The organism is Pseudomonas sp. 10C3 (assembly GCF_036346185.1).
Classification (GTDB): Bacteria; Pseudomonadota; Gammaproteobacteria; order Pseudomonadales; family Pseudomonadaceae; genus Aquipseudomonas.
On record NZ_JASJVE010000022.1, the window covers coordinates 1 to 56190 of the forward strand.

Sequence of the window (56190 nt, forward strand, 5' to 3'; positions counted from 1 at the left end):
GGCCAGCAGCGCTTCGTAATCGAGGTCGCTGACGGCCTGGCCTTCGCCATACTCCGGGTCATCGACGTCAATCACCAACGGCGGGTGGTCCAGCATGCTGATTGCTGCGTGGATCACGTCATGGAACTCACGGTCGGTGATCAGCACTTTGGCCTCGCCGTGCTGGAGCATGAAGGCAATCGCTTCGGCATCCAGGCGCACATTGAGCGGGTTGAGCACTGCGCCGATCATCGGTACGGCAAAGTGGGCCTCAAGCATGGCAGGGATGTTAGGCAACATCAGTGCGACGGTATCGTTCTTGCCAATGCCGCGACCCGCCAACGCTGAAGCCAGACGGCGGCAGCGCGCATAGGTTTGCGCCCAGGTACGGCGGATAGAGCCGTGGATCACGGCAGGGTAGTCAGGATAGACGCTGGCAGTGCGCTCAATGAAGCTGAGCGGCGACAAGGCAATATGATTGACAGCCTTAGGGGCTAGCCCTTGTTCAAAAATCGACATGTAAAGGTACTCGGTGGCTGATTGTTAGCTCTTTAGGTGTGACCTTTCAGCATAGACTGCTGGGATCAACTTATGTCCGGCGTGTTTTATATAACAACTCTAGATAAATATGGAAGTAATACCTTAACAGTATAGTAGATATACTATATGTGATTTGCGGGTTTAAAAATTGATCCCAAGAGCGTGCCAAGGCGGGCATCTGCGGTCCAGATATTGCTTCGATATCGACTCTGAAAATGGCGATCTGCCGGTTTTGTATAAGCACCCTTCATGACCACAAGTGATGACAGGGGGCCCAGATGAGAGGTTGGACATGCAGGCACTTTTGTCACCGGGTATTCGCCTGCTTGGGCGTTTTGGATTTGCCCGCAAGTTTCAGCTGCTTTTTTTGCTGTTCATGCTGCCGTTAGTCGGCAGTCTATGGATGATTGGTCTGGATTATCGCGACAAACTTGCCCTGATTGCGGGGGAAAGGGCGGGTGTTAGCCAGTTATTGGCGCTGGAAACGCTGGACGACCTGCTGACCGCTCAGCGTGACCGCACAGCCCGCTGGAAAGCCGCCGACATTCTTCATGACCCGACCCCTGCGGCACGCGACGCCATGGGCGCGCTCGACGCAGCCAACCCCGGAATCGGACAGGCGCTAACGTTGATAGGTGCGGAATTGCACCGTGACGGCGCGACGTCAGAAACGCTGGACCGTTACCAGAAGCTACAAAGTGCGGCCACTGGACTGGATTCTGCGGCCCTGCGCACGGTTGGCTGGTGGCCGGACGGTTATGAGCGCTTCACGACCGCCTTGAGTGCGCTGCAAACCTTGCGCGAACAAATCGCTCAGGACAGTGGGTTGATCCTCGACCCTTGGTTGGAAACCTATCTGTTGATGCAGATGTCCACGAAGCAAGCGCCTGATCTGATCGAGCGTGTCGGACGTCTGGCCAGCGTGGGACAAACGTCGGTGGCGTCCGGTCAGTTCAGCCTGCAAAGCCGTTTGCAGATGCGTGATCTGCGCAGCCGACTCGGCGATGCCCGCGAGCAATTGAACAAAACCGGGGGCTCCCTAGAGGCCAGGCTCTCGCCCGATCTGCAGCCGTGGGCTGATCAATACCGTAAAAGCCAACAGCGTCTGGACGGCGAGTTCAAGGTGCTTGATAACGGTCTGTTCGGTGGCAGCATCAACCTTGATACCGGCAGTTTCGAACGTAGCGTCGATGCCTTGCTGGGTGATTTGATGGCGCTGCGTCACCAATCTCTGGTCTCGTTGGACGTGCGTCTGGCCTATTACCATGACCAGTCGGTTCGCCAATTTATCCCCGTGGCGACGATTTTTGGTTGCTTGCTGTTGGCGGCGCTTTACCTGTTTGTCTGTCTGCAGACGTCGATCCGACGCAGTGCCAGCGGCATTACAATGCTGGCGCAGTCGTTACGCGACGGTAATCTATGTGTACAGGTGCCGGTTGAAGGGCGTGATGAGCTGGCAGCGATCAGCACAGCACTCAATGCAGCCGTGGTGCAGTTACGCACAAGTCTGTTGAGCGTCGATCACGAAACGCTGCAGTTGAGTAGTGCGGTTCTGACCCTCAACACCCAGTCCAACCGCACCCTCGATGAGGTCGAGGAGCAGCAGCAACAGATCAGTCAGATCGCCACGGCGGCAACGCAACTGGCCGCCACCTCTCAAGGCGTTGCGAAAAGTTGCGAGCAGGCGTCGACAAGCGCCCAGCACACCCGCCATGTGGCCGAAGAAAGTAGCCGTGACAGTCAACGAACCACTGCCAGTATTCAGCAACTCAACCTGCGCTTGAGCGACACCGCCGCAGCGTTGGGGAGGGTCAGCGAGCAGGGTCAGCAGATCCAGTCGGTGGTGGACGCGATACGCGGCATTGCCGAGCAGACTAACTTGCTCGCGCTCAACGCCGCCATCGAGGCGGCGCGGGCGGGTGAGCAGGGTCGAGGGTTTGCCGTGGTTGCCGATGAAGTGCGTAGCCTGTCACAACGCACGCAGGCCTCTACTGCGCAGATCGCGGGAACAGTGGACAGCCTGCGCAGCACGGTAAGTCAGGCAGTCGACCTGATGGCCGCCGCGTGTGGGCAGGCTGAGACCGATGCGGCTTCGGTGACCGGGTTGGGCCTGCGACTGGGCGAAATCGCCGATGCCGTGCAGGGTGTGACCGATACCTTGGCGCAGATCGCCACCGCCGTAGAAGAGCAGGCTGCCACGGCTGACGAAGTGAGCGGCAATATCCAGCAGGTCGATCAGGCGGCAGGGCGCTTGCTGGACGGTGCGCGCGCAGTGAATCAGGCGGCCGACACGCTCAGCAAGGGCAGTCGAGCGCTGAGTGATAACACCGCACGCTTTCAATTAAGCTAGGGGTTTGAAGTAAGCCCAGGTCTGTTCATCAGCGGTCCTGGGTCAACGTCATCAACGAAAGACGTCATCCGGCATTCCGGCAGATAAATAGGCTTCCATATCGAGTACATGACGTTGCTCTTTCAGCCAGATCTTCAGGGCTCTCGGGTCTTCCAGCGCTTCACGCTGCTCCTTTAATGTCTGAATTTCAGTGCGCAGTTCCCGAAGTTTTTTCGGGAATTTGCGTGCTACGTTGGCGGGTGTGATGTGATCGCTCGGTGGCAGATTGAACTGCCTCTTGAACGCCAGCGTCAGCTCGGACACTTCGTGCTGCAAGTCATCGAGTTGATTGATCAGGACTCGGTTGTAGTGCTTGAGTTGGCCTTCAGCAATCGTGTTGATATGGCTCTGGTCGATCTGTTCGATCTCAAGTTGCAACTGCAGCAGAGCAAGCAGGTTGTTGTCGGTATAGGCCTGGTTGACCCGCTGCATCATCACGGTCTTGCGCTCTCGTTCGACAGCGTCGGTTTCGCGATCAGGGTGCAGCGCACTCACCAGTTTGCGGTAAATCTCGCGCACTGATCGGCTGGCGTTGGCGTGCTCTTCTTCCTCACGGATCTGTTGTGCGGATTTCTTGCGTGGCTTGGCGTTGCGTGTTCGCTGTTCCGCTTCCTCTGCCTGTTTTTCAAAAATGTATTGAGTGATGTCCTCCAGCGAATCCAAGTCGACGTCATCGTCCATCTTGAACCCGAACGTCTCTTCGAACGACGTCTTGAAGTGCTCGGCCTCCTCAAGCCTGTCGACGTCGAAGTGACTGCCCGCGTGCTTGTTGTAAATCGCCTTCAATGTTTCGTCATGTTCTCCGCCCATCAGGGAGGTCACCAGACCGCAGATGATCTCTTGCAGGGTCTGCCGATCATTCTTGCTGAGTTTTACTCGATCGCTGGCGTCGTCGAGGAAGTGCAGCATCTCGCTATCAAGCTGGTCAAACTCATCGAGCAATGGCTTGAAATCGGCGTTCCAGCGTTGCTGACAGCGAGACGTCGTGTTTTGCCAGGCTTCCAGTAATTGGCGTTGCGTTTCGATCTTCTTGAGCAAGGCGTTGAATTTCTTTTGCCCGGCCGACAGGTGCGGCTTGCCTGCCTGTGCGGCGATGCTGAGTTTCGGCGCCTGGTGTGTCATGGGAATCCCGCTGAGTCTGAAAATAGGGGCATTTTAAGGGACGACGACAGTTTTGTAATTGACTGCGGAATGCGCGGGAGATCACGCGCATGTACAGCCTGAAGCTGAGGCTCCACGTCGTGGAAAATGTGCGCTCAGGTGCACTAGCGATCATTCATGTTGGCAGCGATGCAGCTACGCTCAAACGGTACGTTATGGGCCTTGGGCTATGAGCATGAAAATTCATCAGCTGTCGGTCGCTGACGCCTTGGCCAGCGTGCAAGCCACTGAGCAGGGGCTTTCCCCGGCGCAGGTGCAGCGCCGTCAGCGCGAGTTCGGTCTCAACCGGATGGCCCACGCTCGGCGCCGCAGCTGGTTGCGGGCGCTGCTGAAGGAGTTTGTGCATTTCTTCTCGATAGTGTTGTGGCTGGCGGCGCTGTTGGCGTTCATTGCCGAGTGGAAGTCTCCGGGGCAAGGCATGGCTCGCCTCGGTTATGCCCTCATCGCGGTCATTCTGGTCAGCGGTGTATTCTCATTCTGGCAGGAGTATCGGATCGGGAAAGCGCTGTCTGCCTTACGCCGATTGCTGCCGCAGCAGGCTCAGGTACTGCGCGATGGCTCGGTGCTGCGGGTCGCGACCGAGGCGCTGGTGCCCGGTGATATCGTACTGTTCGCCGAGGGTGACCGGGTACCGGCAGATTGCCGGGTGATCGAGGCGTTCTCGCTGCAGGTCAATAACGCTCCCCTGACCGGCGAGTCGACGGCCGAAGCCCGCGATGCCCAACCCAGTGCTGCCGAGGACTGGCTATACGCGGGCAATATCGTGCTGACGGGCACTGCGATCATGTCGGGCAAGGGGCGCGGCGTGGTCTTTGCCACGGGCATGCACACCGAGTTCGGGCGCATCGCCCATCTGACCCAGGCCAGCGGTGCAGAAATCTCGCCACTGCGACGCGAGGTTGCCCTCCTGAGCCGCAGTATTCTGATACTGGCGCTTGGGATCGGTGTGGTCTTTTTCTGCCTCGGAATGGTGCTGGGTATGCCCTTCTGGAGTGATTTCATTTTCACCATCGGCCTCATCGTCGCAATGGTGCCGGAAGGTTTGTTGCCGACGCTGACGTTGTCGCTGGTTCTGGCCACCCAGCGTATGGCGCGCCGGCAGGTACTGATCCGTCATCTTCCGTCCGTTGAAGCATTGGGCTCGACGACGGTGATCTGCACCGATAAGACCGGCACCCTTACGCAAAATCGGATGACAGTGACCGCGCTTTGGCTGGATGGCAGTCTGTACGGCGACTTGGAGCGCGGTTTGCCCGTCGGCATTGCGCAGGCCAATGCGCCGTTTTTTCAGGTGGCCGGGTTGTGCCACGATCTGCAGCAAACCGGTCCTTGTGAATCATTGACCTACCTGGGCGACCCTATGGAGCAGGCCATGCTCCAGTTGGTAAATCGTATCGCGCCTCAGACGTGTCCGATAGCGCGCTTGCAAGAGCTGCCGTTCAATGCGGAGCGCATGCGTATGTCGGTGGTGTACGCGATGGCAGACGGGCCTCGGCTGTTGTGCAAGGGCGCACTGGAAAAGGTGTTGCCGCTGTGCACCGGACAATGGCGCGATGGTGCGATCACGCCGCTCACTGACGAATGTCGCGCCCGTATCCTGGCGGCGCAGACGTCCATGGCCGACCGTGGCTTGCGGGTCCTGGCGCTGGCGTGGCGCGACGTGGAAGCGGGGCAGATGCCTGTCGAGCAGACGTTGGTCCTCGCGGGGTTGGTCGGACTGCAGGATCCGCCCCGACCAGAGGTGCCGGGGGCGATTGGCGCCTGCCAGGCTGCGGGCATCAAAGTGATCATGGTCACGGGAGATAACCCGCACACGGCGCTGGCGATTGCGCGCGAGATAGGCTTGGTACGCTCGGATGCGCCGCAGGTGCTCACCGGCGCACAGCTTTTGCAGTTGTCCGATGCGCAGTTGCAACTGGCGCTGGACGCGGCCGAAATCATTTGTGCCCGCATCGCGCCAGAGCAGAAGCTGCGGATCGTCGAGACGCTCAAGCGCAAAGGCGAGATCGTTGCAGTGACCGGTGACGGGGTGAACGACGCACCCGCCCTAAAGAGCGCCCATGTCGGTATTGCGATGGGGCTGTCGGGCACCGATGTAGCCCGCGAGGTGGCCGACATGGTGCTGCTGGACGACAATTTCGCCAGCATCGTCAATGCCGTCGAAGAGGGGCGTGCGGTGTTCGACAACATCCGCAAATTTCTCACCTACATCCTGGCGCACAACATGGCGGAGCTGATTCCCTATCTCGGCTTTGTGCTGGTCAAGCTGCCCCTGGCAATCACGCCCTTGCAGATGCTGGCCATCGACATGGGCACCGACACCCTGACCGCGCTCGGCCTCGGGGTGGAGCGGCCAGACCCGCAGATCATGCAGCGCCCCCCGCGTCCCCCGGGGGAGCGCTTGTTCAACCTGGGCGTTGCCCTGCGTGGTTATGTGGCGTTGGGCTTGTTTGAAGCGCTGGCAACCGTGTCGACGTTCATCTTTGTCCTGCAACGTGGTGGCTGGACGTTCGGCGACACAGTGGCTTTTTCCGATCCGCTTTATCACCAGGCAACCACCGGCAGCCTGGCGGCCATTGTGGTACTTCAGGTGGTCAACGTCTTTCTCTGTCGAAGTACGACCCGCTCGGTCTTCGACACGGGGGTGCGCGGCAATCCCCTGATTCTTTGGGGTGTGGCGCTGGAAATCGTCTTGATCCTGCTTTTTACTTACACCCGTTGGGGCAACGCGCTCTTGGGTACCGCGCCACTGCCGTTCGAAGTGTGGCTGTTCCTGTTGCCGTTTGCCCTGCTGTTGATTGGGCTGGAGGAGGCGCGTAAAGCGTTTGTCAGGCGCCGATGCCCCAGTCCATGAACCGGCGTCACTTCAATCGGAGGCATTTTCTGGGTATCTGCGGTTGGCATGATCCTGATCATGGAACCCAAACGGATGGCTTTGGATAATTGCCCGAACACCACTTCAATTAGGAGCTTCTATGTTTCCCGAATACCGTGATCTGATTACTCGCCTGAAAGCTGAAGATAAGCACTTTTCCCGTCTTTTCGATGAGCATAATGAGCTCGATCAGCGCATCAAGAACATCGAAGCCCGCATTGAGTCGGGTACCGAGCTTGAAATTGAAAATCTGAAAAAAGAAAAGTTGACCTTGAAAGACCAGCTTTACGTGATTCTCAAGAACGCTGAGACCGTATAGTTTTCGAGTCAGGGATGTTTATAAGATTCAAGGTTACCTGGTGTGTCTGGATTGCTCAGGTCCGCGTGGGCAGTCCCTTTTCGAGGAGTCTGGCGAATTGATCTGCCGGAACCGGACGGCTAAACAAATACCCTTGAACCTCATCGCATCCTGATTCGTTGAGGAACGCCAATTGGGCATCGACCTCCACACCCTCAGCGATCACCGTGAGCTGCAGGGTGTGCCCAAGCTGGATGATGGCTTTGACGATTGAGGCGCCATCGGGATCGGTCAACATGTCCTGCACAAACGATTGATCAATCTTGAGCTTGTCGACCGCCAGCTGTTTAAGATACGAAAGGCTGGAATAGCCGGTTCCGAAATCGTCGATGGACAGGTTCACACCCATGGCCTTCAAGCCGTGCAGGGTTTCTATCGTGGCATCCACGTCCTGCAGCAGAATGGATTCGGTCAGTTCCAGTTCCAGCCGGTCCGGTCGCAACCCAGACGTGGCAAGCGCAGCAGACACCACTTCCAGAACGTTCCCGCGCTTGAACTGCAAGCCCGAGAGATTGACGGCTATTACCGGTGCCGGTGAATATTGACTCTGCCAGACCTTGGCTTGACGACAGGCTTCGTTGAGCACCCATTCGCCTATCGGAACGATATGGCCACTGCGCTCAGCCAGAGGAATGAACTTGCCCGGAGGCACAAGCCCGTCGATCGGATGCTGCCAGCGGATCAGGGCTTCCGCGCCGATGATCCGACCACTGCGAATGTCTATCTGAGGCTGATAATGGAGCACGAATTCGCGATTTCGCAGGGCATTGCTTAATCCCCCGGTGAGTCGAACTTGCTCAATCAGACCGATATTCATTTCACGCGTGAAGAAACGATAGGTATTGCGCCCCGCCTCCTGGGCACTATTGACTGCCGTGTGGGCGTTATTGAATAGGGTGTCGAGGTCCTCTCCATCATTCGGGAACAAGCCAATGCCGATGGAGAAAGAAATACTTAGTTTATGGCTGCCGATTTCCAGGGGGTCAACAAAGACCTCCTGGATGGCATTCGCGAAGCCAATAATTTCCGCAACGTGGTAATTCCCCGTGAGCAAGACAACAAACTCGTCACCGTTAATTCGACTGATCGTTGCGGTCATTGGGATGCACTGCCACAGCCGTTCAACGACCATGACCAGTACCTGGTCGCCGACAGCGTATCCCAAGCTGTTATTGATCCGCTGAAAATGATCCAGATTGAGGTAAAGCACAGTAAGCGTGGTGTTTTCGCTCTTGCTGGTGAGTACTGCGTGCTCAAAGCGGTCGCGCAGCAGCAGACGATTGGGCAGGTGGGTCAGTGGGTCGTAATGCGCCAGGAACGCCAGCGTTTCTTTGGCGGCGGCATGCTCCGCACGGGTACGCAACGCCATGATGCCGTAAGCCAGTTCGTTGGCCAGCTCCTGCAGAAGCTTCAGCTCGTCTGGGTCGAAGGCGTGCGCTTCGCTTGCGTAAATGGTTAACGCGCCCAGCACTTTGGCGTCGCAAATGAGTGGCAGGGCCACACTGGATTGGTACCCATGCTGGATCGCCGCCTCGCGCCACGGCGCCATTCGCGGGCTGTTCTGGATATCCTGGCTGATATTCGGCTGACCGGTGCGGATGGCCATACCGGTCGGACCCTGACCGTTCTCGGTATCCGCCCAAGAGATATTGATCCCGTCGAGATACCCGTTGTCATAACCGGATTGCGTTATGGGTCGCACCATTTTGGCTTCATCCTGCTCCGCATAGCCAACCCAGGCCATCAGGTAATTGTCCCTGTCGACACACAAACGGCATATTTCAGCCAGCAGGGTGTACTCATCTTCAGCGTGCACCAGCGCTGTATTGCAGCGACTGAGCAGCCGCAAGTCGCGATTGAGCTTCCTGAGCACCGTTTCGCTTTGCTGCAAGGCTGATGTCATGTCTTTGGCAATGACCAACGCTCGTACTCGGCCTGTCACCAGCAGCCAGCCGACCAGGGCCAATAGCACGCTGGCAACGGTACCGGAAACTGCAATGATGTCGGCTTTGTCACTTTTCAGTCGGGCGTCAAAGGGTGCCAGTGAACTGACCGCTACCGTCCACTGATGGCCAAAAAGAGGAACAAGCCGGGTGGTGTGAAACTCGGGAGCCGAGCTGTCGCTACGGCTGTTCGAGCTGAAGATCAATGCGCTCTGTCCGACCGAATCACCGTCGTAGAGGTCTAGACTCAGTGTGGTGCCGGCTTCCCCAAAGCGTTTTCCCGGAATGCCGTCCATCAAGTCATTCATGCGGAAGGGGGCATAGACCCAACCGATCAGGTTTGCGCGGCGTTCATCGACTGTCTGATGGGGTGCTTGCAGACGATAGACCGGGTGGTACATCAGGAATCCTGCCTGAACGTCCTGATCGGTTTCCTGCAGCAGCCGAACCTTGCCCGAGATAGAGGTAATTTCCTCATCCCTCGATTGATCCAGTGCCGCGCGACGAACAGGTTCGGAATACATGTCGTAGCCAATCGCGCGCTGATTACGCCAGTTGAAAGGCTCGAGGTAGATGACCGGCGTGTAGAGGTCTCGGTTACCGCTGGGATTGATGGTGTAATCAACCCGGCCCTCGGTACGTACATCGGCGATGTGCCTGGATTTGTCCTCCGGCAACACCCGTGGAGCAAAACCTAATCCCTGGATGCCTGGGTATTTGCCTTCGAGTTTAAGAGCATCAACGTATCTAGCGAACTCGCTGCGCGTGACAACGAGCGACGTTGCGAACAGGCCAGACAGGCCTTCCATTAGTTGCTCGTAACGTTGTAAGCGCCTGTTGGTGTTCTCGATGATTTCGTTGGTACGGTAGTCGAACTCATCGTGGAGCGCCTGTCGGGCAGACTCGCGAGGAATGTCCTGAAGTGCATAGGTCAGCGCCAGACCCAGGCAGAGGAAGACCCAGGGTATGAACCGAAGACGATTGGAAAGGACTTCATAGTTAGGCATTGGCTAGATTCCCTAGATGTCCTATGACGACTCTAGATGCAAAAAACCCCCTGTTTCAGGGGGTTTCAGGTTTTCATTGGGTTTCAGACAGTTTCTGCAGCCCAATGAAATAGCGGTAGCGACTTATACGTTGAAGCGGAAGTGCATCACGTCACCGTCTTTGACGATGTAATCCTTGCCTTCCAGGCGCCATTTGCCCGCTTCTTTAGCACCGGCTTCGCCTTTGTACTGGATGAAGTCTGCGTAGGCGATGACTTCGGCGCGGATGAAGCCTTTTTCGAAGTCGGTGTGGATCACTGCTGCGGCTTGCGGTGCGGTGGCACCCACGCGGACAGTCCAGGCGCGAACTTCTTTTACGCCTGCGGTGAAGTAGGTTTGCAGGTTAAGCATTTCGTAGCCCGCGCGGATCACGCGGTTCAGGCCAGGTTCTTCAAGGCCCAGAGCCTCAAGGAACATGTCCTTCTCTTCGCCATCGTCGAGCTCGGCGATTTCTGCTTCGATCTTGTTGCACACTGGAACTACGATTGCGCCTTCTTCTTCGGCGATGGCACGGACCACGTCCAGAAGCGGGTTGTTCTCGAAGCCGTCTTCCGCAACGTTGGCGATGTACATGACTGGCTTGATGGTCAACAGGTGGAAGCCACGAGCCAGTTGTTTGTCATCGGCATTCATGTTCTTCACCAGGCTGCGCGCGGGCTTGCCTTCGGAGAAGTGGGCGATGAGTTGTTCCAGAATGGCTTTTTGCGCAACAGCTTCCTTGTCGCCGCCTTTGGCATTGCGGGTCACTTTTTGCAGCTGTTTTTCACAGCTGTCGAGGTCGGCGAAGATCAATTCCAGGTCAATGATTTCGATGTCGCGTTTCGGGTCGACACTGTTGGAGACGTGAATCACGTTCTCGTCTTCGAAGCAGCGGACCACGTGGGCGATGGCATCGGTCTCGCGGATGTTGGCGAGGAATTTATTGCCCAGGCCTTCACCTTTCGAGGCGCCAGCAACCAGGCCGGCGATGTCGACGAATTCCATGGTGGTCGGCAGTACACGTTCCGGGAGAACGATGGCCGCCAAAGCGTCCAGGCGTGCGTCCGGCATCGGCACGATACCGGTGTTCGGCTCGATGGTGCAGAAGGGGAAGTTCTCAGCCGCGATGCCGGATTTGGTCAGGGCGTTGAACAGGGTGGACTTGCCGACGTTGGGTAGGCCGACGATGCCGCAATTGAATCCCATGATATTTCCCCTTGGAGTTAGTCAGGCCTTCTGGCTGTGCAGGTTTTTCATCGCGCGGTTCCATTCACCGGCGAAGATATCCGGCAGCACGCCGAGGGCAAAATCGATACTGGCGTCCAGTTTTTCCTGTTCAGCGCGTGGCGCTCGACCCAGAACAAAATTGGAGACCTTGCTGGCATCACCTGGGTGGCCAATGCCAAGCCGCAGGCGGTGAAACGTATTCTGATTGCCGAGCTGCGCGATGATGTCGCGCAGTCCGTTATGACCGCCATGGCCGCCGCCTTGCTTTAGCTTGGCAACGCCGGGAGGCAGGTCAAGTTCATCATGTGCCACCAGTATGGCGTCTACCGGAATGCGATAGAAGCCAGCGAGCGCCGCCACGGCTTGGCCGCTGCGGTTCATGTACGTGGTGGGGATCAGTAGACGAACATCCTGACCCTGGTGAGTGAATCGCCCGGTCAGGCCAAAAAATTTTCGCTCGACGGCAAGATTGACGCCTTGCGCCGCAGCAATACGCTCAACAAAAAGAGCCCCTGCGTTATGCCGGGTCTGTTCGTATTCGGCGCCTGGATTTCCCAGGCCAACGATCAGTTGTATGGCAGTCACGACAGGGGCTCTTCCTTGGAGTTGTGGATAACATCGCTAGGCGTAGCGACAGAAGTGGGCGAAATATGCTCATTTACCATGATGTAAACTCCGCGATCTCGCCCGCTTTGCCTGACTATCGCTCGCGACGCTTTCTGAGCAACTCCGACGTTACCAAGCAATGAATTACTCGGCAGCGGTTTCTGCTTCAGGTGCTACACGTGGTGCGTGAACGTTGGCAACAGCCAGGTCGTTACCGTGTACCAGTGTTACGAACTCAACGCCTTTAGGTGCTTTGAGGTCGGACAGGTGAATGATGTCACCCACTTCAGCAGCGTTCAGATCGACTTCGATGAACTCAGGCAGATCTTTCGGCAGGCAAGTTACTTCGACCTGGGAAATAACGTGCGAAATTTCGCCGCCTTTCTTGATCGGTGCTTCTTCGTTGATGAAGTGCACAGGTACGTGAGCGATCAGTTTCTGACCAGCGATAACGCGTACGAAGTCAGCATGCATCACGTGGCCCTTGGCCGGGTGACGTTGCAGTGCTTTGATCACGACGTTCTGCTTGGTGCCACCAATGTTCAGTTCGATAACGTGGCTGAAAGCAGCGTCGTTTTCCAACAGTTTGGCAACTTCTTTAGCCAGCATGCTGATCGATTCAGGGGCTTTTTCGCCACCGTAAACGACAGCTGGAACCAGGCTTGCGAGACGACGCAGGCGGCGGCTCGCACCTTTCCCCAGGTCGGAACGCACTTCAGCATTCAAAGTAAAGTTATTCATGTTGTTTCTCCAAAATAACCACATTCGCCCAGCGGTTGCGACCGGCGCTCAGACGATATGGGCAAAAAAGCCCCGCCCCAACAGTAGGTTGGGGCGGGGCGCTTTTCGACAGCGTAATGCAACCGTGGGCAGAGCCCTTAGCGGAACATCGCGCTGATCGATTCTTCGTTGCTGATGCGGCGGACCGCCTCAGCAACTACCGGTGCAATATCCAGTTGGCGGATACGTGAACAGGATTGTGCGGCAGCGGACAACGGGATGGTGTTGGTCACCACCAGTTCGTCCAGCATGGAATTTTCAATGTTTTCGATAGCCCGACCCGACAGCACAGGGTGTGTGCAGTAGGCAAAGACCTTGGCAGCGCCATGCTCTTTCAGGGCCTTCGCCGCGTGACACAGAGTGCCGGCGGTATCGACCATGTCGTCGACCAGAATACAGGTACGCCCTTCGACATCACCGATGATATGCATCACTTCAGAGTGATTGGCTTTCTCACGGCGTTTATCGATGATCCCGAGATCGACGCCCAAGGATTTGGCAACAGCCCGTGCACGCACGACGCCACCGATATCCGGGGAAACAATCATCAGGTTTTCGAAGCGTTGATCTTCGATGTCATCCACCAAAACGGGGGAGCCGTAGATGTTATCTACCGGAATATCGAAGAATCCCTGAATTTGGTCCGCATGCAAATCAACCGTAAGAACACGATCGATCCCCACCACGGTCAGCATGTCAGCGACAACTTTCGCGCTGATAGCTACACGTGCGGAACGCGGACGGCGATCCTGGCGGGCATAACCAAAGTATGGAATCACCGCAGTGATTCGAGACGCTGAGGAGCGGCGGAAGGCATCTGCCATCACAACCAGTTCCATCAGGTTATCGTTGGTTGGTGCACAGGTTGGCTGGATAATGAATACGTCTTTACCGCGGACGTTTTCATTGATCTCGGCACTGATTTCACCATCGGAAAATTTGCCGACGGAGATATCACCTAGAGGGATATGCAGCTGGCGTACTACACGCCTAGCTAGATCGGGGTTAGCGTTCCCCGTAAAGACCATCATCTTGGACACGCGCACTACCTGCCGGCTGAGGGTATACCTGGATGAGTATAGAAAATGGCAGGGGCGGCTGGATTCGAACCAACGCATGGCAGGATCAAAACCTGCTGCCTTACCGCTTGGCGACGCCCCTGTAATGTTTCACCTTGAGTGCCCAGCACTCAATTCTTAGAACAGATCTTGTAACTTGCGATGCAACATCGAAACGTTGCTTCCCTTTGCTACAAACCCTGTAAGGGTCTCTGTAAGAAGGGCCGAGACTTTATCAGCTTCGGCTTGGTTTGGGAAGGCCCCAAACACACAACTTCCAGTTCCGGTTAATTTTGCTTCGGCAAAATTGCCTAACAAATTCAAAGCGTTACGAACAGCTGGGTAACGCCTCTCTACAACCGGCTGACAGTCATTTCGACTGTTTCCCTCGAGAACGGGGCGCACTTTAATGGGAGGAGTGTCTCGTGTCAACAGTGGATCTGAAAAAATTTCTGCTGTACTTACAGATACTTGCGGTACAAGCACCAGATACCAAGGCTCTTCGGGGTTTACAGGGGTCAGTATTTCTCCGACACCTTCAGCAAACGCAGCATGTCCACGCACGAAAACCGGGACGTCCGCGCCTAATGTCAGGCCCAATGCGGCCAGGCGATCTTCATCCCAGCCAAGTTTCCACAGGTGATTCAGACCGAGCAATGTGGTGGCCGCATCGGAGCTTCCGCCGCCGATTCCTCCGCCCATGGGCAGACGTTTTTCCAGCCAGATGTCGATACCAAGGGTGCAGCCGGATTGTTTTTGCAATGCACGAGCGGCTTTTACGATCAGGTTACTGTCGTGGGGCACGCCGGGAATTTCAGTTTGAAGGCGGATTTCTCCGTCATCGCGTACGGCGAAACTGAGTTCGTCACCGTAGTCGAGAAATTGAAACAGCGTCTGCAACTCGTGATAGCCGTCTTCGCGACGGCCAAGAATATGCAGCATCAGGTTGAGTTTGGCGGGTGCCGGCAGCGTCAGGCGAGGGGTGTGCATGATTATTGCCCCAGTTTGCGTGGTTGCCAGTCCTTGATCACCAGCGTGACGTCGAGGTCCTGGCCGTGCAGCTTGATGCGCTCAGGCAGCCAATAGCCGTTCTGTTGCGTGTAGCTCAGGTATTCGACTTGCCAATCGTCCTGCTCGAGGCTGGCAAGGCGACTGTCGCCATCCAGGTTCAAGCGACTCCTGCTGCCGGGGGCGGGTAGACCGCGTACCCACCAGACAAGATGCGACACCGGTAATTTCCAGCCTAGTTGTTGTTGGAGCAAGTCTTCCGGGTTGGCAGCTTCGTAGCGGCCCTGATTGGCTACTTCCAGGGCGACGCTACCCGGTCGTCCGGTCAAGCGGGCTGCGCCGCGTCCCAGGGGGCCTGAGAGGCGGATATCGTAGTAGTCCTGACGTTGCAGCCAGAACAAGGTGCCGCTGCCCGAATCCTTCGGGGCGCGAATGCCGACCTTGCCGCTGATTTGCCACCCGTCAAGGCTGCTCAGTTGTGCTTTGTGTTCGCGCCATTGCGCGGGGTTGCCTTGGCCCTGCAGGGCTTCGCGAGAGGTAAAACCGGCGCAACCGGCGAGCAGGGCGATCAGGCTGAAAACGATAACGTGGCGCAAAAACATAAAATTAGAGAGTCTCGGATCCGGTCAGGCGCCGCAGAGTGCTGCGCAGAATAGGGCTATCAGGTTGTTGCTCGAGGGCTTTGCTCCAGACTTTCCGGGCTTCGCGCTGCTTGCCGTTGGCCCACAATACTTCGCCCAGATGGGCGGCGACTTCGTGGTCCGGGAAGCGTTCCAGCGCCTGACGCAGCAAGCGTTCGGCTTCATCGAGGTTGCCCAGGCGGTAATTTACCCACCCCAGACTGTCCAGTACGGCTGGGTCTTCCGGGTTCAGTGCGTGCGCTCGTTCGATCAGGGCCTTGGCTTCGGCATAGCGCGTCGTGCGGTCTGACAGGGTGTAGCCCAAGGCGTTCAAGGCCATGGCGTTGTCAGGCTCGCGCTTGATAATCGCGCGCAGGTCTTTTTCCATTTGCGACAGGTCGTCGCGTTTTTCCGCGAGCATGGCTCGTGTATACAGCAGGTTCAAGTCGTCGGGATACTGCTTCAACGCCTGCCCCAGCACTTGCCAGGCTCGATCGCTCTGGTTGTTGTTTGCCAGGGTTTCGGCTTCGATCAGGTACAGCTGAATCGCATAGTCGGGCTGCGCTTCGCGTGCGGCGGCCAGGCGTTTCGAGGCTTCGGCCACGCTACCGTTGCTCATCAGAATGTCGCTTTGGCGCAGTTGCGCCGGCAGGTAGTCATTGCCGGGGCCGACCTGAGCGTATTCGGTCAGGGCGTTTTGCGGATCGCTGCGTTCTTCGTAGACACGGCCGAGGTTCAGGTGCGCCGAATCAACGTGGCTGCCGCGAGCGATCAAGTCTTCCAGGTAGCCAACGGCTTCATCCCAGGCTTTGGCTTCAAGGCAAACCAGCGCCAGCGAATAACGCAACTCGTCGTCATCCGGGAACTGTTGCACCAGGCTGGAGAACTCGACTTTGGCGTCGTCCATGCGGTTCTGTTCGACCAGCATGCGGGCATAAGTCAGGCGCAGGCGTTTGTCGTCCGGGTATTGGCGAATGCTTTTTTCCAGGATCGGCAAGGCTTCTTTGCCTCGGTCCATGCCCTGCAGGAGGCGGGCGCGCAGCAGAATAGGGGTCACGTCGCCGTCATTGGCTGGATTGTCTTCCAGCAGTTTCAGGGCGCCTTGGGCGTCACCGTTCTGTTGGAGGAGCAAGGCTTTGCCGAAGATCAGTTGGCCGTTTTTCGGGTATTTCTTGAGCAGGCGATCGAAGCTGGTCAGCAAACCGTTGCGGGTATCTGCATCGGTTTCGGCGGCAGACAGTGCCAAAAAGTCAAAATGCGTATCGCCCTGTCCTTGCAGGACCTTCTCCATGTACGCCATGGAATCGTCATAGCGTCCGGCGCGGGCCAATTGAATCGCCGCCGCGCGTTGTGCTTCAAGATTGGTCGGGTCGTTTTTCGCCCAGATCAGCGAGGTATCCAGTGCTGCCTGATCGGCGCCCAGGTACTCGGCAATGTGGAAGGCGCGTTCGGAAATCCCTGGATCCTGAGTATTGATCGCTTGGGTGACGTAGTTATCCAGCGCGATGTCGAATCGGTTGCGCTGACCCGCCAGCTCCGCACTCAACAGGCTGAACACTGTGTCTTCGGTGAACGAGCTATAAACCTGCGGCTTGGGTGCGGGTGCGGGCGTCGTGTCTGCGGCCGGTGGCGTAGCATCCGGTGAAACGGGGGCTATAGCCTGGCAACCGTTCAGAAACACAAAGGCGAGAAGTAACGCGGAGGATCTATTCATATATAGGGAGAGGGCGACTTACCTGCGGTCGGATCATCATGACACAAGCCTAGGAGCAAACCCACAGCCTATGCGAAAACTACTCAACTGGCCTTTGGCGAGGCCAAAACACGGCCGATAAACGGCTTAAAAGGGGCCGCTCTATTCGGACAATAGTCTGCGGTGGTTGTTCTCACTCTGGCGAAGTAGGACAATTGCCGGCTTCACGTCACCATCAGCGACCTTGAATGGCCTTCCTTGCACTTGGTATTAACCATAAGACTGCTTCAGTAGACGTCCGCGAGCGCGTGGCATTTACGCCTGAGCAGTTGGTTGAGGCCTTGCAGCAGCTCTGCCGTCTAACCGACAGCCGCGAAGCTGCGATCCTCTCGACTTGTAACCGTAGCGAACTGTACATCGAACAGGATCACCTTGCGTCCGATGCCATACTGCGCTGGCTGGCCGATTATCATCATCTGAGCCTGGACGAGCTGCGCGCCAGTGCTTATGTGCATGAAGATGAGGCGGCCGTTCGTCACATGATGCGGGTTGCCTCAGGGCTTGACTCGCTGGTGCTCGGCGAGCCACAGATTCTCGGCCAGATGAAGTCTGCGTACGCCGTTGCGCGGGAAGCGGGGACCATTGGCCCGCTGCTGGGCCGGTTGTTCCAGGCCACCTTCAACGCTGCCAAACAGGTACGCACCGATACCGCCATTGGTGAAAACCCGGTGTCGGTGGCGTTTGCCGCTGTCAGCCTGGCCAAGCAGATTTTCAGTGATTTGCAGCGCAGCCAGGCATTGTTGATTGGCGCGGGCGAAACCATCACGCTGGTTGCCCGGCATCTGCATGATCTGGGCGTGAGGCGTATCGTGGTGGCCAACCGTACCCTGGAGCGGGCCAGTATCCTGGCCGCGGAGTTCGGTGCCCACGCGGTTTTACTGTCCGATATTCCGGCTGAGCTGGTCAAAAGCGACATTGTGATCAGTTCCACCGCCAGTCAGTTGCCGATTCTGGGCAAGGGCGCGGTGGAAAGCGCCTTGAAGCTGCGCAAGCACAAACCGATTTTCATGGTCGATATCGCGGTGCCTCGCGATATCGAACCGGAAGTCGGCGAGCTGGACGACGTTTACCTCTACAGCGTCGACGACCTGCACGAAGTGGTCGCCGAGAACCTCAAGAGTCGCCAGGGCGCTGCGCAAGCGGCTGAAGAGCTGGTGAGTCTGGGCGCCGATGAGTTCATGTTGCGCCTGCGAGAGCTGGCGGCAGTGGATGTACTTAAGGCCTATCGTCAACAAAGCGAGCGTCTGCGTGACGATGAATTGCTCAAAGCCCAACGCATGTTGGCCAACGGCAGCAGCGCCGAAGACGTGCTGGTGCAATTGGCGCGAGGGCTGACCAACAAATTGATGCATGCTCCAAGCGTGCAATTGAAAAAGCTGTCTGCCGAAGGTCGCCTCGATGCGTTGGCCATGGCCCAAGAACTTTTTGCCCTCGGTGAGGGCTCGACGGATAAACCCCCGCAATGAAAGCTTCACTGCTCAATAAGCTGGACATCCTTAACGATCGTTTTGAGGAACTGACCGCGCTGCTTGGTGATGCCGAAGTCATTTCCGAACAAAACAGGTTTCGCGCCTATTCCCGGGAGTACGCCGAAGTAGAGCCTATTGTCGTGACCTACAACCAGTTGCTCAAAGTACTGGGCGATCTGGAAGGTGCACAGGCGCTGCTCAAGGACAGTGACCCGGACATGCGTGAATTGGCCGTCGAGGAAGTCCGTGAAGCCAAAGAGCAATTGGCCGATCTGGAAGGTCAGCTACAGCGCATGCTCCTGCCCAAAGACCCGAACGACGGGCGTAATGTGTTCCTCGAAATTCGTGCTGGCACCGGTGGCGACGAGGCGGCGATTTTTTCTGGTGACCTGTTTCGCATGTACTCACGCTACGCCGAACGTCGCGGCTGGCGCGTGGAAATTCTGTCGGAAAACGTAGGCGAGCACGGCGGCTACAAAGAAATCATCGCGCGCGTCGAAGGCGATCACGTTTACGGAAAATTAAAATTCGAGTCCGGCGCCCATCGTGTGCAGCGCGTCCCTGAAACCGAGTCCCAGGGGCGTATTCATACGTCTGCCTGCACTGTTGCGGTATTGCCTGAGCCCGATGAGCAACAAGTCATCGAGATCAACTCGTCTGATTTGCGCGTGGACACGTACAAGTCCTCCGGCGCGGGTGGTCAGCACGTGAACAAGACCGACTCGGCCGTGCGCATCACTCACCTTCCGACCGGCATCGTTGTCGAGTGCCAGGAGGAACGTTCTCAACACAAGAACCGGGCTCGGGCAATGTCCTGGCTGTCGGCGAAACTTAACGATCAGCAAACCAGCGCGGCGGCCAATGCCATCGCCAGCGAGCGTAAATTGCTGGTGGGGTCGGGTGACCGATCCGAACGAATTCGTACCTACAACTTTCCTCAGGGTCGTGTGACGGACCATCGGGTCAACTTGACGTTGTATTCCCTCGATGACGTTATGGCCGGTGGAGTCGATGCAGTGATAGAACCGTTGCTGGCCGAGTACCAGGCTGATCAACTTGCGGCATTGGGTGAGTAAATGACTATTATCGCCAGCGTGTTGAGAGCCGCCGAGCTTCCGGATTCGCCGACCGCGCGCCTGGACGTGGAGTTGTTGTTGGCTGCCGCTCTAGGCAAGCCCCGCAGCTACCTGCACACCTGGCCCGAGCGGATTGTCAGCAGCGAAGCGGCGCAGGTGTTTGCGTCCTATCTGCAACGCCGTCGTGCGGGCGAGCCGGTGGCCTATATTCTGGGCCAGCAAGGGTTCTGGAAGCTGGACCTGGAAGTTGCACCACACACACTGATCCCGCGTCCCGACACCGAGTTGTTAGTCGAAGTGGCGCTCGAACTGCACGCGATAACGCCTGCTCTGTCGCCTGTCACCGTGCTTGATCTGGGCACTGGCACCGGCGCCATTGCCCTGGCGCTGGCCAGTGAACGTCCAGCCTGGAGGGTAACGGCGGTAGATCGCATCCTTGAAGCCGTTGCATTGGCCGAGCGCAATCGTCAGCGCCTGCACCTGAACAATGTCACGGTGCTGAACAGCCATTGGTTCAGCGCACTTGAAGGTCAGCGTTTCGACATGATCATCAGCAATCCTCCTTATATTGCCAGCGCTGATCCGCATCTGGTGGCAGGAGACGTACGTTTTGAACCGAGCAGTGCCCTGGTGGCGGGCGTCGACGGGCTGGACGACCTGCGCGTCATCATTACCCAAGCGCCTGACTACCTTGATGTTGGCGGTTGGCTGTTGCTTGAACACGGTTACGATCAAGCCGCTGCTGTGCGCGACCTGATGGCAGGCCACGGCTTTGAACGCGTGCACAGCCGCAAGGATTTGGGCGGCCACGAGCGTATTACTCTTGGGCGCCTCCCGTGCTGACCGATCAGGAACTGTTGCGCTACAGTCGACAGATTTTGTTGCAGCACGTGGATATCGACGGCCAGTTGCGCCTCAAACACAGCCGGGCGTTGATCGTCGGCCTCGGCGGCCTGGGTTCTCCAGTGGCTCTGTATCTGGCCGCTGCCGGTGTCGGCGAGTTGCATCTGGCCGACTTCGATACCGTGGACCTGACCAATCTGCAACGGCAGATCATTCATGACAGCCACAGCGTCGGGCAGAGCAAGGTGGATTCGGCCATTGAGCGCCTGACCGCGATCAACCCCGAGGTGAAACTGATCGCCCATCGCCGCGCGCTGGATGCCGACAGCCTGGCTGCTGCGGTAGCCGATGTTGACGTGGTACTCGATTGCTCTGACAACTTTGCCACCCGCGAAGCGGTAAATGCGGCGTGTGTCGCGGCGCGTAAACCGCTGGTCAGCGGTGCAGCGATTCGCCTGGAAGGGCAATTGTCGGTGTTCGACCCACGGCGCGATGACAGCCCGTGTTATCACTGCCTGTACGGGCATGGCAGCGAAGCTGAACTGACGTGCAGTGAAGCTGGCGTCCTCGGGCCTTTGGTGGGGCTGGTTGGCAGCCTGCAAGCACTCGAAGCGCTGAAGCTGTTGGCCGGGTTTGGCGAGCCGTTAGTGGGGCGTTTGCTATTGATCGATGCGTTGACCAGTCGCTTTCGCGAGTTGAGGGTCAAGCGCGATCCAGCCTGCAGTGTGTGCGGTCTTGCCCATGACTAACACCCATGAAGCGCCGATTGGGGTCTTTGATTCCGGAGTTGGCGGTTTATCGGTGCTGGGTGAAATTCGCAGCCTGCTACCCAACGAGTCCCTGCTGTACGTGGCCGATTGCGGCAACGTTCCTTATGGCGAGAAAACCCCCGAGTTCATACGCCAACGCTGTGCGGTGATTGCCGATTTTTTCCAAAAGCAGGGCGCCAAAGCACTGGTGCTGGCTTGCAACACGGCCACGGTGGCAGGCGTTGCGGATTTACGCGAACGGTATCCTGACTGGCCTATCGTCGGCATGGAGCCCGCCGTCAAACCGGCAGCGGCGGCCACCCGCAGTGGCGTTGTGGGCGTGCTGGCAACCACGGGTACCTTGCAGAGCGCCAAGTTCGCGGCCTTGCTCGACCGGTTTGCACTCGATGTGCGGGTCATTACCCAGCCGTGTCCCGGCCTGGTCGAGCTGATCGAAACCGGCGATCTGGTCAGCCCGACTATCAGCAACTTGTTGCGCAGCTATGTTGAGCCGTTACTGGCTGCTGGCTGCGACACTATTATTCTCGGCTGCACGCACTATCCTTTCCTGAAGCCACTGCTGCGCCAAATGGTCCCGGAGTCGATCAGCCTGATCGACACAGGCGGTGCAGTCGCTCGGCAACTTCAACGGTTATTGACCCAGCGTGAGTTGCTGGCGACGGGGCCGGCTCAAGAAACGCAGTTCTGGACCAGTGCGGATCCGGAAGATTTCAGAAAAATCCTACCGCTGCTATGGAAAACATCTGGCTATGTGCGATTCTTCCCCCGGTAAAAAAAACGCGAAGAGCCCGGCTTTGAGCTGAGCTAACGTGTAACGGCGAATGTTCATAAAACGTCGCTGGATAAGTAAAGAGTTCCTACAACTGCATTCGAAAATAGGATGTTTCTGATGAAGCGACTGTTTTGTTTGGCTGCGATTGCGGCCGCACTAATGGGGCAAAGTGTTAGCGCTGAAGCTGCGGGCGTCGAGTTATCGGTCGGTCAGACTGGCGAATCGACAATGACCTATCGCTTGGGCTTACAGTTTGACTGGGATAAAAGCTGGTTACAGAGTGACGTGGGTCGCCTGACGGGTTATTGGGGTGGGGGTTACACCTACTGGGCCGGCCGCCATGGCGCCAGTAACAACAGCCTGTCGTTCTCGCCGGTATTGGTTTATGAGTTCTCGGGTCAAAACGTCAAGCCGTACGTGGAAGCAGGTATTGGCGTCGCGGTTTTTTCCGGCACTCGGGTAGAAAATCAACAATTGGGCACGTCGTTTTTGTTCGAAGACCGGCTTGGGTTTGGTCTGCGCTTTGCCGGAGGGCATGAGGTCGGGGTTCGTGCGACGCACTATTCCAACGCCGGGCTCAATGACGTCAACTCGGGTGTAGAAAGTTACGCCCTGCACTACACGATGCCTTTCTAATAGCGTGATGCCGTTTCACAGATACGCCGTGGCGATCCCTCGGCGTTCGTGCAGGCAATCCGCTTCGCCTGTTTCGAACTCGCGGCAAATCAGTGGGCGTTTTTCGTAGATGCTGCACATCATGGTGTTGCGATCCAGCGCCGCGCACCAGCCGTCATCCAGACGCAACATGACCTCGCCACCCCAATCGTCGGTATCGATGTAACGTTCAGGCACGCCGGTATCAGTGATCAGCATCACTTCCAGCTGGCAGCAACAGGCTGCACAGGTCGAACACGTGACTGCCGGTTCTGCGTCGATTTGGGTCAATGGAATGTTGATGGTTGTCATAGGCGCGCAGTGTATGCCAGTGCGCAGCCCCCGTGTGAGTCCCCTGACAGAACACCGCCTTCGGCACGTCTGGGTGGGACACGAATTTATTCGTGAAGGCGGTATGTCGGGTGCAGAAAATATGCCAGACCTTGCAGCAACGGAAACAAAACGGCCCAGATCAGCCCCAGCAACAATAGGCTTGGCCATACTCCCAATGGCAAATAGACCCCCGCCATCTGCGAACCTGCGCAATACGACAGCGGTCCGCCGATGGCGCCGAGCAGGCTGGCGCGCCACCAGGGCTTGGCGGTCCAGGCCAGGCAGTGATTGAGCGTGGTCGCCAATACGGCCCATAACAGGATCAACCACAGCGGGATCAACGGCCCGCCACTGTCAAAATCGAATACACCTAGCGTCTGCAAGGCACTGTCGAGCAAGGTGCCGACCAGCGTCACGCTGATCAGCAGTTTGCCCTCCGCCTGCCATGAACTTATCCACAGCAGATGCACGCACAGCACGCCCGCCGCGATCAGTAACCACGGGCTGTTACCGCCCAGTACGCAGACGAACCAACCGATCTGAAACAGCAGCGCGTTGGCCAGCTGTCTACGCATCGAAACGCCCGAGTAACGGTTGCGGCAGCGCGTCGGGTTTGGCCAGCAGTAATTGCGCGGTGCCGATGGTCCGTTCAAGGAAGCCACCTTCGCAGTAGCACAAGTAAAACTCCCACAACCGCAGGAAGTGATCGTCATAGCCCAGTTCAGTCAAGTAGCCGTGGGCGTGACGAAAATTGTCGTGCCACAGGCGCAGGGTTCTCGCGTAGTGCAGGCCGAAATCCTCCATGTGCAGGATGTTCATGTCGGTGTCACGGCCGACGATCTCCAGCATCCGCTGCACCGACGGTAAAGCGCCGCCGGGGAAAATGTAGCGCTGGATAAAATCGACGCTATTTTTGGCTTGCTCGTAACGCTGCTCGCGGATGGTGATCGCTTGCAGCAGCATCAGCCCGTTTTTGTTCAGCAGCTGTGCGCACTGTTTGAAATAGGTTGGCAAAAACCGGTGGCCTACCGCTTCGATCATTTCGATGGACACCAGTTTGTCGTATTGGCCGGTCAGGTCGCGATAGTCCTTCAGTAACAGTGTCACCTGGTCTTTTAAACCCATCTTGGCGATGCGCTTCTCGGTGTAAGCGAATTGCTCTTTTGACAGGGTAGTGGTGGTGACTTTACAGCCGTAATATTGCGCCGCATAAATAGCCATGCTGCCCCAGCCCGTGCCGATTTCCAGTAAATGATCGGTGGGTTTGAGGTCAAGTTTCTGGCAGATACGCTCCAGTTTGTTCAGCTGTGCCTGTTCCAGGGTGTCATCTGGACTGAGGAACTGTGCCGCGGAATACATCATGGTCGGATCGAGAAACTGTTCGAACAGTTCGTTGCCGAGGTCATAGTGGGCCTCGATGTTTTTCTGCGAGCCCTTGCGCGTATTGCGATTGAGCCAATGCAAGGCCTGAATGAAAGGTCTTCCCAGTTTGGCCAGCCCCCCCTCCATGGCGTCGAGCACTTCCAGGTTGCTGACGAAAACCCTGATCACCATTGTCAGGTCGGGAGTGCTCCAGTAACCATGGATAAACGCTTCGCCCGCGCCGATCGAGCCGTTGCTGGCGATCATGCCCCAGACGGTGGGGTCGAGAATATGGACCTGCGCTTGCTGTACGGCACTGGCCGCGCCGAATACCTGACGCTCGTCGCCCTCGATGACCACCAGTTGCCCGCGCTGCAAGCGGGCAAGCTGGCGCAATACGCCGCGCCGCAGAATATTCGCTGTGAGGTTGTTGGTGCTCAAGCTGGCCGATACGCTACTGCTTTTCATGGCGAGGTTCCTTGGGTTGCACGGCGGCAATGCGGTAGGCGCCGTCGGCGGCCCGATGAGAGAAAATCGGCATCCGTTTGATCAACAGGCGCAACGCTTGCCAGTAGATAGCCAGGCAGGTTTTGGCGGTCATCCACGGAAACTCGAGCAAATGACGATGCAGGCTGGCGCGGCTCAGGGCCTGGCGTTGCAGGTTGAGCGTGGCGTCGAACACCTTGAGTTCGCCCTGCCAGTCGGCCATGTGAATGCCGAGCTTTTCGGCCGGAGGGCTGAAGCTCATGCGGTACTCCAGGTCGGGTGGTAGAAACGGCGAAACGTGGAAGGCCTTGGCCACCGCGAAATGCTGATGGCCTGCTCCGTTGGCCGGCAGGATGTAGTGATAACGCTCGCGCCACGGCGTATTACTGACTTCGCAGAGGATCGCGGCCAGTCGGCCGTCGCTCTCATGGCAATAGAAGAAGCTCACCGGGTTGAAGGCCAGGCCCCAACTACGGGCTTGGGTCAGCAGGCAAACCGAACCTTGGGGGGTGTGGCCCAGAGCGGCGCCGACCAGCTCACGCACCGCATCGATCAGGGGCACGCCGCGCCCGGTGTACGTGTGCAGGTAGTCGCTTTGGCGAAACGAAAACGGCGCAAAACGGCTGCTGCCGGCCAGAGGTGACAGGCCAAGCACTGCGTCCTGTTCGTCCAGGTCCAGATACAGCAGGCCGATCCGGTAGCGGAAGTCATGAGGCTTGGGCGAAAACCGCCGATGGGCGACCCAGCCGCTGTACAGGGCGCTGTTCACAGCGATTCACCGAAAGCCTGGGCTACTCGCAGGCCACTGACCACGCCATCCTCATGAAAGCCGTTGGCCCAGTAAGCGCCGCAATAGTAGGTATGTTTGTCACCATGCAGTTCTTCCCAGCGCGCTTGCGCCGCAACGGCAGTCAGGCTGTATTGCGGATGCGCGTAGCGGTAGCGAGCGAGGATCTTGCTCGGGTCGATGGCGGCCGTCTGGTTCAGGCTCACGCAAAACCGGGTGTCGCTGTCGATCCCTTGCAGGATGTTCATGTCGTATGTCACTGCTGCGAGGTGCTGGCCAGCACCGCCCAGGCGGTAGTTCCAACTGGCCCAGGCCAAGGGACGCTTGGGCAACAGCTGGATATCGGTGTGCAGCACCACATCATTATCGGCGTAGGGCAGGGCGCCAAGGATGTCTTGTTCGGCCTGTGTCGGTTGCGCCAACAGGTGCAAGGCTTGATCGCTGTGACAGGCAAATACCACCTTGTCAAAACGCTCGCTGCCCGCAGCGCTGTGAACCCGCACGCCGATGTCGTCGCGCTCGACTCGGATCACAGGGCAGTTGAGGCGAATCTTTTCGCGAAACGAGGCTGTCATGGGTTCGATGTAACGGCTTGATCCCCCTTCGACCACACACCACTGCGGCCGATGATTGACCGAGAGCAGGCCGTGATTCTTGAAGAACCGCACAAAAAATTGCAGAGGAAACGAAAGCATGTCGGCCAATGACATCGACCAGATCGCGGCCCCCATAGGCACGATGTAATGCTCAGTGAACCGTTGTCCGTAACCCCCGGTTTTCAAGTAGGCGCCGAGGGTTGTGTCGGCTGCAATACGTTGGCTGTGCAGATCGCTCAGCGCTTCGCGGTTGAAGCGCAGGATGTCGCGCAACATCCCCCAGAACGACGGCGAACAGAGGTTGCTGCGCTGAGCAAACAAGCTGTTGAGGGTATTACCGTTGTACTCAATGCCCGAAATAGGGTCGCACACCGAAAAGCTCATCTCCGTGGCCTTGAAGGTCACGCCCAGCGTGGACAGCAAGCGAATGAAGTTCGGGTAGGTCCAGTCGTTGAACACGATGAAGCCGGTATCAATGGCGTGCTGTTGGCCGTTGACGGTCACGTCCACGGTATGGGTATGACCGCCAATCCAGTCAGCGGCTTCAAACACGCTGATCTCGTGGTTGCGATTGAGCAAATACGCGGTAGTCAGCCCCGCGATGCCACTGCCAATGATCGCGACTTTCATGGGGTGTTCCTCTCCGCGTTCGATGAGCGAACCATGCATTTGCCCAGCGCGAGTTGCAGGCGTGTGGGCAGTAGCGCCAATAGGCGCAGGGTGAAAATGAATGCGGCGGGGAAGGCTATCTCCAAGGGGCGGCGCGGGCGTTGAAGGCGTTCGGCAATGTGCCGGGCGGCCTTGTCCACGGGCCAGCGCATGGGCATGGGGAAATCGTTTTGGGCGGTCAGTGGTGTATCGACAAAACCCGGGCTGATGAGGGTGACGTCGATCCCTTCGTGAGCCAGGTCAATGCGCAAGGCTTCGAACAGATAACGCAGGCCTGCCTTAGAAGCGCCGTAGGCTTCCGCGCGGGACAGCGGTAGGTAGGTCACTGAACTGGAGACGGCGACGAGGTGCGGTTTTCTACCTTGGCGCAGCAGTGGCAGCGCTTCCTGGACGCAGTAACTGCTCGCCAGCAAATTGGTCCGCACTACGCGCTCGACCAGCGCCGCGTCGAACTGTTTGCAGTCGACATATTCACAGGTGCCGGCATTCAGGATCACGGTGTCCACAGAACCCCATATCTGGCCAATGCGTTCGCCAATGACCTTGACCTGTTCGCTGTCGGTGATGTCGCCGGGCGCCAGCAGAACCTGGCGCGGGTAACGTTCATCCAGAGCTTCGAGCGGCCCCAGCGTGCGCGCAGTCAGGGCCAGTCGGTGGCCGGACTTGAGCAGTTCTTCGGCCAGCGCCAGGCCGATGCCACTGCTGGCGCCGGTCAGCCAGATGCGTCGTGCGTCGGGATGCGTCATACCAATCTCCTTTTTAGCCAGGCGATGGCTCGTCCCATGACAGGCACGTGCTCATAGAGCAGGGCGCCAGCGTCGAAGAAGTCGCGGTGCTGGTAAACCTTGTCGTGCCATAGCAAGTGTGAGCAGCCCTCAACCCGAATCAGTTGACCGGCATTTAATCGAGGGTGACAAAAACTCAGGGTCCAGCGCAGGTAGCCTTTGCCTTCGCGTAGTTGATCGAACGCATAAAAATCGAAGCGCAACTGACTGACGTTGGCGTACAGCTCGCCGAAATAACGGTGCACATCCTTGAGGCCATGAATTTCATGCAAGGGGTCGGTAAACACCACGTCGTCGCTGTACAGCTCGCCGAGCCGATCCAGGTTGTGCTTATCCAGTTCGGCAAAGCGTTGGGCGAACTGGCGCAGAAAGTCACTCATAGCAGCCACCTGCAGGCTGTCGATGCGGCAGGCCTTTAAAGGCAGCCAGTGCACGCTCGCGGCTTGCTCTCAAATCAACCATGGGTTTCGGGTAGTCGCCCACGCCGAACAGACCGCCCATGGCCGCCGGGTTGTGGATATCTTTTTTGTTCAGATTCCCCAGCACGGGCAGCCAGCGTTTGATGAAATGACCTTCACCGTCGAATCTCTCCGACTGGCTGAGTGGGTTGAAAATCCGGAAATAGGGCGCCGAGTCGGTCCCTGTGGACGAACTCCATTGCCAGCCTCCGTTGTTTGCCGCCAGGTCGCCGTCAATCAAGTGCTGCATGAAAAACCGCTCACCCAGGCGCCAATCGATCAGCAGGTTTTTGGTCAGGAACATGGCGACGACCATCCGTAGCCGGTTGTGCATCCAGCCTGTTTCCAGCAGTTGGCGCATGGCGGCATCAATAATGGGCAGGCCGGTGCGGGCTTCTTGCCACGCCGCCAATTCTTCAGGCGCGTCGCGCCACGGCACCGCTTCGGTTTCCGGGCGGAAGGTGCGGTGTCGGGAAACCCGTGGGGAGCCGACCAAGGTATGTTTGTAGAATTCACGCCAGAGCAGTTCGTTGATCCAGGTGACGCAGCCGACGTTGCCGGTCTCGAATTCGCCGTGGTTGCTCATCAGCGCGGCGTGCAGGCATTGACGCGGCGATATCACCCCAGCCACCAGATACGCAGACAGCTGGCTGGTGCCGGGTTTTGCCGGAAAGTCCCGTTCGCTCTGGTAGTAACCGATATGTTCGTCGGTGAAGGCTTCGAGACGTCGACGCGCCTCGTCTTCTCCTGCGGGCCAAAGCGCGCGCAACGCCTCCGTCGGTGGGGCGAAACCCTCGACATGATGCGGCACGGGATCACTGTGGATATTCAGCCTGTGTTGCGCTTCAGGCGCGTGGACTAGGCGCGGCATGGCTTCGTGCAGACGCGAATAGCAGACTCTGCGGAACTGACTGAAGACCTGGAAAAAATTACCGGCTTTGGTCAGGACGCTGCCGGGTTTGAAGAGCAACTGATCGAGGTAGCGATAGACATTTATTCCGGCCTGCTCCAGGGCTTCGGCGACGGAGCGATCCCGATTCGTCTCATTGATACCGTATTCGTCGTTGAGATGCAGGCCCGCGATGGTGTGCTCCTTGCACAGATCGAGCAGCACCTTGGGCGCCTGGTCCCACGTGTCGGCGTAACGGATCAACAGCGGCACATTCAACGCACTCAGCGCCTGTCCCAGTTCAACCAGGTTACGCAACCAGAAGTCGACCTTGCAGGCGGCATCGTCATGGGCCTGCCACTGCCCTGGGCTGATCAGGTACACCGCTACCGTCGGGCCGCGCTCCATGGCGGCGGTCAAGGCAGTGTTGTCGTGCAGGCGCAGGTCGCTGCGCAGCCAAATCAGTTGCATGGTCGTTCCTTAGATAAGCCCGAGTTGGTGCAGTGCGGTTTGAGCTGACAGTGGATCTTCGGCAAGCGTCAATCCGTCGATCTCAGTGGTCGATACGGACAGCTCGGCAAAATGGATGCACACCGTTGGCCCGGCCAGTAATTTGGGGCAGGCGATGTTGCCCAGCAGCTTGGGCAATTGACTGAGGTTCAGCGCCTTGCTGGAATACAGCAGCAGGGCGCGGGCCTGCAGGTATTCCACCGCGAGCGCCAATTCGCCGTTCGGCAGCGGCCAATCGAAGACCTGTACCGGGCAATCTGCGCTGCTGATCAGCCAGGCAGTCAGCCACAGGTGCGGTTCCAGTGGCAGGTCGGACTGATTGACCAGTAACAGAGGGGCGCCCTTGAGTTGGCGGTTGTTGTAGTAGATCCGTGCTCCCAACTTGCTGCGCAGCCACGAGTAGAAAAATACTCGCTCCAGTTGCGCGCCGAACTGTCCCTGCCAGCACTGTTCCAGCTCTGCCAGCAACGGCAGCAAAAGCTGCTCGCAAAGGGTGCGAGGCGGGTACAGCGCCATGGCCTGGTTGACGGTTTCGTCGACCTTGCGCTCGTCCAGTTGGCTGATCGCGTGCATCAACGCCTGGCGCAAAGTGTCCCAGTCGTTTTCAGGGTTGTTCGCGACCGGCTGCTGAGTGTCGAGCAGGTGTTTGACCTGGCTGACCGATACGCCACGGTTGAGCCATGTCAAAATCTTCAGGATGCGTTGCACATGTTCGGCCGAATACAGGCGATGACCTTTAGGCGTGCGCTGTGGCACTACCAGTCCGTAGCGCCGTTCCCATGCGCGCAGGGTGACGGCGTTGACCCCGGTTTGTCGGGCGACTTCACGGATCGGCAACCAGCCTTGTTTCAGCGCCAATGCGTAGGCATCGGGCCCGGATTCCGGGGCATTGTCGAGTGCCTCGCAGCTAGAATCGTTCATGGGTTAGATCGCATTTCGCAGGCTGAGATTTTCCGGGTGCGGTTGCAGGTAAATCTGCTGGGCCACGTACGGGTCGGGGTTTTGGCGCAAGTGGTGCTTGAGCAAGGTCAAGGGCACCACCAACGGCACGACGCCTCGGCGGTATTGAGCAATCAGGCGCTGCATTTCCTGGCTGTCCCCAGCGCTCATGGTTTTTTTGAAATAACCGTTGAGGTGCTGCAGGACATTGGTGTGGGTGCCACGGGTGGCGCATTTTTTCAGCGCGCTCATCAACTCGCTGAAGTAGCGCGGGCCGACTTCATTCGGATCGGATTTGGCCATGGAACCGAGCATCTTCCCAAGCACTCTGTACTGCGCCGGGTGGTTGGCCATCAGTTGGTATTTGTAGCGTGAGTGGAATTCGGTCAGCCCGCGACGGGTCAGCCCGTTACACAGCAAGGCTTGCCAGTCGGCGTAGGCAAACACGCGGGTGATGAAGTTTTCTCGCAGCACCGGGTCATTCAGGCGACCGTCTTCTTCCACCGGCAGATTCGGGTGCCGAGCGCAAAAAGCCTGGGCATAAATCCCCCGCCCGCCGTCTGTTGCCGGTACGCCGTTGTCCTGGTAGACCTTGACCCGCTCCAGGCCGCATGAGGGGGACTTTTGCATAAAGATGTAGCCGCAGATGTCGTCCATTTCGGTCGCCATGTGCGTGCCGTAATCTGCCAGCGCCTGGGTCACGTTCAATTCGCTGTGCACGCTGCCGACCGCCTGCGGATTAGCGGGGTCACCGATCAGGCGAATGGCTTCGCGGGGAATGCCCATGCCGATGGCCACCTCCGGGCAGGCCGGTACGAAGTCGAAATACTCAGTCAGGCTTCGAGTGCACAGGTGCGATTCTTTGTGGCCGCCGTTAAAACGCACTTCGACGCCCATAAGGCAGGCGCTGACGCCGAGCTTCGGTTTGTGGATGGCGGGGGTGCTGGTCATAACGAACCTCTGAGCTGGACTTGTACAGATACTGTTTTCTGTACAACTTAAGTCCATCATAGGTTCGTGCTTGTACAAGTCAAATTATTTGTACAGGAGTTGTCACGAATTGGCAGGAAGAGGGCTTCCGTGACGGGGTCAGGCGAGGGTAAGGAGAGGTGTTTGGCGCGGCACTACTTCCAGCCGAGGCACCAGGCTTCAGTGTTTTGCAGGGTTTGCCAGGGAAAGCGCTCACTGCGCTGGGTGAGCACGGCTTGCAATTCGATATCCAGCACGTTGCCTTCTTCGTCGCAGAACAGTTCGGTGACCAGAAAATGCTTTTCACGGTGTTGAGGATGGGCTGCTGTCCACTTGGACAGCAGCAATTTACGCGGATTGAGACGGTTCATTCCAGATGCTCGATCAGCCGGCGCGCGGCTTCTTGACCGCTGAGCCATGCACCTTCGACGCGGCCCGACAGGCACCAGTCGCCACACACATACAAACCCAGATCCGAGTCGGACAATGCGCCCCATTCGTGGGCCGTTGCCGGGCGTGCGTACAACCAGCGGTGTGCCAGCGTGAACGCGGGGGCGGGCATGGCGCAGTCGACCAGCTCAGCGAAGGCTCCGTGTAATTGTTCGATCACGGCTTCCTTCGGCATGTCCAGGTGCTGCTTGCTCCAGGCGCTGGTGGCATGTAACACCCAGGTGTCGAGTGCGCTGTCACGTCCCGGTTTACTGCGGTTGCGGGCCAGCCAGTCAAGCGCGCTGTCCTGCACGAAACAGCCCTCCATCGGGGTTTGCAGGGGGGGGGCGAACGCCAGTGCCACGGCCCAGGTCGGCTCCATTTGCACACCGGCCGCGACGCCAGCAAGTTTCGGCGCGGCCGCCAGCAAGGTTGTCGCTTGCGGTGCGGGCGTGGCGATGACCACATGGCTGAAGGGGCCGTAGGTAATGCCGTCGGCGTCCTGCAGATTCCAGTGTTCTTCGCCGCGAAAGACTTCAGTGATCCGGCAAGAGAAGGTGACCGGCATATCGCCGCGCATGGCTCGGGTAATCGCACTCATGCGCGGGGTGCCGACCCAGCGCACTTGTTCATCCGGCGACGGGCTGAGCTTGCCTGCGTGGTAGTTGTAGAGCAATGGCTTCCATTCAGCGACATGGCCTTTGGTTTGCCATTGCTGAACCGCGTCGAGGAAGCGGCGGTCGCGAGCAGTGAAATACTGCGCGCCCAAATCCAGAGAGCCCGCATCGCTGCGCTTGCTCGACATTCGGCCGCCACTGCCGTGGCTTTTATCGAAAAGATGAACCGGATGCCCGGCGGCGTGCAGGGCTTGGGCGGCAGAGAGTCCGGCGATGCCGGTGCCGATGATTGCGATGGGTACAGTCATAGGGGCCTCGTTTACCTTGTCCGTACAGACTACGCCGTAGTTAAAACCTGTACAATATTGTTTTTTGGTATAACTTGCTGCCTCGTGCTGATCGTACGGCTCGACAGCTTGAGTCTGGCGCCCTGATGGGTTTTTTCAACTACCCGAACGGGTCATGCAGCGTCACCGTTTTCAGGGGTAGCCTATTGTTAGGTCAACGGCGCCGAGTAAAAGCGCCGGGCTGTCATTAATAGACTAACGATTTGCGACGAACGCCACGCGAGGGAGATGTCATGCACATATTGCTGACCGGCGGTACTGGTTTGATAGGACGTCAACTCTGCAGGCACTGGCGGGCTCAAGGTCATCAGCTCACCGTCTGGAGTCGAAGGCCTGAAGAGGTCGGTAAGCTCTGCGGCGATTCGGTCCGCGGCATTGCGCGTCTTGACGAGGTGGGTGCCGAGCCGGTTGATGCGGTGATCAATCTGGCAGGCGAGCCGATTGCCGACAGGCCCTGGACCCGCAAACGCAAGTTACTGCTGTTGAGCAGTCGCATCGGCCTCACAGAACAACTGCTCGCGTGGCTGGAGCGGCGCGAACAAAAACCGCAGGTGTTGATTTCTGGCTCGGCGGTGGGTTGGTATGGCGATGGTGGCGAGCGTGAGCTGGACGAAGACGCGCAGCCAGTCATCCGGGATTTTGCCAGCCAGTTGTGCGAAAGCTGGGAAGAGACCGCGCAACGTGCGGAAGAGCTGGGCATCCGTGTGGTGATTGTGCGCACGGGGTTGGTGTTGGCCAATCCAGGTGGCTTTTTGCAGCGCCTGTTGCTGCCGTTCAAACTCGGTCTGGGCGGGCCCATCGGTAATGGTCGGCAATGGATGTCGTGGATTCATTTGCGCGATCAAGTTGCGCTGATTGATTTTCTGTTGAACCAGCCTGACGCACGAGGTCCTTATAATGCCTGCGCGCCGCACCCGGTACGTAATCGCGAATTCGCCAAGACGCTGGCTGGCGTGCTGCACCGCCCAGCGTTCATGCCATTGCCGGCCCCTGTGTTGCGCGTGCTGATGGGCGAAATGTCCGAGATGTTGCTGGGTGGTCAGCGCGCGCAACCCTTGCGATTGCAAGCGGCAGGTTTCACTTTTCAATTCACTGATCTGCACGCGGCCCTGGATAATTTGCTGGGTCGCCACTGAAATAGGATGTTGCATGACCGATCACGCGCTGTTGCTGGTCAATCTGGGTTCGCCGGCGTCGACCAAGGTGGCGGATGTCCGCAGCTACCTGAATCAATTTTTGATGGACCCTTACGTTATTGACCTGGCTTGGCCCATTCGGCGCTTGCTGGTGTCACTGATCCTGGTCAAGCGTCCCGAGCAGTCTGCGCATGCCTATGCCTCGATCTGGTGGGATGAAGGTTCGCCGCTGGTGGTGCTGAGTCAGCGTTTGCAAAAAGCCATGGTCAGGGAGTGGACCCAAGGCCCGGTCGAGCTGGCGATGCGGTATGGCGAGCCGTCAATCGAGACGACGCTCACGCGCCTGGCGGCCCAAGGTATTCAGAAGGTGACGCTGGCGCCGCTGTATCCGCAGTTTGCCGACAGCACCGTGACCACGGTGATCGAAGAGGCAAAGCGGGTCGTGCGGGCGAAACACCTGAAGCTACAGTTCTCGGTGCTGCAACCCTTTTACGACCAACCCGAATACATTGAGGCGCTGGCGGAACATGTCCGGCCGCATTTGCAGCAGGAACATGACCATCTTTTGTTGAGCTTCCACGGCCTGCCAGAGCGGCATCTGCACAAGCTTGATCCGACGGGCAATCATTGTTTCAAGGGCTCTGATTGCTGCCAGACGGCGTCTGCTGAAGTGCTTGCCACATGCTATCGCGCTCAATGCCTGCGCACGGCGGCGCTGTTCGCTGAGCGTTTGGGCTTGCCCGAAGGCAAATGGTCGGTGTCGTTTCAGTCACGGCTGGGCCGGGCCAAGTGGATCGAACCGTATACCGAGGCACGACTTGAAGTCTTGGCGCAGCAGGGGGTCAAAAAGATTCTGGTGATGTGCCCGGCGTTTGTCGCTGACTGCATCGAGACGCTGGAAGAAATCGGTGACCGTGGTCGCGAGCAATTTCGCGAAGCCGGTGGTGACGACTTGGTCCTGATCCCTTGCCTCAATGATGATCCTGACTGGGCCTCGGCGCTGAATACGCTGTGTGAGCGGGCGCCGTTGATGCTTTGAGGGGGGGTGAGGGGCAAGATTTTGCGGACGATGTGAAAACTTCAGGCTCAATCCGTGTGCAGGAACAAGGGCTGTGCCTGGCACAGCCCTTGTGGGAACGAAGCGAAAAACTAAAGCATCTCCTCCAGCTTCTTCTTGTGCTTCCAGCTGTCATTGCCTGGCAGCAACAGGTTCAGCGCAATCGCGACCACGGCACACAGGGCAATGCCCTTGAGGCCGAAGTCGTCGGGGCCAGAGCCTGTACCAATCAATACCCCGCCGATACCAAACACCAGCGTCACCGAGACAATCACCAGATTGCGCGCTTCGGCCAGGTCGACTTTGTGCCGGATCAGGGTGTTCATCCCCACCGCCGCGATTGAGCCGAACAGCAGGCAGAGAATCCCGCCCATCACCGGAATCGGGATGCTTTGTAGCAACGCACCGAACTTGCCGATGAAGGCCAGGCTGATGGCGAATATCGCCGCCCAAGTCATGATCTTCGGGTTGTAGTTCTTGGTCAGCATCACCGCGCCCGTGACTTCGGCGTAGGTGGTGTTCGGTGGTCCGCCAAACAGGCCGGCCGCCGTGGTCGCAATACCATCACCGAGCAGGGTGCGATGCAGGCCTGGCGTTTTCAGGTAGTCGCGCCCGGTCACGCTGCCGACCGCAATCACTCCGCCGATATGCTCGATGGCCGGTGCCAGTGCGACCGGAACGATGAACAGAATCGCCTGCCAGTTGAATTCCGGTGCGGTGAAATGGGGAAGTGCCAACCAAGGGGCTGCGGCAATTTTCGCGGTATCGACCACACCGAAGTAGAACGCCAGAGCAAAGCCGACCAGGACCCCGGAAATAATCGGCACCAGACGGAAAATCCCTTTGCCGAACACCGCGACGATCACGGTGGTCAGCAGGGCTGGCATCGAGATCAACATCGCGGTGCGATAAGGGATCAGTTCCGCGCCGTCACCGCCTTTGCCCATGGCCATGTTCGCGGCAATCGGCGCCATGGCCAGACCAATCGAGATGATCACCGGACCGATCACCACCGGCGGCAACAGGCGGTCGATAAAACCGGTGCCTTTGACCTTCACTGCCAGGCCCAGGAAGGTGTAAACGAAGCCCGCCGCCATCACGCCGCCCATGGTCGCCGCCAGGCCGAACTGACCCTTGGCGAGAATGATCGGGGTGATAAAGGCGAAGCTCGATGCCAGGAATACGGGCACCTGACGTCGGGTGACGATCTGGAACAGCAGTGTGCCAAGCCCGGCGGTGAACAATGCCACGTTAGGATCGAGCCCGGTGATCAGTGGCATCAAGACCAATGCACCGAAGGCCACAAACAGCATTTGTGCCCCCGACAGAACCGTACGCCAGAGCGGATCGTTGAACTCATCCGGCTTCATCAGGCGTCCTTCTGCTTGGTACCGAATATCTTGTCGCCGGCATCGCCCAGGCCCGGAATGATGTAGCCGTGTTCGTTCAGGCATTGATCGATGGACGCGGTGTAGATCATCACGTCAGGGTGCGCTTTATCCACGGCAGCGATGCCCTCTGGTGCGGCAACCAGGACCATGGCGCGGATTTCCTTGCAGCCCGCTTTTTTCAGCAGGTCGATGGCGGCGATCATGGAGCTGCCGGTGGCCAGCATCGGGTCGATGATCATCGCCAGACGCTCGTTGATTTCCGGGACCAGCTTTTCCAGATAGGTATGCGCTTGCAGAGTCTCTTCGTTGCGGGCCAGGCCCACGGCGCTGACCTTGGCGCCCGGAATCAGGCTGAGTACCCCGTCGAGCATGCCGATGCCGGCGCGCAGGATCGGTACCACCGTGATTTTTTTGCCAGCGATTTTCTCGACCTGCACAGTGCCGGCCCACCCCTGGATTTCGTAGTTTTCCAGCGGCAGGTCTTTGGTCGCCTCGTAGGTGAGTAGCGCACCGACTTCCTGAGCAAGCTCGCGGAAGTTCTTCGTGCTAATGTCAGCCCGGCGCATAAGGCCGAGTTTGTGGCGGATCAGCGGATGGCGGATCTCACGGATAGGCATAAGGAAAGGCTCCGGCGTGGGGCAAAAAAAACGGCCTAGATTAATCTATTCAACGGTGACTGTCCTAAGACATCCGGAACGTTAGTCCAGAAGTGCTTGCTCTGACCGAAACGGATGCGTACCTTTGCCCGCTTTTATTCCACCGCACCCCTTGGAGAGCGCTATGTCTGCTGATCTCGAGCATATCCGTCAAATCATGCGCGAGGCTGACTGCCTTTACACAGAAGCTGAAGTCGAAGTCGCCATCGCTCGTGTCGGTGCGCAGATCAATGCCCAGCTGGCCGACAGCAATCCCGTGGTGTTCTGCGTGATGAACGGCGGCCTGATTTTTTCTGGCAAGCTGTTGACCCATCTGAACTTCCCGCTGGAAGCGTCTTACCTGCATGCCACCCGCTATCGCAACGAAACCACCGGCGGCGACCTTTTCTGGAAAGCCAAGCCGGAAGTCTCGTTCATGGACCGCGATGTGTTGATCATTGATGACATCCTCGACGAAGGTCATACCCTCGGCGCGATCGTGGATTTCTGCAAGCACGCCGGTGCGCGCGCTGTGCATACCGCCGTGTTGATCGACAAGGATCACGACCGCAAGGCGCGCGCTGACCTGAAAGCCGATTTCGTCGGTCTGCCGTGCATCGACCGCTACATCTTCGGTTACGGCATGGATTACAAAGGTTACTGGCGTAACGCGGCTGGCATCTATGCGGTTAAAGGAATGTAATGATGAGCGCTCCGCGTTTTCTCGACCAGTCGCTGTTTGCCGATCTCGCCGAGAAAGCGGCGGCGAGTCCGCGTGGCCGGCAGCACCACAATTTCCATCAGATGGAAGAGCCGTGTCACCGCATGGCGGTGGGGATGCAGCCAGGTACTTACATTCCGCCACATCGCCATCTGAGTGCCGACAAGGCTGAATGTTTGTTGGTGCTCAAGGGTGCGCTGGGCCTGTTGGTGTTCGATGAGGACGGCCAATTGCTGAGCAAACGGCTGATGCAGGCGGGCGGCGATTGCGTGGGTGTGGATTTGCCTCCGGGCGTTTTTCACGGTTTGGTCGTGCTGGCGCCGGACACCCTGATGTTTGAATGCAAAGCCGGTCCCTATCGTCCGGTCAGCGAAGCCGAGCTTGCACAGTGGGCTCCGCGCGAAGGCGAGGCGGGGGTGGCCGAGTATCACGCCTGGATGCGTGCGCAGTTCGAGTAGCGGCAGCGTGTCTGATACACACACACACACACATGATCTATCGCACGTCATCCTGACCCAGCCAGCGCAACGCTTTTACTCGCGCTTGTTGCAGGTCGCGTACGTAAGCCAGTTGCCCTTCAAGCCGATGCACGCCGGCCCGGCGTAATTTCAAGCGCACCCTCGGCGTGGTCCCGACCAGGATCAGGCCGACCCCTGCACTGCGGTATTCAACCAACACGCTGTCCAGCGCTGCCAGTGCAGTCATATCGAGCATGGGCACCGCGCTCATTTCCACTACCACGACCTTGACCCCCGAGCTGAACTTACGCAGCACGCTGAGGGCTTTTTCCGCCGCGCCGAAGAACAACGGCCCGCGAATCGCGTAGCTCTGCACCTGGTCGGGCATGTCGTGCAACGCTTGGTGGTAGCTGCGCGGCAGTTCCGCAGTGTCGGTCAGATCGCTCATGCGCTTGATAAACAGCCCAGCCGCCATGAGCAGCCCGACCCCGACCGCCAGCACCATGTCGAACAGCACCGTCAGGCTCAAGCAGGTCAGCAGTACCCATACATCGCTACGTGGCGCTATGCGCAGGGTATGGATGACGTGACGGGCTTCGGCCATGTTCCAGGCCACCATCACCAGCAACGCGGCCATTGCCGCCATGGGCAGGTAGCTGAACAGCGGCGCCAACAGGACAATCGCGACCAGCACCACGGCGCTGTGAATGATCGCCGCTATGGGTGAAAACGCACCGGCGCGGATGCTGGCCGCACTGCGGGCGATGGCCGCCGTGGCGGTGATCCCGCCGAACAACGGGCCAACCAGATTGCCCAGGCCTTGGCCGATCAGCTCGGCATTGGGGTCGTGTTTACTGCCTGTCATACCATCGGCGACCACCGCGCATAGCAGTGACTCCATCGCGCCAAGCATCGCGATGGCAAACGCCGGGGCCATCAGTTGGCGGATCAAATCATAGGACAGGGTCAGCGATTGCCCATCGGCGGCGGGCAGGTTCCACGGCCAGGTGAAGGTCGGCAGGAACGGCGGAATGCCGGCATGACTGATGCCATCGACGCTATAGCTGAAGCGTTCACCAAGGGTTGCGACTGACCAGCCCGCTGCCTCCATGAGCAATCCCAGCAGCGCGCCTACCGCCAGTGCAACCAGGTGCCCCGGGACTTTCGGCACCCAGCGTGGCCAGACGATCAGGACTGCCAGGCACACCGCGCCTACCACCGCATCGCCTAAGTGAGCGCTGGGCAGCGACTGGAGTAGCACGCCTACTTGCTCGACATAGTGCTGCGGCTGGCTGCTGAGGGTCAGACCGAGTAAGTCTTTGAGCTGCAAGGTTGCGATCACAATCCCGATCCCGGCGGTAAAACCTAGGGTGACTGGGTAGGGGATGTATTGAATCAGCCGACCTGCGCGGATCAGGCCAAGCGTGATCAGGATCAGTCCGGCAAGCATTGTGCACAGCAACAGGCCGCCGAGTCCGTACTGCTGGGTGATGGGCAGCAAAATCACCACGAAGGCTGCGGTCGGTCCGCTGACGTTGAACCGCGAGCCGCCCGTCAAGGCGATCAACGGGGCGGCCACCAGCACGGTATACAGCCCATATTGGGGGGCGACGCCCACGGCAATGGCCAAGGCCATCGCCAGAGGAATGGCGATAACCCCTACCGTCAGGCCGGCGCTGAGGTCGCCGCGCAAGGCTATCCATGAGTATCCGGCACGCCAGGTTTGGCGCCAGGCAGAAAAAACGGGCGGCAATGAGAAAGACATGGCAACTCCAGCAGTGAGCGCATCGGTCCGCTCGGTTGATTCATTATATTTATTCGTACAGCCACTAATGGTTTCAGTCAGACCCCATTCAAGTATGGGCTCGGTACGGGCAGTGCGCCTTGATCCGTATCACCGAGCCTCATGCTAGAGTGCTCTCCAGCTTTTTGGGGAGTCAACATGACCTTAGTAATCCGTAGTGCAGCAGCCTTGATGCTTTCGCTCAGCCTGCCGCTGGCTGCCGCGCCGAGCCAGAGCCCTGGCATCTCCACACCCATGCACGCGTACTATTTGCCGCCTGATGATCTGGCGGTGCGCGAGGGTAATCCGGAACAGCAACAATTGCTGCAAATCACTGAATACTCGGTGGTAATTGGCAGTCAGCGCCAGTCCAATCAGCAGCCGATACCGGTGACCTTTCCAGTGTTACTGCGTTTGAAGGGCAAGCCAATGAACAAAGGCGCCACCGTGTCCGAGGTGCTGATTCACTTCGACGGTGAAAGTAAAAGCCTGAAGAAGCCTGCCTTCGATGACCATACCCGTACCTTGACTCTGTATTACCCAATGGCTGAGTACCGGGCAGTGCTCGATCTGTTGCGCAACGAGAAGGTGTATTGCCAGTTTTTGAGCTACGCCAATGGGCATGTATGGGCCGATCTGCACACCATGGCCGTACGCGCGCGTTGAGCGTTACGGTGGGCGAGAGGTAAACTGCCTGCCCGTGAAATATCCGCAAGTCAGTTGGAGTCAGCAATGCGTAAAGATAAGAAGCAGTTGATTGGTGATGAGATCGGCGATGCGCAGATCAAATTGTTCCTCGACTTCGAACCGGTCGATGCAACTTCACCGTCGCTGCACAAGCTGATCAAGGCGTACCGAGGCCTGCGGATCAATGATTTCGAACGTTTCCTGGTGTTCTTCCTCGAAGCCGGTTACGACCTCGATGGCAAAGATGAGCACGGCAAGGATTTCATCGCGCTTATTGCAGACCAGCGTCATGCCGATGAATACATCGAGTTGATCGAAAAAGCTCGCGGCTGAGACGGACACGTCAGGCCATAAAAAAACGCCCCGAAGGGCGTTTTTTTATGGGCGGTGGAGACAGCGCGTTACCTTAAGCGAAGCTTTTGGTCTCGCTGCTCTTCTCTACCAACTCCAGGCTTTCATTGGTCTGGGCGTTGATGCGCTGATACAGCTGCGCGTCGGTTTCCAGAGCCTTTTCCCGAGCCGGGAAAATTTCGTTGAGCTTGGCGGCCCATTCGTTGCGAGCCTTGTCCGCGAAACAGCGTTCGATCAAATCGAGCATGATCGACACAGTTACCGAGGCACCTGGGGAGGCGCCGAGCAGGGCAGCCAGAGAACCGTCTTTGGCCGAAACCAGTTCGGTACCAAATTGCAGGACGCCGCCTTTTTTCGGGTCTTTCTTGATGATCTGCACGCGCTGACCAGCTACTTCCAGGCGCCAGTCTTCAGCCTTGGCTTCAGGGTAGAAGCGACGCAGCGCTGCAAGACGTTGCTCCATCGACTGCATCACTTCGCTGACCAGGTATTTGGTCAGGTCCATGTTGTCGCGCGCCACGGCCAGCATCGGACCGATGTTGGCGGCGCGAACCGACAGTGGCAGGTCAAGGAACGAGCCGTGCTTGAGGAACTTGGTGGTGAAGCCGGCGTATGGCCCGAACAGCAGAGAGGTCTTGCCATCGACGACACGGGTGTCGAGGTGCGGCACCGACATCGGCGGTGAACCCACGGCGGCCTGGCTGTAGACCTTGGCCTGGTGGCGCTTGACCACTTCCGGGTTGTCGCAACGCAGCCATTGACCACTGACCGGGAAACCACCGAAACCTTTGCTTTCTTCGATGCCTGACATCTGCAGCAACGGCAGCGCCGCGCCACCTGCGCCAAGGAACACGAATTTGGCATCGACTTCGCGGGTATTGCCGGTGTTGACGTCCTTGATGCTTACGCTCCAGCCCTGACCCTTGCGGCTCAGACCGGTAACGCGCTTGCAGTATTTAACCTGGGCGTCCGGGGTGCTGGACAGGTGCTTGAGCAACTGATTGGTCAAGGCGCCGAAGTTGACGTCGGTGCCTTGCATCACGCGGGTGGCGGCGATCCGCTCGTCAGCAGGGCGCCCCGGCATCATCAAAGGCATCCACTCGGCCAGTTTGGCCTTGTCTTCGGTGTATTCCATGGCAGTGAAAGCATGATGCTTGTGCATGGCTTCAAAGCGGTGCTTCAGGAACGCGACGCCTGCTTCACCCTGGACGTAGCTCAGGTGCGGAACCGGGGTGATAAAGGACTTCGAGGAGCCGAATGTGCCTTTCTTGGCCAAGTAGGACCAGAATTCCTTCGATACCTCGAACTGGGTGTTGATGTGCACCGCTTTCTTGATGTCGACGGAGCCATCGGCCGCTTGCGGCGTGTAGTTCAGCTCACATAGCCCTGCGTGGCCGGTACCGGCGTTGTTCCACGGGTTTGAACTCTCCGCGGCACCAGAATCCATCAGCTCAACGACTTCCAGCGTAAGGCTGGGGTCGAGCTCTTTAAGCAGTACTGCAAGGGTGGCACTCATGATGCCTGCCCCAACCAATACCACATCGACTGCTTCGTTATGCGCCATTAACGCGTCTCCAAAATCTGCAGAACCAAATTGACGGCATACGATCCTGAGGTCAGCTGCCAAGTGTTTGCGGGGCGTGTATCCGAAAATGCCCCTGGTAACTCATGGCCAGGATCGCCATGTCCGATTCTTCGCAATTTTTTGCATCTTCAGCGGACACCGCCAATCGGGCTTTGAATTCGTATGAACTCATTTTCAGGCTCGGTTAGCAATTCGACTATCGTCAAGGCGTCCGGTTGTGCAACCAAATCCGTAGCGGACAGGCTTCAGACTCCAGTCATGGAGGCTGCGCAGCAGTCAGTCCTGTTCAAGGGGGCTGGGTCAGACATTAATGGTGCATCTACAAACGCAAAACTATTCATTTGCTCGCCACACTCTTGTGAAGTAGTGAAAACCCGTTTTTTTCACGCTCTTTTGGAGACGTGAACCTCAAAAAAGAACTGACGCAATGGCAGTTCCGGCAGATCGGATGCAGGCAAGGGTGAGAGGCTGGACGGCGAGAAAGGTTCGAAGCGATTCGAGCTATTCGACACCGGACCAGCAAGCACTGCGCTTGCAAACGACCTGTGTGGGCGGCTCTCTGTGGGCGGTGCGGGGGAGCTAATACAGGGTATTAGCGATGCTGCGAGGCCCGATCAGGAGACGTCCTTATAATCGGGGGAAGATTATAGCGATGAAACGTGCGGAATTGATCTTATTAACTGACTTTTATTAGCGCGTCAGTCGGTTCGCAAGGAGATGGCGGTTACCGGAGTGTGCAGCGTGCGGGCTGATACGCAGGCTGGCGAGGCTCCTGTCGAGTGAGCCGGGAAAGATTGCCCAAAGGACGTGACATCTCGGTAACACTTTCGTGGCGAAGGTATGTCACAAGGAACTGTACCCTGTCATCCCGGGTCCTATTTTCGACTAGTGAGCGGGCCGTTGGCGCCGCTATACTGCGGCTATCTATTGTGTCTGGCCCCTGGAGAGATGAGCATGTTGCATCGCCTGTTGTTCGGTTTGCTTGCTGTTGGCAGTTTGACCCTGGTCGGCTGTGCCCACAGCCCGCAACAACTTAGCCCGCAACCCAAACTCACCAGCCAACTCGCTGCGGTGGGTCATGGTCAGCCGGTCGTGGTTCGCGTCGTCGATGGTCGCCCATCGCCAACCTTGGGAACCCGTGGTGGTCTTTACCCGGAAACCAGCGCCATCAGCGTCCAGGGTTCTGACTTGCTGCCTAAACTGCAAGCTCAGACCGAAGCCGCTGTACGTTTGCTGGGCTTTACCCCGACGTCCAACGGCGGCAACGCACCGCAGTTGACGGTGACTTTGGTGGATCTGAAGTACCAATCGCCCAAAGAAGGTCTGTACGTGACCGAAGCGACCATCAGCTCGACGTTCCGTGCTGACGTGCAAAACAACGGCCGTAGCTACAGTGGTCGGTATGCCGCTTCGCTGGACCAGCGTTTCGGCATGGCGCCGAACCAGGAAACCAATACCAAGCTTGTCGGTGATGTGCTCAGCGATGCGCTGACACGGCTGTTTCAGGATCAAACCATCGGCAGGGTGCTGGGCGAGTAATACGGTCTGTTCGCCGCATTCACGCCGTGCACAAAAAAACCGATTTCTTTAATGAGAAATCGGTTTTTTTTGGTCTGACTGGCGGACACCCATCTTCTGTAACCGGTCATGCGGCTTCGTGATAGAAATCCAGAAAGCTCAAGCCCGTCCGCTGATCCAGATCAGGCAGGTCATGGTGCTGATGGCCCCCCAGCGCGCAGTAAACCAGCCAGTGGCGGTCTTGCACATTGAATGACAGCGCATCGATCAGCGCTTCCTGTTCGTCGCTCTGGGTAATCAGATATAGCCGATCCTGATTCTGTGCATGCAGCATGACAAGGTCTCTTTAGGTGTCGAGGTGCAACACAGTGGCGGGTTAAGGTTACGGTTAGGTGACCGGGGCAAAATGAGCGGGCAGATGGATCGTCATCCGTCCCTGTATCCTGGAAAAATGGCAAAAAAAATGGCGCCCGAAGAGGCGCCATTTTTATGATTCGGGAGTTTAAAGCGCCCGTCCGGCCTTGACCCGATACTGATTGCGCACAGGCATTGCGTATTGCAACACCAGATACGGACGGTGTTCGACAGGGCAGCTCTCCAGACGGCGTTGCCACTCTTCCTTGGCGCGGGCCAGTTCGTCAGCGGAAAACACCTTGGCGGCACTGGGTACATCCAGCGTCGGATCGGCATCCGCCCATTGCGCGTACGCTAGGTAATGTGCCGGAAACAGGCGATAACCGCCGAGGATCTGCTTGTCCATTTCAATCGCCAACTGCTTGGTGTCTTCGAATACCCCGCTGATCGGTGTGGCGAAGTTCACATGCACCCGGCCTTTATAGCCCGTGATGCCCAGCGCGATGCTGACATCATCCTCGCCCGGCGCTTTGGTGTAGCTGCCGGTAGTGGCGCGGATATACAGCTCGCGGGCCTTGGCGTGATCGCATGGGTCATATTCGTAGCTGATCGACACCGGCGTCAGGTTCAACGACTTGATCACCTCGGTGAACGGCTCGTCCTTGCGGCTCATGTGGAACATCTTGAGGATGGCCGATTCGGTGCGATCGTCGCCATCCTTGGCGCGACCTTCAGCCTGGGCGATCCAGATCGATTGGCAGTCATCGCGGATCGAATGATTGATATAGGCCGACAGTTGCAGGTACGCCGCCATCTTTTCCCTGCGCCCGGTGATGGAACGGTGCACGATGAAGCACTTGTTCAGGCGCATCAGGTCGCTGACGAAGGGCTTCTGCAGCAGGTTGTCACCGATGGCGATGCGCGGCGTTGGCAGGCCCGCGTGATACACCGCATAGTTGACGAAGGCCGGGTCCATTGCGATGTCGCGGTGGTTGGCCAGGAACAGATAGGCGCTGCCGGACTTGAACTGCTCGACACCTGTGTAGGTCACACCGTCGGTAGCCCGCTCGATGGTGTGATCGACGTAAACCTCGACTTTGTCCTGCAGCGAGGCCACCGAATGGACCTCGGCGAACTCGCGACGTAGCCGATGCGCAATGAGAGGCTTCAGCATCCAGCCAAATGCGCCCGCCATGCGAGGGAAGCGAAAGTGGGTGAGTGTTTTAAGAAGTGCCTTATCACTGAGCAGGCGTGCAATGACGGCTGGGACTTCGGCGTCGTTGTAAGGTCGGATGGCATCGAATTCGCCCATCATGCTCTCTTGTTGGAAACGGCTAGGGTAAAGGCAGGCCGGTCTGAAAAATGCGATCAGACCACAAGCCATGCTTCAAATAGACGGCGATTATACGCATAACTCACCCCGGAGACTTCGATGCAGGAAATAGAGCGTTATGACTGCCCTTACTGTGGAGAGTCGGTTGAGGCCGTGCTGGATTTATCTGGCGGTGATCAGTCCTATATCGAGGATTGCCCGGTGTGTTGCCGACCGATTGTGTTCGATTTGCAGACGGACGGCGAAGAATGGACCCTGGACGTGCGCAGCGAGAATGAATGATGCAAAGAGTCTACGAGCCGGAAAACTTGATGGAAGGCGAATTGCTGCAAGGCATGCTTGCCAGTGAAGGCGTCGAAGCGCATTTGACGGGGCGTGACTTGCTTGGCGGCGTGGGCGAGCTCCCGGTTTTTGGTCTGTTAGGGCTGTCGGTGGACAATGATCAGGCCGAACAGGCACGGCTGTTGATCGCCGAGTACAATGCGGCACTGCCGCTGTCGGGTGATGAACCTGACAATTTTCCTGACGTACTGGAGTGTTGACGTGCGTTTGGCCCTGCTTTCAACCGCCGGCTTTTAAAGCCTGCGTCTGAAAAAGGGTTTTTCAAAAAAGAGAGTGTGTTGCCCTTATGTGTGGACGTTATGCCCTGTTTCGCTGGACGCCCGCATTTGCGGCCTTGCCTGGTTTTCCTGCTGACCAAAAGGCGCAATGGAACATCTCGCCGGGCGACTCGGTGCTGATGCTGCGCGGCGGGGACACTCAGCGCGAACTGGCACGTGCACGTTGGGGGCTGACACCGCCATGGTTGACCGACCTTTCCCGAACGCCTGCTCACGCCCGCGCCGAAACCCTGGGCGAACAACCGATGTTTCGCGAAGCTTTCCGGCTGCGCCGCTGTCTGTTGCCGGCCAATGGTTTCTACGAATGGCGTGGCACCACGCGCAAGCGGCCGTTCTGGCTGACGCCGGGGGAGGGCTCTGCGCTGTTTTTTGCTGCGATTTGGGAGGCTTACCCGGTAGAAGGCCACACGTACCTGAGTGTCGCCGTCGTCACACAGGCGGCAGCCAGTCAGCGGCGCCCGCTGATCCTTGATGCGGCCGGGCAGGAAGCCTGGCTGGCTGCGGATACACCAACGTCTACCCTGCAAGCATTGCTCGCCAGCCCCCAGACGGCGCTGCGTGAACGAGCACTGGCTAACCTGGTGAACGATCCAAAACTGAACGCGCCGGAATGCCTGACACCGCTTTGAACTGAAGACGCTTCGCAGGCAAGCCTGCGATCATCTGCGGACGCTATCTACAAGTGTGGCAACTGGCTTGTATCTAGCTTCGCGGCGGGACATTGCCTAGGATACCGGCCATGTTTCCAGGGAGATCCACCATGCGTCAGTCATTTGCTCTGTGTGCCTTGAGCGCGAGCTTGTTGCTCAGCGGTTGCCAGTCCGTCAATACCACCAGCGGCGGTGCGGTGGGAGTCGAGCGCAAGCAGTACATGTTCAGCATGCTGTCGACCCAAGAGGTCAATCAGATGTATGCGCAGTCTTATCAACAGACGGTAGGCGAGGCCAGCACCAAAGGTGTGCTGGATAAAACCAGTGCCGACGCAAAACGGGTGAAAGCGATTGCTGATCGGCTGATTGCCCAGGCGCCGATTTTTCGCCCTGATTCGGCGCAGTGGCAGTGGGAAATCAATCTGATCAAAAGCGATGAGCTCAATGCCAACTGCGGGCCCGGTGGCAAAATCATTTTCTACACCGGGTTGATCGACAAGCTGCAGCTGACTGACGATGAAATCGCTGCGGTCATGGGGCATGAAATTGCTCACGCCTTGCGCGAGCATGGGCGTGAAGCGATGTCCAAGGCCTATGGCATTGAGATGGCCAAGCAGGGCGCGGGCGCGTTATTGGGATTGAGTCAGGACAGTCTTGCATTGGCCGATACGGTGGTGAATTACAGCCTGACCTTGCCTAATAGCCGCAGCAATGAAAATGAAGCGGATTTGATTGGGCTGGAGCTGGCGGCGCGCGCTGGTTATAACCCCAATGCCGCCATCAGCCTGTGGCAGAAAATGACCCAGAACACCGGAGGTTCACCGCCGGAATTCATGAGCACTCACCCCGCCTCGGAAAGCCGCATCGCATCACTGCAAAGCGCCATCCCGAAGGTAATGCCACTTTATCAACAGGCTAAAAAACCCTGAGTGGATAGGATCGTCAGTGACGATCCTGCCCCTCTGATCTTGAAGATGTCGTTTAAACCCAGCCACTCACCTGCATTGCCTTGTACACCGCAACGATGGCCAGGACAAAAAACGCGCAGGCTGCCAAGCGACGGATCAACGTGAGGGGGAGCTTTTCAGCCGCGAAGTTGCCTGCCAGTACCACTGGGACGTTGGCGATCAGCATGCCCAGTGTGGTGCCGAGAATCACCAGCCACAGGTAGGAATACTGGGCGGCGAGCATCACGGTGGCGATTTGGGTCTTGTCGCCGATTTCAGCGATGAAAAACGTGATCAGAGTGGTCACGAACGGCCCGAACTTGCGCGCTGTGCTGCCTTCGTCTTCATCCATTTTGTCGGGTACCAGGGTCCACAGCGCGGTGGCGGTGAAGCTGGCGGCCAGAATCCAGTGCAGGGTGGCGTTCGAGAAGAAACTCCCGAACCAGGCCCCGACGGCGCCTGCTGCGGCGTGGTTGGCCAGGGTGGCGACGATGATGCCGGCGATGATCGGCCAAGGCTTGCGAAAGCGCGCAGCGAGAATCAGGGCGAGGAGTTGGGTCTTGTCACCGATTTCGGCCAAGGCGACAACAGCGGTGGGGACGAGCAGGGATTCCAGCATCAGGTTTTTCCTAAGGGGCGGGTCGACACGGCTATGACACGTACAGCCTTCCCGCCCCGGGTAAGGTGTTCGTGTCATAGGTCTTGTCAAACCACCGATCCGACTGAGCGGATCTGGGTCGCACGCACCATGGTCTGTTGACCAAGTATGTTGATACGTGCCGGACGAGCATGGCGCTCGTGGGAGACTACTCCCCTAGGACGGAGCGGATTCTGCCTACACCGACAGCGTTCGGCAAGTGCTTATTTTTTTTCGCGTTTGGCGCGATAGACACGAAAGCCTTGCCCTTGTGCCTTCACCGCACACACGCCCAGATGCTCTTCGATCAGAGGCTGATAGCGAAGGAAGGCATTGGCGACCAAGCGGAGTTCGCCTCCATTTTTTAGATGCTGGCGTGCTTTTCGCAGCAAGTTCTCGGTTGCCAGGTAGTCGGTATGCACCCCGACGTGGAACGGAGGATTACTCAAAATAGTGCTCAAACCCATGGGCGCAGCGTCGATGCCGTCACCGGTCAACACTTCACCCTCCAGGCCATTGGCGGCCAGAGTCAGGCGGCTGCTGGCGGTGGCAAAGGCATCGACATCCAGTAGCGTGACATTGTTATGCGGGTAGCGACGCTTGACCGCAGCCCCCAACACCCCGGCGCCACACCCGAAGTCGAGCACCTCGCCACTGGGCAGTTTATCCAGATGCTGCAGGAGCAGTGCCGAACCGCGATCCAGTCGACCATGGCTGAAGACGCCGGGCAGACTGACCACTGTGAGCGGGCCGTCTTCCAGATCGACTTCATAGCGTTGGGCCATGCTTTCCAGGGTCACCGCTTGCGGTGCGTTCTCGACAGTCACCAGCCAAAGCTGGCAGTGCCGGGCGCTGTCGACTTTGCGGGGTTTGCCGAAGGGGCTCAATTGTTTGGCCGCTGCTTCGATGCCGCTGCGTTTTTCGCCGACCAGGTACAGCTCGCGTCCAGCCAGGCGCGATGCGAGGGCGTTCAATACATAATCAGTCAGGTCGCGGGCTTTGGGCACAAACAGCACAGCGGTTTCAAACGCCTGCTCTGGCACATTGACCCCAAAGTGGCAGCGGCCTTCGAAACGCGCGTCCAGCACCGCTTGATCGCCAGCATGCCAGCACCAGCCATGGGCATTCGGCAATTTCCCGAGCAGATCGTCTGCAGGCAGCCCGGCCAGGAGCACGGAGCCCTGAAACAATTCGGCCTGACGGAGTAACACTTCACTGCGCGGGTCCATCTTTGGCTCCTGAAAAGTGGCGAAGTCTAACAGAGCTTGTCAGCTCACGACCCGTCGAGGTGTGCCGGCGAAAAATGCCTGAGCGTTTTCGCTGAGTTGGCCGACGATCCGTTGCCGGGCTTCACGACTTCCCCAGGCGTTGTGCGGGGTGACGATCAAGCGCGGAATGTCGCCAGCCAACAGCGGATTGCCGTTCACCGGCGGTTCGACGGTCAGTACATCCGTCGCTGCACCACCCAGATGGCCATTGCGCAAGGCGTCGGCGAGCGCTTGTTCGTCAATCAGGCCACCGCGTGCGGTGTTGATCACGAATGCGTGGGGTTTGAGCAGGCCGAGTTCATAGGCGCCGATCATGTTACGGGTGTGTTCGTTGAGCGGGCAGTGCAGGGTCAATGCGTCGACTTGCGGCAGCAGCTCCTGCAACGGCACACGGTCATCGCGTTCGGGGCGGCCGGGTATCTGCCCCAACAGTACACGCATGCCAAAGGCTTCGGCCAGCTTCGCGACTGCGCCGCCTAGTTCGCCATAACCCAGCATGCCGAGGGTTTTGCCTTCCAGCTCGACGATAGGGAAATCCAGCAGGCAGAACTGTTTTGCGTGCTGCCAGCCCCCATGCTGCACCGCGTTTTGATAGTCCGGCAGGCGGGTCGCCAGCGCGAGCAGCAGCATCAGTGTGTGCTGCGCCACGGAGGCAGTTCCATATCCCTGGCAGTTGCTGACTACAACTCCATGTTTACGGGCTGCAATCAGGTCGACATTGTTGGTGCCCGTGGCGGAAATCAGCACCAGCTTCAAATCGGGACACGCGGCGAACGTGCCGGCATCGATCATGATTTTGTTGGTAATCGCCACCTGCGCGCCTTGCAGACGTTCGATCACCTGTTGCGGTGTGCTGGTGGTGTGCAACTGCAAATCGCCGAAGTGTTCACGCAGCTCGCTGAGGTCAAGATCACCCAGGTCCAGAGACGTATGGTCGAGGAAAACTGCTTTGTGATGATTGCTCATGGGATGAGGCGCCTTATCGAAAATATAAGGTCCAGCCCGAAATGGCTGGAGGCACTGGAAAGGTATCAATTTCTGGTATCTGACGCGACCGTCTGGGTGAGGTGTCCGTATTCGGCGGGACACGCAACTGTTCGGCTGCAAACAGTCTCGCAACAGCTTGTGCAGTGAGAAGCACAGCTGGATATTTCTAAATACTTATAACTCATTGTTTTCAATTGATATTTGTCTTTGGCACGGTTGCTGCTCTATCGCTGTGGAGGGTGCTGAGTCGGCACGTGGGCGGGGAAAGGCAATGTCTGAGTTCATGGAAAATAGGGAGACGGTTCCCACCACGCTTCCAGAGTGGCTGTTGTTGCAAGCAGGGCAACAACCGGCAGGTATCGCTTTGCGCCATAAACATTTGGGTGTGTGGCAAGTGCGCAGTTGGTCTCAGGTCGCCACACAGGTGCTCAGTCTTGCCACGGCTTTGCACCTGCGCGGTTTTACCTCGGGTGCAACGCTGACACTGCTAAGCCGGCCACGGCCCGAAGCCTTGCTGGCGACGTTGGCTGCTCAGTGGCTCGGTGGAGTGGCCGCGCTGCTCGACCCACTGGATGCCGCATCCGATCAAACAGCGTTGCTGGAGCAACTGCAACCCGACTTTATCTTTGCCGAAGGGCTGGAAGAACTTCAGCGGGTGGACGCCGCGCACCTGGCCCCGCAATTGGTGTTCTATGCCGACGGCCGCACGGTCACAGGCAACGCCGATGGACAGGGCAGGTGGGTCGCCTACGCAAGTCTGGTGGGGCAAGTGCCCAATCTGGAGTTACCGACTCGAGGGCATTCTCAGCACACGGCTTTTGCATTTTATCGACGCGCTGAGGGCGGCACGCTTGAGCAGCAGCGGATCAGCCATGCCGAACTGTTGAATGAGGGGCGGCATCTGGTTGATGTTCAGCAGTTGGGTATTCATGAGGAAGCATTGGCCGCCAGGGCGTTCGCCGTGGGTGGGCAAGCACGCTATCTACTGGCCCCCTGGCTGATTGCAGGTTTCCGTTTGAATTTTCCGGAGAGCTTGGCCACTCGGGATAACGACCGTCGCGAACTGGGGCCGACCCTGGTGGCGGGCACCCGCGAAACTTATGGTCGCCTGCATGCGCTGGTCTTGACCCGGTTGCCGCCCGTGGGCAGTTGGCAGCGGCATCTGGTCGAGTGGGCGCTGGCCAGCAGGCCGGGTGTTGTCCGCCGAGTGCTGGGCGATTGGTTGATCCGCAGACCGTTGCGCGATGTCCTCGGCTTTAGCCGTACGCACGCCGCGCTGCTGGTGGGTGACGCGTTACCGGAAAACACCAAAGCATTCTTTGCATTGCTGGGTATCAACATCCAGGGCTGGCCAGACCCGGGTCAATGGCAACCCCGGCCCCGAGCGTCAGCAGAGCGGGTCGATGGATGGATTAATCACGGCCCGCAATTGGCCTGATCAGGAGCACGACGATGTCTCAGGCTACTCGCGCAGTACCGCGGCCTTTGCTGGAACTGGAACATATTTCCCTGTCGTTCAAGGGTGTTAAAGCCATCACCGATATCAGCTTCGCCGTCGCCCCCGGTGAAATCTGTGCCTTGATCGGCCCCAATGGTGCCGGCAAGAGTTCGCTGCTCAATGTCATCAATGGTGTTTATCAGGCACAGGAGGGGCGAATCAGTTTCAACGGTGAAGTTCACCGCCGCATGCACCCGCACGCCGCCGCGCAACGAGGCATTGCCCGGACATTTCAGAACATTGCGCTGTTCAAGGGGATGAGTGTTCTCGACAACGTGCTGAGCGGTCGCAATCTCAAACGCCGCAGCACTTGGGTGGAACAAGCACTGCGCTTAGGGCGTGCTGCGGCTGAAGACGACCGCCAGCGTGAAGCCGCCGAGCAAGTGATCGAGTTTCTGCGGATACACGCCTGGCGTGACGCGATCGTTGGCAAGTTGCCTTACGGCTTGCAAAAGCGTGTCGAGCTGGGTCGTGCATTGGCCGCTGAACCCACGCTCCTGCTGTTGGACGAGCCTATGGCCGGGATGAACGCCGAAGAAAAGCAGGAAATGAGCCGCTTCATCGTCGACATCAACCGGGAGTTTGGCACCACCGTGGTTCTGATTGAGCACGATATCGGCGTCGTGATGGGCATCTCGGACCATGTGGTGGTGCTCGACTACGGCAGCAAGATCGGCGATGGCACCCCTGAGGTGGTACGCCGTGACCCCAAGGTAATCGCCGCGTATCTCGGCACTCGACACTGACATCCAGGCAAGAGTCGGCCCCTCGAATGACCCGGGGAGCAGGGCAACGTATGCACCGAACAACAGGTGATTGAGCATGGAATTTTTCTTCGAAGTACTGATCGGGGGGCTGCTGGCAGGGGTGATGTACTCGCTGGTGGCCATTGGTTTCGTCCTGATCTACAAAGCCTCGGGCGTATTCAATTTCGCCCAGGGAGCCATGGTGCTGTTTGCTGCGCTGACGTTTGTCAGCCTGGTCGAGCGCGGCATTCCGTTTTGGCTGGCGTTTGTTATCTGCCTGGCGGTGATGGTGGTGCTGGCGCTGTTGGTCGAGCGGATCGTGTTACGGCCTTTGGTCAATCGACCGCCGATCATTCTGTTCATGGCCACGCTAGGCCTGTCTTACGTCATTGAGGGTTTCGCCCAGTCGCTCTGGGGCTCTCAAGTGCATGGCCTGGAGCTGGGCATCAGCGACGAGCCTCTGGAAATCAAAGGCATGCTCCTCTCGCAGTTCGATCTTTTCGCCTCCGCTACCGCCGCCCTTTTGGTGGTGGTGCTCTCGGTCATGTTCAACAAAACGCGAGTCGGTTTATCGCTGCGTGCAGTCGCTGACGATCCGCTGGCAGCCCTGGCGGTAGGGGTGAAGCTGCCACGTATCTGGGCATTGGTCTGGTCGGTGGCCGGTTTTGTCGGGCTGGTTGCCGGACTGCTGTGGGGCGCGCGCCTGGGGGTCCAGTTCTCGCTCTCCCTGATCGTTCTCAAAGCGTTGCCGGTGTTGATCATCGGCGGCTTTTCCTCCATCAGCGGCGCGATCATCGGCGGCCTGATCATTGGTGCGTCGGAGAAGTTGGCAGAAGTGTATCTGGGCCCCGTTATCGGGGGTGGTCTCGAGAACTGGTTTCCCTATGTGCTGGCCTTGCTGTTCTTGCTGGTGCGCCCAGCCGGACTGTTTGGCGAACGTGCCATCGAGCGGGTTTAAGGAGAACACATATGTTCTATAAAGAAGCCGGCCAGTTCAGCACGACCTATGCGGCGGACCGTCGTGTGTTTCGTCTCAGGCAGGACCGTTATGGGCTGGTCCTGCTATTGGCCTTTGCGTTTATCGGTGTGCCCTTCATCGGCAACGACTATTGGTTCAGTGCCATTCTCATTCCATTTCTGGTGCTGTCCCTGGCCGGACTGGGTCTCAACCTGTTGACGGGCTATGCCGGCCAATTGTCGCTGGGGTCAGCGGCCTTCATGGCCGTCGGTGCGTTCGCCACTTACAATTTTGAACTGCGCGTATCGGGTCTGCCGCTGCTGGTCAGCATCGCGCTGGGCGGTGTAGCCGCCGCACTGGTCGCGGTCGTGTTTGGATTGCCCAGTTTGCGGATCAAAGGTTTTTACCTGCTGGTGTCGACCCTGGCCGCACAGTTTTTTGTGGAATGGGTGCTGACCAAGTTCGATTGGCTCTCCAATAACAACGCGTCCGGGGTCATCACTGCGCCGCCGCTGAACCTCCTGGGTATCGATTTCAGTACGCCGGTCGGCCGTTATCTGCTGACTCTGGGCATCGTGGTCGCGATGTTCTGGCTGGGTAAAAACCTGGCGCGCAGTGAGCTGGGGCGCAACTGGATGGCGGTGCGGGACATGGACACTGCCGCAGCAGTGATCGGTATTCCCATCCTCAAGAGCAAATTGCTGGCCTTTGCCATCAGCGGGTTTTTCCTCGGCATCGCCGGTTCGCTGTGGGCGTTTACGTACCTGGGAACGGTCGAGCCCCACGGCTTTGATCTGAACCGGTCGTTCCAGATTTTGTTCATCATCATTATCGGCGGACTGGGCAGCATTCTCGGAAACCTGCTGGGTGCTGCTTTTATCGTCTTGTTCCCGGTGCTGCTCTCCAACCTTGTCAGCTTGCTCCCGGTAGGCCTGATCGATTCCGGGCAGCTGGAAAATGCTCAGAAAATGATTTTTGGCGCATTGATTATCGTCTTTCTGATCAAAGAACCCGAGGGCCTGGCGCGCCTCTGGCAACGATTTCGCGAGCGCGCACGGCTCTGGCCGCTGCGCTACTGAGTGAACCCCGCGTGACCGGACGCTCGTCCATTCCAACCCTTTAAACACTGATCGCCCTGATTCGATAAGGATAATTCCGATGCTAAAACGCACCTTTGTCAGAAGCCTCGCTTTGGCGCTGAGCCTGACCGCTACAGCCTTGACTGCGCATGCCGACAACGAGCAGTACTTCCCCCTGCAGAGCTATCGGGTTGGTCCCTACGCAGCCGGCGGTACCGGCTTTTTTGGTGGGTTTATCGACTACATGCAGTACGTCAATGCCAACGGTGGCGTGAACGGGGTCAAGCTGACCTGGAGCGAGTGCGAGACCGAGTACGTGGTAGAGAAGGGCGTTGAGTGCTACGAGCGTCTGAAAAAAGGACTTAACGGCGCGCCTGCTGCTGCCACCAACCCACTGTCGGTGGGGATCGCCTATGCGACGCTGGAGCGCTCGACCGCAGACAAGTTGCCGTTGATTACCATCAACCACGGCCGGACCGACTCCACTGACGGCAGTGTCTTCCCCTACGTATTTCCGCTGCAACTGAACCCCTATTCAGAAGTGTCAGCCATCATCAACTACATCGGCCAGCAAGCCGGCGGGCTGGACAAACTCAAGGGCAAGAAGATTGTCACCCTCTACCATGGCTCGCCGTACGGTAAGGAAACCAATGAGGTGTTGCAGACCCTGGCCGATAAATATGGCTTCGAGCTGACCCTGGCTGAAGTC

General features: G+C 58.2%; 57 protein-coding genes and 1 tRNA gene (1 of these 58 only partly in view). 25 read left to right on the forward strand and 33 right to left on the reverse strand.

Annotated features, from left to right (window positions below):
* A partial coding sequence (locus tag QN399_RS20210; protein ID WP_323569220.1) for an AMP-binding protein occupies positions 1-498 on the reverse strand: 498 nt, incomplete at its 3' end.
* 313 nt (positions 499-811) lie between these two features.
* Between QN399_RS20210 and QN399_RS20215 the strand changes: the two genes are divergently transcribed.
* Positions 812-2869, forward strand: a complete 2058-nt coding sequence (locus QN399_RS20215) for a methyl-accepting chemotaxis protein (RefSeq protein ID WP_322177901.1) — start codon at positions 812-814, stop codon at positions 2867-2869.
* A gap of 51 nt (positions 2870-2920) precedes the next feature.
* Here QN399_RS20215 and QN399_RS20220 read toward each other — a convergent pair whose 3' ends face one another.
* The gene (locus tag QN399_RS20220; RefSeq protein WP_330201520.1) at positions 2921-4030 is read right to left on the reverse strand and encodes a molecular chaperone DnaJ; all 1110 of its coding nucleotides are present in this window, start codon (positions 4028-4030) and stop codon (positions 2921-2923) included.
* A 214-nt stretch (positions 4031-4244) separates the two neighbouring features.
* Here QN399_RS20220 and QN399_RS20225 point away from each other — a divergent pair, with 214 nt between their 5' ends.
* Positions 4245-6923 (forward strand): cation-transporting P-type ATPase, encoded by a 2679-nt coding sequence (locus QN399_RS20225; protein WP_330201521.1) that lies wholly within the window; start codon positions 4245-4247, stop codon positions 6921-6923.
* A gap of 121 nt (positions 6924-7044) precedes the next feature.
* The gene (locus QN399_RS20230; RefSeq protein WP_322177904.1) at positions 7045-7263 is read left to right on the forward strand and encodes a YdcH family protein; all 219 of its coding nucleotides are present in this window, start codon (positions 7045-7047) and stop codon (positions 7261-7263) included.
* A 55-nt stretch (positions 7264-7318) separates the two neighbouring features.
* On the opposite strand, the gene QN399_RS20235 is transcribed toward QN399_RS20230, so the two are convergent.
* The 9 genes from QN399_RS20235 to QN399_RS20275 all read right to left on the reverse strand — a co-directional run bounded on the left by QN399_RS20235 (position 7319) and on the right by QN399_RS20275 (position 17283).
* Positions 7319-10252 carry an EAL domain-containing protein gene (locus tag QN399_RS20235; protein WP_322177905.1) on the reverse strand — a complete coding sequence of 978 codons (2934 nt, stop codon included), beginning with the start codon at positions 10250-10252 and terminating at the stop codon, positions 7319-7321.
* 123 nt (positions 10253-10375) lie between these two features.
* Positions 10376-11476 carry a redox-regulated ATPase YchF gene (gene ychF / locus QN399_RS20240; RefSeq protein WP_322177906.1) on the reverse strand — a complete coding sequence of 367 codons (1101 nt, stop codon included), beginning with the start codon at positions 11474-11476 and terminating at the stop codon, positions 10376-10378.
* A 21-nt stretch (positions 11477-11497) separates the two neighbouring features.
* Positions 11498-12082 carry an aminoacyl-tRNA hydrolase gene (gene pth, locus QN399_RS20245; protein ID WP_322177907.1) on the reverse strand — a complete coding sequence of 195 codons (585 nt, stop codon included), beginning with the start codon at positions 12080-12082 and terminating at the stop codon, positions 11498-11500.
* Between the two features lie 165 nt (positions 12083-12247).
* Positions 12248-12844 (reverse strand): 50S ribosomal protein L25/general stress protein Ctc, encoded by a 597-nt coding sequence (locus tag QN399_RS20250; RefSeq protein WP_322177908.1) that lies wholly within the window; start codon positions 12842-12844, stop codon positions 12248-12250.
* A 137-nt stretch (positions 12845-12981) separates the two neighbouring features.
* A complete protein-coding gene (locus tag QN399_RS20255) occupies positions 12982-13923 on the reverse strand; it encodes a ribose-phosphate pyrophosphokinase (RefSeq protein ID WP_219063551.1) in 942 nt (313 codons plus the stop codon).
* Between the two features lie 46 nt (positions 13924-13969).
* Positions 13970-14044 (reverse strand) — tRNA-Gln (locus QN399_RS20260).
* Between the two features lie 35 nt (positions 14045-14079).
* Positions 14080-14931, reverse strand: a complete 852-nt coding sequence (gene ispE, locus QN399_RS20265) for a 4-(cytidine 5'-diphospho)-2-C-methyl-D-erythritol kinase (RefSeq protein WP_322177909.1) — start codon at positions 14929-14931, stop codon at positions 14080-14082.
* 2 nt (positions 14932-14933) lie between these two features.
* Positions 14934-15551, reverse strand: coding sequence for a lipoprotein insertase outer membrane protein LolB (gene lolB / locus QN399_RS20270; RefSeq protein ID WP_322177910.1), 618 nt, complete (start codon positions 15549-15551; stop codon positions 14934-14936).
* A 4-nt stretch (positions 15552-15555) separates the two neighbouring features.
* The gene (locus QN399_RS20275) at positions 15556-17283 is read right to left on the reverse strand and encodes a tetratricopeptide repeat protein (RefSeq protein WP_330201522.1); all 1728 of its coding nucleotides are present in this window, start codon (positions 17281-17283) and stop codon (positions 15556-15558) included.
* A gap of 227 nt (positions 17284-17510) precedes the next feature.
* Between QN399_RS20275 and hemA the strand changes: the two genes are divergently transcribed.
* The 6 genes from hemA (at position 17511) to QN399_RS20305 (ending at position 22888) form a co-directional block, all read left to right on the forward strand.
* Positions 17511-18788 carry a glutamyl-tRNA reductase gene (hemA, locus tag QN399_RS20280; protein WP_219063481.1) on the forward strand — a complete coding sequence of 426 codons (1278 nt, stop codon included), beginning with the start codon at positions 17511-17513 and terminating at the stop codon, positions 18786-18788.
* Positions 18785-19867 (forward strand): peptide chain release factor 1, encoded by a 1083-nt coding sequence (prfA, locus tag QN399_RS20285; RefSeq protein WP_322177912.1) that lies wholly within the window; start codon positions 18785-18787, stop codon positions 19865-19867. The genes hemA and prfA overlap by 4 nt, the downstream gene beginning before the upstream one ends.
* The gene (prmC, locus tag QN399_RS20290; protein WP_330201523.1) at positions 19868-20710 is read left to right on the forward strand and encodes a peptide chain release factor N(5)-glutamine methyltransferase; all 843 of its coding nucleotides are present in this window, start codon (positions 19868-19870) and stop codon (positions 20708-20710) included. It abuts the gene before it with no gap.
* Positions 20704-21459: a molybdopterin-synthase adenylyltransferase MoeB gene (locus QN399_RS20295; RefSeq protein ID WP_322177914.1), complete on the forward strand. Its 756-nt coding sequence runs from the start codon at positions 20704-20706 to the stop codon at positions 21457-21459. Before prmC ends, QN399_RS20295 begins: the two co-directional genes overlap by 7 nt.
* Positions 21452-22252, forward strand: a complete 801-nt coding sequence (gene murI, locus QN399_RS20300; RefSeq protein ID WP_322278383.1) for a glutamate racemase — start codon at positions 21452-21454, stop codon at positions 22250-22252. Before QN399_RS20295 ends, murI begins: the two co-directional genes overlap by 8 nt.
* A gap of 117 nt (positions 22253-22369) precedes the next feature.
* Positions 22370-22888, forward strand: a complete 519-nt coding sequence (locus tag QN399_RS20305) for an acyloxyacyl hydrolase (RefSeq protein ID WP_322177916.1) — start codon at positions 22370-22372, stop codon at positions 22886-22888.
* Positions 22889-22903: 15 nt separating this feature from the next.
* Here the strand turns inward: QN399_RS20305 and QN399_RS20310 are convergent, their stop codons facing one another.
* From QN399_RS20310 to QN399_RS20365, 12 genes are all read right to left on the reverse strand, one after another.
* A complete protein-coding gene (locus tag QN399_RS20310) occupies positions 22904-23218 on the reverse strand; it encodes a YkgJ family cysteine cluster protein (protein WP_322177917.1) in 315 nt (104 codons plus the stop codon).
* A gap of 86 nt (positions 23219-23304) precedes the next feature.
* Positions 23305-23814 (reverse strand): DUF2878 domain-containing protein, encoded by a 510-nt coding sequence (locus QN399_RS20315; RefSeq protein WP_322278384.1) that lies wholly within the window; start codon positions 23812-23814, stop codon positions 23305-23307.
* Complete coding sequence (locus tag QN399_RS20320; protein ID WP_322278385.1) at positions 23807-25069, reverse strand: cyclopropane-fatty-acyl-phospholipid synthase family protein; 1263 nt, start codon at positions 25067-25069, stop codon at positions 23807-23809. The genes QN399_RS20315 and QN399_RS20320 overlap by 8 nt, the downstream gene beginning before the upstream one ends.
* Positions 25056-25856: a DUF1365 domain-containing protein gene (locus QN399_RS20325; RefSeq protein ID WP_322177920.1), complete on the reverse strand. Its 801-nt coding sequence runs from the start codon at positions 25854-25856 to the stop codon at positions 25056-25058. Before QN399_RS20325 ends, QN399_RS20320 begins: the two co-directional genes overlap by 14 nt.
* On the reverse strand, positions 25853-27100 hold the full coding sequence (locus tag QN399_RS20330) for an FAD-dependent oxidoreductase (RefSeq protein ID WP_322177921.1): 1248 nt from the start codon (positions 27098-27100) through the stop codon (positions 25853-25855). The genes QN399_RS20325 and QN399_RS20330 overlap by 4 nt, the downstream gene beginning before the upstream one ends.
* Complete coding sequence (locus QN399_RS20335) at positions 27097-27885, reverse strand: SDR family NAD(P)-dependent oxidoreductase (RefSeq protein ID WP_322278386.1); 789 nt, start codon at positions 27883-27885, stop codon at positions 27097-27099. Before QN399_RS20335 ends, QN399_RS20330 begins: the two co-directional genes overlap by 4 nt.
* Positions 27882-28304, reverse strand: a complete 423-nt coding sequence (locus QN399_RS20340) for a nuclear transport factor 2 family protein (protein WP_322177923.1) — start codon at positions 28302-28304, stop codon at positions 27882-27884. The genes QN399_RS20335 and QN399_RS20340 overlap by 4 nt, the downstream gene beginning before the upstream one ends.
* Entirely contained in the window at positions 28297-29742 is a 1446-nt protein-coding gene (phrB, locus tag QN399_RS20345; protein WP_322177924.1) for a deoxyribodipyrimidine photo-lyase, read from the reverse strand. The genes QN399_RS20340 and phrB overlap by 8 nt, the downstream gene beginning before the upstream one ends.
* Before the next feature lie 9 nt (positions 29743-29751).
* Entirely contained in the window at positions 29752-30702 is a 951-nt protein-coding gene (locus QN399_RS20350) for a MerR family transcriptional regulator (protein WP_322278389.1), read from the reverse strand.
* 3 nt (positions 30703-30705) lie between these two features.
* Positions 30706-31671, reverse strand: coding sequence for a DUF523 and DUF1722 domain-containing protein (locus QN399_RS20355; protein WP_330201524.1), 966 nt, complete (start codon positions 31669-31671; stop codon positions 30706-30708).
* Positions 31672-31844: 173 nt separating this feature from the next.
* Positions 31845-32060 carry a TIGR02450 family Trp-rich protein gene (locus tag QN399_RS20360; protein ID WP_322177927.1) on the reverse strand — a complete coding sequence of 72 codons (216 nt, stop codon included), beginning with the start codon at positions 32058-32060 and terminating at the stop codon, positions 31845-31847.
* A complete protein-coding gene (locus tag QN399_RS20365; RefSeq protein WP_323565616.1) occupies positions 32057-33043 on the reverse strand; it encodes an NAD(P)/FAD-dependent oxidoreductase in 987 nt (328 codons plus the stop codon). The genes QN399_RS20360 and QN399_RS20365 overlap by 4 nt, the downstream gene beginning before the upstream one ends.
* Before the next feature lie 272 nt (positions 33044-33315).
* On the opposite strand from QN399_RS20365, the gene QN399_RS20370 reads away from it, so the two are divergent.
* The gene (locus tag QN399_RS20370) at positions 33316-34218 is read left to right on the forward strand and encodes a TIGR01777 family oxidoreductase (RefSeq protein WP_322278391.1); all 903 of its coding nucleotides are present in this window, start codon (positions 33316-33318) and stop codon (positions 34216-34218) included.
* A gap of 13 nt (positions 34219-34231) precedes the next feature.
* Positions 34232-35257: a ferrochelatase gene (gene hemH, locus QN399_RS20375; protein ID WP_330201525.1), complete on the forward strand. Its 1026-nt coding sequence runs from the start codon at positions 34232-34234 to the stop codon at positions 35255-35257.
* A 110-nt stretch (positions 35258-35367) separates the two neighbouring features.
* On the opposite strand, the gene QN399_RS20380 is transcribed toward hemH, so the two are convergent.
* Entirely contained in the window at positions 35368-36645 is a 1278-nt protein-coding gene (locus tag QN399_RS20380; protein WP_322177930.1) for a uracil-xanthine permease family protein, read from the reverse strand.
* Positions 36645-37283, reverse strand: a complete 639-nt coding sequence (gene upp / locus QN399_RS20385; protein WP_219063502.1) for a uracil phosphoribosyltransferase — start codon at positions 37281-37283, stop codon at positions 36645-36647. Before upp ends, QN399_RS20380 begins: the two co-directional genes overlap by 1 nt.
* A 163-nt stretch (positions 37284-37446) precedes the next feature.
* Here upp and QN399_RS20390 point away from each other — a divergent pair, with 163 nt between their 5' ends.
* A complete protein-coding gene (locus QN399_RS20390; protein WP_219063503.1) occupies positions 37447-38004 on the forward strand; it encodes a hypoxanthine-guanine phosphoribosyltransferase in 558 nt (185 codons plus the stop codon).
* A gap of 2 nt (positions 38005-38006) precedes the next feature.
* Positions 38007-38480: a WbuC family cupin fold metalloprotein gene (locus tag QN399_RS20395; protein ID WP_322177931.1), complete on the forward strand. Its 474-nt coding sequence runs from the start codon at positions 38007-38009 to the stop codon at positions 38478-38480.
* 37 nt (positions 38481-38517) lie between these two features.
* Here the strand turns inward: QN399_RS20395 and dauA are convergent, their stop codons facing one another.
* The gene (gene dauA, locus QN399_RS20400; RefSeq protein WP_322177932.1) at positions 38518-40245 is read right to left on the reverse strand and encodes a C4-dicarboxylic acid transporter DauA; all 1728 of its coding nucleotides are present in this window, start codon (positions 40243-40245) and stop codon (positions 38518-38520) included.
* 177 nt (positions 40246-40422) lie between these two features.
* On the opposite strand from dauA, the gene QN399_RS20405 reads away from it, so the two are divergent.
* Entirely contained in the window at positions 40423-40929 is a 507-nt protein-coding gene (locus tag QN399_RS20405) for a hypothetical protein (protein WP_322177933.1), read from the forward strand.
* A gap of 66 nt (positions 40930-40995) precedes the next feature.
* Entirely contained in the window at positions 40996-41283 is a 288-nt protein-coding gene (locus QN399_RS20410) for a PA4642 family protein (protein WP_219063507.1), read from the forward strand.
* Positions 41284-41356: 73 nt separating this feature from the next.
* On the opposite strand, the gene mqo is transcribed toward QN399_RS20410, so the two are convergent.
* Positions 41357-42865 carry a malate dehydrogenase (quinone) gene (mqo, locus tag QN399_RS20415; protein ID WP_322177935.1) on the reverse strand — a complete coding sequence of 503 codons (1509 nt, stop codon included), beginning with the start codon at positions 42863-42865 and terminating at the stop codon, positions 41357-41359.
* A 52-nt stretch (positions 42866-42917) separates the two neighbouring features.
* Positions 42918-43058 carry a hypothetical protein gene (locus QN399_RS20420; RefSeq protein WP_322177936.1) on the reverse strand — a complete coding sequence of 47 codons (141 nt, stop codon included), beginning with the start codon at positions 43056-43058 and terminating at the stop codon, positions 42918-42920.
* Between the two features lie 782 nt (positions 43059-43840).
* Between QN399_RS20420 and QN399_RS20425 the strand changes: the two genes are divergently transcribed.
* The gene (locus QN399_RS20425) at positions 43841-44425 is read left to right on the forward strand and encodes a YajG family lipoprotein (RefSeq protein WP_322177937.1); all 585 of its coding nucleotides are present in this window, start codon (positions 43841-43843) and stop codon (positions 44423-44425) included.
* 106 nt (positions 44426-44531) lie between these two features.
* Here QN399_RS20425 and QN399_RS20430 read toward each other — a convergent pair whose 3' ends face one another.
* Positions 44532-44738 carry a hypothetical protein gene (locus QN399_RS20430; protein ID WP_322177938.1) on the reverse strand — a complete coding sequence of 69 codons (207 nt, stop codon included), beginning with the start codon at positions 44736-44738 and terminating at the stop codon, positions 44532-44534.
* A 168-nt stretch (positions 44739-44906) separates the two neighbouring features.
* Positions 44907-46070 carry a 1-acyl-sn-glycerol-3-phosphate acyltransferase gene (locus QN399_RS20435; protein WP_322177939.1) on the reverse strand — a complete coding sequence of 388 codons (1164 nt, stop codon included), beginning with the start codon at positions 46068-46070 and terminating at the stop codon, positions 44907-44909.
* Between the two features lie 120 nt (positions 46071-46190).
* Here QN399_RS20435 and QN399_RS20440 point away from each other — a divergent pair, with 120 nt between their 5' ends.
* From QN399_RS20440 to QN399_RS20455, 4 genes are all read left to right on the forward strand, one after another.
* Positions 46191-46373, forward strand: a complete 183-nt coding sequence (locus QN399_RS20440; protein WP_219063513.1) for a CPXCG motif-containing cysteine-rich protein — start codon at positions 46191-46193, stop codon at positions 46371-46373.
* Positions 46373-46633, forward strand: coding sequence for a DUF2007 domain-containing protein (locus QN399_RS20445; protein WP_219063552.1), 261 nt, complete (start codon positions 46373-46375; stop codon positions 46631-46633). Before QN399_RS20440 ends, QN399_RS20445 begins: the two co-directional genes overlap by 1 nt.
* 86 nt (positions 46634-46719) lie before the next feature.
* Positions 46720-47340 carry an SOS response-associated peptidase gene (locus QN399_RS20450; protein ID WP_322177940.1) on the forward strand — a complete coding sequence of 207 codons (621 nt, stop codon included), beginning with the start codon at positions 46720-46722 and terminating at the stop codon, positions 47338-47340.
* Positions 47341-47471: 131 nt separating this feature from the next.
* Positions 47472-48290: a M48 family metallopeptidase gene (locus tag QN399_RS20455; RefSeq protein ID WP_322177941.1), complete on the forward strand. Its 819-nt coding sequence runs from the start codon at positions 47472-47474 to the stop codon at positions 48288-48290.
* A gap of 52 nt (positions 48291-48342) precedes the next feature.
* On the opposite strand, the gene QN399_RS20460 is transcribed toward QN399_RS20455, so the two are convergent.
* From QN399_RS20460 to QN399_RS20470, 3 genes are all read right to left on the reverse strand, one after another.
* On the reverse strand, positions 48343-48927 hold the full coding sequence (locus QN399_RS20460) for a TMEM165/GDT1 family protein (protein ID WP_322177942.1): 585 nt from the start codon (positions 48925-48927) through the stop codon (positions 48343-48345).
* Positions 48928-49169: 242 nt separating this feature from the next.
* A complete protein-coding gene (locus QN399_RS20465) occupies positions 49170-50174 on the reverse strand; it encodes a class I SAM-dependent methyltransferase (protein ID WP_219063517.1) in 1005 nt (334 codons plus the stop codon).
* Between the two features lie 39 nt (positions 50175-50213).
* Entirely contained in the window at positions 50214-51179 is a 966-nt protein-coding gene (locus QN399_RS20470; RefSeq protein WP_322177944.1) for a 2-hydroxyacid dehydrogenase, read from the reverse strand.
* Between the two features lie 292 nt (positions 51180-51471).
* On the opposite strand from QN399_RS20470, the gene QN399_RS20475 reads away from it, so the two are divergent.
* The 5 genes from QN399_RS20475 to QN399_RS20495 form a co-directional block, all read left to right on the forward strand.
* Positions 51472-52638 carry an AMP-binding protein gene (locus tag QN399_RS20475; RefSeq protein WP_330201526.1) on the forward strand — a complete coding sequence of 389 codons (1167 nt, stop codon included), beginning with the start codon at positions 51472-51474 and terminating at the stop codon, positions 52636-52638.
* 14 nt (positions 52639-52652) lie between these two features.
* A complete protein-coding gene (locus QN399_RS20480; protein ID WP_322278400.1) occupies positions 52653-53444 on the forward strand; it encodes an ABC transporter ATP-binding protein in 792 nt (263 codons plus the stop codon).
* A 76-nt stretch (positions 53445-53520) separates the two neighbouring features.
* A complete protein-coding gene (locus tag QN399_RS20485) occupies positions 53521-54402 on the forward strand; it encodes a branched-chain amino acid ABC transporter permease (RefSeq protein WP_322177947.1) in 882 nt (293 codons plus the stop codon).
* Between the two features lie 11 nt (positions 54403-54413).
* Positions 54414-55481 carry a branched-chain amino acid ABC transporter permease gene (locus tag QN399_RS20490; protein WP_322177948.1) on the forward strand — a complete coding sequence of 356 codons (1068 nt, stop codon included), beginning with the start codon at positions 54414-54416 and terminating at the stop codon, positions 55479-55481.
* A 79-nt stretch (positions 55482-55560) separates the two neighbouring features.
* Positions 55561-56190, forward strand: the 5' end (the start) of a protein-coding gene (locus QN399_RS20495; protein WP_322177949.1) for an ABC transporter substrate-binding protein. Its footprint extends 696 nt past the window's final position; 630 of the gene's 1326 nt are visible here — the first part of the coding sequence; it begins with the start codon at positions 55561-55563; the stop codon falls past the right edge of the window.

What these genes read in the sequence shown, in the direction of transcription:
- QN399_RS20425 (WP_322177937.1), top strand. Translation starts at nt 43,841, where the DNA reads ATGTTGCATCGCCTGTTGTTCGGTTTGCTTGCTGTTGGCAGTTTGACC.
- QN399_RS20330 (WP_322177921.1), bottom strand. Translation starts at nt 27,100, where the DNA reads ATGAAAGTCGCGATCATTGGCAGTGGCATCGCGGGGCTGACTACCGCG.
- hemA (WP_219063481.1), top strand. Translation starts at nt 17,511, where the DNA reads ATGGCCTTCCTTGCACTTGGTATTAACCATAAGACTGCTTCAGTAGAC.
- phrB (WP_322177924.1), bottom strand. Translation starts at nt 29,742, where the DNA reads ATGCAACTGATTTGGCTGCGCAGCGACCTGCGCCTGCACGACAACACT.
- QN399_RS20360 (WP_322177927.1), bottom strand. Translation starts at nt 32,060, where the DNA reads ATGAACCGTCTCAATCCGCGTAAATTGCTGCTGTCCAAGTGGACAGCA.
- QN399_RS20420 (WP_322177936.1), bottom strand. Translation starts at nt 43,058, where the DNA reads ATGAGTTCATACGAATTCAAAGCCCGATTGGCGGTGTCCGCTGAAGAT.
- QN399_RS20450 (WP_322177940.1), top strand. Translation starts at nt 46,720, where the DNA reads ATGTGTGGACGTTATGCCCTGTTTCGCTGGACGCCCGCATTTGCGGCC.
- lolB (WP_322177910.1), bottom strand. Translation starts at nt 15,551, where the DNA reads ATGTTTTTGCGCCACGTTATCGTTTTCAGCCTGATCGCCCTGCTCGCC.
- dauA (WP_322177932.1), bottom strand. Translation starts at nt 40,245, where the DNA reads ATGTCTTTCTCATTGCCGCCCGTTTTTTCTGCCTGGCGCCAAACCTGG.
- QN399_RS20470 (WP_322177944.1), bottom strand. Translation starts at nt 51,179, where the DNA reads ATGAGCAATCATCACAAAGCAGTTTTCCTCGACCATACGTCTCTGGAC.
- prfA (WP_322177912.1), top strand. Translation starts at nt 18,785, where the DNA reads ATGAAAGCTTCACTGCTCAATAAGCTGGACATCCTTAACGATCGTTTT.
- ychF (WP_322177906.1), bottom strand. Translation starts at nt 11,476, where the DNA reads ATGGGATTCAATTGCGGCATCGTCGGCCTACCCAACGTCGGCAAGTCC.
- QN399_RS20305 (WP_322177916.1), top strand. Translation starts at nt 22,370, where the DNA reads ATGAAGCGACTGTTTTGTTTGGCTGCGATTGCGGCCGCACTAATGGGG.
- QN399_RS20380 (WP_322177930.1), bottom strand. Translation starts at nt 36,645, where the DNA reads ATGAAGCCGGATGAGTTCAACGATCCGCTCTGGCGTACGGTTCTGTCG.
- QN399_RS20465 (WP_219063517.1), bottom strand. Translation starts at nt 50,174, where the DNA reads ATGGACCCGCGCAGTGAAGTGTTACTCCGTCAGGCCGAATTGTTTCAG.
- QN399_RS20460 (WP_322177942.1), bottom strand. Translation starts at nt 48,927, where the DNA reads ATGCTGGAATCCCTGCTCGTCCCCACCGCTGTTGTCGCCTTGGCCGAA.
- ispE (WP_322177909.1), bottom strand. Translation starts at nt 14,931, where the DNA reads ATGCACACCCCTCGCCTGACGCTGCCGGCACCCGCCAAACTCAACCTG.
- QN399_RS20275 (WP_330201522.1), bottom strand. Translation starts at nt 17,283, where the DNA reads ATGAATAGATCCTCCGCGTTACTTCTCGCCTTTGTGTTTCTGAACGGT.
- QN399_RS20320 (WP_322278385.1), bottom strand. Translation starts at nt 25,069, where the DNA reads ATGAAAAGCAGTAGCGTATCGGCCAGCTTGAGCACCAACAACCTCACA.
- QN399_RS20340 (WP_322177923.1), bottom strand. Translation starts at nt 28,304, where the DNA reads ATGAGTGACTTTCTGCGCCAGTTCGCCCAACGCTTTGCCGAACTGGAT.
- QN399_RS20455 (WP_322177941.1), top strand. Translation starts at nt 47,472, where the DNA reads ATGCGTCAGTCATTTGCTCTGTGTGCCTTGAGCGCGAGCTTGTTGCTC.
- QN399_RS20235 (WP_322177905.1), bottom strand. Translation starts at nt 10,252, where the DNA reads ATGCCTAACTATGAAGTCCTTTCCAATCGTCTTCGGTTCATACCCTGG.
- QN399_RS20310 (WP_322177917.1), bottom strand. Translation starts at nt 23,218, where the DNA reads ATGACAACCATCAACATTCCATTGACCCAAATCGACGCAGAACCGGCA.
- hemH (WP_330201525.1), top strand. Translation starts at nt 34,232, where the DNA reads ATGACCGATCACGCGCTGTTGCTGGTCAATCTGGGTTCGCCGGCGTCG.
- mqo (WP_322177935.1), bottom strand. Translation starts at nt 42,865, where the DNA reads ATGGCGCATAACGAAGCAGTCGATGTGGTATTGGTTGGGGCAGGCATC.
- QN399_RS20395 (WP_322177931.1), top strand. Translation starts at nt 38,007, where the DNA reads ATGAGCGCTCCGCGTTTTCTCGACCAGTCGCTGTTTGCCGATCTCGCC.
- QN399_RS20405 (WP_322177933.1), top strand. Translation starts at nt 40,423, where the DNA reads ATGACCTTAGTAATCCGTAGTGCAGCAGCCTTGATGCTTTCGCTCAGC.
- QN399_RS20410 (WP_219063507.1), top strand. Translation starts at nt 40,996, where the DNA reads ATGCGTAAAGATAAGAAGCAGTTGATTGGTGATGAGATCGGCGATGCG.
- upp (WP_219063502.1), bottom strand. Translation starts at nt 37,283, where the DNA reads ATGCCTATCCGTGAGATCCGCCATCCGCTGATCCGCCACAAACTCGGC.
- QN399_RS20480 (WP_322278400.1), top strand. Translation starts at nt 52,653, where the DNA reads ATGTCTCAGGCTACTCGCGCAGTACCGCGGCCTTTGCTGGAACTGGAA.
- QN399_RS20440 (WP_219063513.1), top strand. Translation starts at nt 46,191, where the DNA reads ATGCAGGAAATAGAGCGTTATGACTGCCCTTACTGTGGAGAGTCGGTT.
- QN399_RS20220 (WP_330201520.1), bottom strand. Translation starts at nt 4,030, where the DNA reads ATGACACACCAGGCGCCGAAACTCAGCATCGCCGCACAGGCAGGCAAG.
- QN399_RS20250 (WP_322177908.1), bottom strand. Translation starts at nt 12,844, where the DNA reads ATGAATAACTTTACTTTGAATGCTGAAGTGCGTTCCGACCTGGGGAAA.
- QN399_RS20350 (WP_322278389.1), bottom strand. Translation starts at nt 30,702, where the DNA reads ATGAACGATTCTAGCTGCGAGGCACTCGACAATGCCCCGGAATCCGGG.
- QN399_RS20430 (WP_322177938.1), bottom strand. Translation starts at nt 44,738, where the DNA reads ATGCTGCATGCACAGAATCAGGATCGGCTATATCTGATTACCCAGAGC.
- QN399_RS20435 (WP_322177939.1), bottom strand. Translation starts at nt 46,070, where the DNA reads ATGGGCGAATTCGATGCCATCCGACCTTACAACGACGCCGAAGTCCCA.
- QN399_RS20215 (WP_322177901.1), top strand. Translation starts at nt 812, where the DNA reads ATGCAGGCACTTTTGTCACCGGGTATTCGCCTGCTTGGGCGTTTTGGA.
- prmC (WP_330201523.1), top strand. Translation starts at nt 19,868, where the DNA reads ATGACTATTATCGCCAGCGTGTTGAGAGCCGCCGAGCTTCCGGATTCG.
- QN399_RS20370 (WP_322278391.1), top strand. Translation starts at nt 33,316, where the DNA reads ATGCACATATTGCTGACCGGCGGTACTGGTTTGATAGGACGTCAACTC.
- QN399_RS20485 (WP_322177947.1), top strand. Translation starts at nt 53,521, where the DNA reads ATGGAATTTTTCTTCGAAGTACTGATCGGGGGGCTGCTGGCAGGGGTG.
- QN399_RS20365 (WP_323565616.1), bottom strand. Translation starts at nt 33,043, where the DNA reads ATGACTGTACCCATCGCAATCATCGGCACCGGCATCGCCGGACTCTCT.
- murI (WP_322278383.1), top strand. Translation starts at nt 21,452, where the DNA reads ATGACTAACACCCATGAAGCGCCGATTGGGGTCTTTGATTCCGGAGTT.
- QN399_RS20230 (WP_322177904.1), top strand. Translation starts at nt 7,045, where the DNA reads ATGTTTCCCGAATACCGTGATCTGATTACTCGCCTGAAAGCTGAAGAT.
- QN399_RS20445 (WP_219063552.1), top strand. Translation starts at nt 46,373, where the DNA reads ATGCAAAGAGTCTACGAGCCGGAAAACTTGATGGAAGGCGAATTGCTG.
- QN399_RS20315 (WP_322278384.1), bottom strand. Translation starts at nt 23,814, where the DNA reads ATGCGTAGACAGCTGGCCAACGCGCTGCTGTTTCAGATCGGTTGGTTC.
- QN399_RS20390 (WP_219063503.1), top strand. Translation starts at nt 37,447, where the DNA reads ATGTCTGCTGATCTCGAGCATATCCGTCAAATCATGCGCGAGGCTGAC.
- QN399_RS20490 (WP_322177948.1), top strand. Translation starts at nt 54,414, where the DNA reads ATGTTCTATAAAGAAGCCGGCCAGTTCAGCACGACCTATGCGGCGGAC.
- QN399_RS20225 (WP_330201521.1), top strand. Translation starts at nt 4,245, where the DNA reads ATGAAAATTCATCAGCTGTCGGTCGCTGACGCCTTGGCCAGCGTGCAA.
- QN399_RS20355 (WP_330201524.1), bottom strand. Translation starts at nt 31,671, where the DNA reads ATGACCAGCACCCCCGCCATCCACAAACCGAAGCTCGGCGTCAGCGCC.
- QN399_RS20335 (WP_322278386.1), bottom strand. Translation starts at nt 27,885, where the DNA reads ATGACGCATCCCGACGCACGACGCATCTGGCTGACCGGCGCCAGCAGT.
- QN399_RS20475 (WP_330201526.1), top strand. Translation starts at nt 51,472, where the DNA reads ATGTCTGAGTTCATGGAAAATAGGGAGACGGTTCCCACCACGCTTCCA.